This window comes from Microcoleus sp. S13C4, from assembly GCF_036700865.1.
Taxonomy (GTDB): Bacteria; Cyanobacteriota; Cyanobacteriia; order Cyanobacteriales; family Microcoleaceae; genus Microcoleus.
In genome coordinates this window covers 1-57,671 of sequence record NZ_JAUBPS010000036.1, presented here as the reverse complement: position 1 = coordinate 57,671, position 57,671 = coordinate 1, and the positions used below count along the sequence as shown (strand labels likewise).

Annotated in this window: 47 protein-coding genes, 1 tRNA gene and 1 pseudogene; 25 read left to right on the top strand and 24 right to left on the bottom strand. The window is 45.8% G+C overall.

The features are described from left to right. Positions 1–1,185: 1,185 nt before the first annotated feature. The gene (locus QT996_RS16570; RefSeq protein WP_333047803.1) at positions 1,186–2,820 is read left to right on the top strand and encodes an MBL fold metallo-hydrolase; all 1,635 of its coding nucleotides are present in this window, start codon (positions 1,186–1,188) and stop codon (positions 2,818–2,820) included. A gap of 322 nt (positions 2,821–3,142) precedes the next feature. Here QT996_RS16570 and QT996_RS16565 read toward each other — a convergent pair whose 3' ends face one another. After that, positions 3,143–3,454, bottom strand: a complete 312-nt coding sequence (locus QT996_RS16565) for a DUF6679 family protein (protein WP_006633466.1) — start codon at positions 3,452–3,454, stop codon at positions 3,143–3,145. Between the two features lie 608 nt (positions 3,455–4,062). Here QT996_RS16565 and QT996_RS16560 point away from each other — a divergent pair. The 7 genes from QT996_RS16560 to QT996_RS16530 all read left to right on the top strand — a co-directional run bounded on the left by QT996_RS16560 (position 4,063) and on the right by QT996_RS16530 (position 9,975). Further along, the gene (locus QT996_RS16560) at positions 4,063–4,218 is read left to right on the top strand and encodes a hypothetical protein (protein WP_158307982.1); all 156 of its coding nucleotides are present in this window, start codon (positions 4,063–4,065) and stop codon (positions 4,216–4,218) included. A gap of 12 nt (positions 4,219–4,230) precedes the next feature. Then, positions 4,231–6,303 carry a CapA family protein gene (locus QT996_RS16555; RefSeq protein WP_333047796.1) on the top strand — a complete coding sequence of 691 codons (2,073 nt, stop codon included), beginning with the start codon at positions 4,231–4,233 and terminating at the stop codon, positions 6,301–6,303. Positions 6,304–6,438: 135 nt separating this feature from the next. Then, complete coding sequence (locus tag QT996_RS16550; protein WP_445243916.1) at positions 6,439–7,308, top strand: aldose epimerase family protein; 870 nt, start codon at positions 6,439–6,441, stop codon at positions 7,306–7,308. Positions 7,309–7,375: 67 nt separating this feature from the next. Then, positions 7,376–7,447 (top strand) — tRNA-Lys (locus QT996_RS16545). Between the two features lie 193 nt (positions 7,448–7,640). Next, positions 7,641–8,720: a class II fructose-bisphosphate aldolase gene (gene fba, locus QT996_RS16540; RefSeq protein WP_006633469.1), complete on the top strand. Its 1,080-nt coding sequence runs from the start codon at positions 7,641–7,643 to the stop codon at positions 8,718–8,720. A 266-nt stretch (positions 8,721–8,986) separates the two neighbouring features. Further along, complete coding sequence (locus tag QT996_RS16535; RefSeq protein ID WP_333047794.1) at positions 8,987–9,163, top strand: hypothetical protein; 177 nt, start codon at positions 8,987–8,989, stop codon at positions 9,161–9,163. A 173-nt stretch (positions 9,164–9,336) separates the two neighbouring features. Next, positions 9,337–9,975: a type I restriction endonuclease gene (locus QT996_RS16530; RefSeq protein WP_333047793.1), complete on the top strand. Its 639-nt coding sequence runs from the start codon at positions 9,337–9,339 to the stop codon at positions 9,973–9,975. Here the strand turns inward: QT996_RS16530 and QT996_RS16525 are convergent. Next, positions 9,949–11,352: an NB-ARC domain-containing protein gene (locus QT996_RS16525; RefSeq protein WP_333047792.1), complete on the bottom strand. Its 1,404-nt coding sequence runs from the start codon at positions 11,350–11,352 to the stop codon at positions 9,949–9,951. The genes QT996_RS16530 and QT996_RS16525 overlap by 27 nt on opposite strands. A gap of 205 nt (positions 11,353–11,557) precedes the next feature. Between QT996_RS16525 and QT996_RS16520 the strand changes: the two genes are divergently transcribed. Together QT996_RS16520 and QT996_RS16515 are read left to right on the top strand one after the other, a co-directional pair. Then, positions 11,558–12,139 carry an RNA polymerase subunit sigma-24 gene (locus QT996_RS16520; RefSeq protein WP_333047791.1) on the top strand — a complete coding sequence of 194 codons (582 nt, stop codon included), beginning with the start codon at positions 11,558–11,560 and terminating at the stop codon, positions 12,137–12,139. 378 nt (positions 12,140–12,517) lie between these two features. Next, entirely contained in the window at positions 12,518–12,799 is a 282-nt protein-coding gene (locus tag QT996_RS16515) for a hypothetical protein (protein WP_333047790.1), read from the top strand. 390 nt (positions 12,800–13,189) lie between these two features. Here the strand turns inward: QT996_RS16515 and QT996_RS16510 are convergent, their stop codons facing one another. From QT996_RS16510 to QT996_RS16495, 4 genes are all read right to left on the bottom strand, one after another. After that, positions 13,190–13,579, bottom strand: a complete 390-nt coding sequence (locus QT996_RS16510; protein WP_333047789.1) for a PIN domain-containing protein — start codon at positions 13,577–13,579, stop codon at positions 13,190–13,192. Further along, positions 13,576–13,806, bottom strand: coding sequence for a type II toxin-antitoxin system Phd/YefM family antitoxin (locus tag QT996_RS16505; protein ID WP_333047788.1), 231 nt, complete (start codon positions 13,804–13,806; stop codon positions 13,576–13,578). The genes QT996_RS16510 and QT996_RS16505 overlap by 4 nt, the downstream gene beginning before the upstream one ends. A gap of 143 nt (positions 13,807–13,949) precedes the next feature. Continuing rightward, positions 13,950–14,072, bottom strand: coding sequence for a hypothetical protein (locus QT996_RS16500; protein ID WP_333047786.1), 123 nt, complete (start codon positions 14,070–14,072; stop codon positions 13,950–13,952). Between the two features lie 219 nt (positions 14,073–14,291). Next, positions 14,292–14,993 (bottom strand): alpha/beta fold hydrolase, encoded by a 702-nt coding sequence (locus tag QT996_RS16495; RefSeq protein WP_333047785.1) that lies wholly within the window; start codon positions 14,991–14,993, stop codon positions 14,292–14,294. Positions 14,994–15,145: 152 nt separating this feature from the next. Between QT996_RS16495 and QT996_RS16490 the strand changes: the two genes are divergently transcribed. The 3 genes from QT996_RS16490 (at position 15,146) to QT996_RS16480 (ending at position 19,236) form a co-directional block, all read left to right on the top strand. Beyond that, positions 15,146–15,625: an NUDIX domain-containing protein gene (locus QT996_RS16490; protein ID WP_333047784.1), complete on the top strand. Its 480-nt coding sequence runs from the start codon at positions 15,146–15,148 to the stop codon at positions 15,623–15,625. A gap of 574 nt (positions 15,626–16,199) precedes the next feature. Then, complete coding sequence (locus tag QT996_RS16485; protein ID WP_333047782.1) at positions 16,200–17,852, top strand: hypothetical protein; 1,653 nt, start codon at positions 16,200–16,202, stop codon at positions 17,850–17,852. A 937-nt stretch (positions 17,853–18,789) separates the two neighbouring features. Beyond that, on the top strand, positions 18,790–19,236 hold the full coding sequence (locus QT996_RS16480; protein WP_333047781.1) for a hypothetical protein: 447 nt from the start codon (positions 18,790–18,792) through the stop codon (positions 19,234–19,236). 219 nt (positions 19,237–19,455) lie between these two features. Here the strand turns inward: QT996_RS16480 and pheS are convergent, their stop codons facing one another. Further along, positions 19,456–20,460 carry a phenylalanine--tRNA ligase subunit alpha gene (pheS, locus tag QT996_RS16475; protein WP_333047780.1) on the bottom strand — a complete coding sequence of 335 codons (1,005 nt, stop codon included), beginning with the start codon at positions 20,458–20,460 and terminating at the stop codon, positions 19,456–19,458. Between the two features lie 209 nt (positions 20,461–20,669). Here pheS and surE point away from each other — a divergent pair, with 209 nt between their 5' ends. Both surE and QT996_RS16465 read left to right on the top strand, forming a co-directional pair. Beyond that, the gene (gene surE, locus QT996_RS16470; protein ID WP_333047779.1) at positions 20,670–21,476 is read left to right on the top strand and encodes a 5'/3'-nucleotidase SurE; all 807 of its coding nucleotides are present in this window, start codon (positions 20,670–20,672) and stop codon (positions 21,474–21,476) included. A gap of 127 nt (positions 21,477–21,603) precedes the next feature. After that, positions 21,604–22,002 carry a hypothetical protein gene (locus tag QT996_RS16465; protein ID WP_333047778.1) on the top strand — a complete coding sequence of 133 codons (399 nt, stop codon included), beginning with the start codon at positions 21,604–21,606 and terminating at the stop codon, positions 22,000–22,002. A gap of 252 nt (positions 22,003–22,254) precedes the next feature. Here QT996_RS16465 and QT996_RS16460 read toward each other — a convergent pair whose 3' ends face one another. Then, the gene (locus tag QT996_RS16460; protein WP_333047777.1) at positions 22,255–23,466 is read right to left on the bottom strand and encodes an LL-diaminopimelate aminotransferase; all 1,212 of its coding nucleotides are present in this window, start codon (positions 23,464–23,466) and stop codon (positions 22,255–22,257) included. 233 nt (positions 23,467–23,699) lie between these two features. Further along, positions 23,700–24,026, bottom strand: a complete 327-nt coding sequence (locus QT996_RS16455) for a thioredoxin family protein (protein WP_015177073.1) — start codon at positions 24,024–24,026, stop codon at positions 23,700–23,702. Positions 24,027–24,168: 142 nt separating this feature from the next. Between QT996_RS16455 and QT996_RS16450 the strand changes: the two genes are divergently transcribed. After that, positions 24,169–24,921, top strand: coding sequence for a biotin/lipoate A/B protein ligase family protein (locus QT996_RS16450; protein WP_333047776.1), 753 nt, complete (start codon positions 24,169–24,171; stop codon positions 24,919–24,921). A 270-nt stretch (positions 24,922–25,191) separates the two neighbouring features. On the opposite strand, the gene QT996_RS16445 is transcribed toward QT996_RS16450, so the two are convergent. The 4 genes from QT996_RS16445 to psaK form a co-directional block, all read right to left on the bottom strand. Continuing rightward, the gene (locus QT996_RS16445) at positions 25,192–26,034 is read right to left on the bottom strand and encodes a DUF928 domain-containing protein (protein ID WP_333047775.1); all 843 of its coding nucleotides are present in this window, start codon (positions 26,032–26,034) and stop codon (positions 25,192–25,194) included. A gap of 38 nt (positions 26,035–26,072) precedes the next feature. Then, complete coding sequence (locus tag QT996_RS16440) at positions 26,073–28,028, bottom strand: adenylate/guanylate cyclase domain-containing protein (RefSeq protein WP_333047774.1); 1,956 nt, start codon at positions 28,026–28,028, stop codon at positions 26,073–26,075. An 81-nt stretch (positions 28,029–28,109) separates the two neighbouring features. Continuing rightward, on the bottom strand, positions 28,110–29,306 hold the full coding sequence (locus QT996_RS16435) for a site-2 protease family protein (protein ID WP_333047773.1): 1,197 nt from the start codon (positions 29,304–29,306) through the stop codon (positions 28,110–28,112). Between the two features lie 80 nt (positions 29,307–29,386). Next, entirely contained in the window at positions 29,387–29,671 is a 285-nt protein-coding gene (gene psaK, locus QT996_RS16430; RefSeq protein ID WP_333047772.1) for a photosystem I reaction center subunit PsaK, read from the bottom strand. Positions 29,672–29,804: 133 nt separating this feature from the next. Here psaK and QT996_RS16425 point away from each other — a divergent pair, with 133 nt between their 5' ends. After that, entirely contained in the window at positions 29,805–30,455 is a 651-nt protein-coding gene (locus tag QT996_RS16425; RefSeq protein WP_333047771.1) for a phosphoribosylanthranilate isomerase, read from the top strand. A 130-nt stretch (positions 30,456–30,585) separates the two neighbouring features. Here QT996_RS16425 and QT996_RS16420 read toward each other — a convergent pair whose 3' ends face one another. Continuing rightward, a complete protein-coding gene (locus tag QT996_RS16420; protein ID WP_333047770.1) occupies positions 30,586–30,900 on the bottom strand; it encodes an acylphosphatase in 315 nt (104 codons plus the stop codon). A gap of 56 nt (positions 30,901–30,956) precedes the next feature. Here QT996_RS16420 and QT996_RS16415 point away from each other — a divergent pair, with 56 nt between their 5' ends. Together QT996_RS16415 and QT996_RS16410 are read left to right on the top strand one after the other, a co-directional pair. Beyond that, positions 30,957–31,508: a CPBP family glutamic-type intramembrane protease gene (locus QT996_RS16415; protein ID WP_333047769.1), complete on the top strand. Its 552-nt coding sequence runs from the start codon at positions 30,957–30,959 to the stop codon at positions 31,506–31,508. Between the two features lie 45 nt (positions 31,509–31,553). Further along, a complete protein-coding gene (locus QT996_RS16410) occupies positions 31,554–32,885 on the top strand; it encodes a HEAT repeat domain-containing protein (protein ID WP_333047768.1) in 1,332 nt (443 codons plus the stop codon). 312 nt (positions 32,886–33,197) lie between these two features. Here QT996_RS16410 and QT996_RS16405 read toward each other — a convergent pair whose 3' ends face one another. Further along, positions 33,198–35,243, bottom strand: a complete 2,046-nt coding sequence (locus QT996_RS16405) for a BamA/TamA family outer membrane protein (protein WP_333047767.1) — start codon at positions 35,241–35,243, stop codon at positions 33,198–33,200. 150 nt (positions 35,244–35,393) lie between these two features. Continuing rightward, positions 35,394–35,594, bottom strand: a complete 201-nt coding sequence (locus QT996_RS16400; protein ID WP_006634481.1) for a hypothetical protein — start codon at positions 35,592–35,594, stop codon at positions 35,394–35,396. A 158-nt stretch (positions 35,595–35,752) separates the two neighbouring features. On the opposite strand from QT996_RS16400, the gene QT996_RS16395 reads away from it, so the two are divergent. Both QT996_RS16395 and QT996_RS16390 read left to right on the top strand, forming a co-directional pair. Continuing rightward, positions 35,753–36,583, top strand: coding sequence for an alpha/beta hydrolase (locus QT996_RS16395; protein ID WP_333047766.1), 831 nt, complete (start codon positions 35,753–35,755; stop codon positions 36,581–36,583). Positions 36,584–36,712: 129 nt separating this feature from the next. After that, positions 36,713–38,194: an ATP-binding protein gene (locus QT996_RS16390; RefSeq protein WP_333047765.1), complete on the top strand. Its 1,482-nt coding sequence runs from the start codon at positions 36,713–36,715 to the stop codon at positions 38,192–38,194. A 117-nt stretch (positions 38,195–38,311) separates the two neighbouring features. Here QT996_RS16390 and QT996_RS16385 read toward each other — a convergent pair whose 3' ends face one another. From QT996_RS16385 to QT996_RS16370, 4 genes are all read right to left on the bottom strand, one after another. Continuing rightward, positions 38,312–38,665 (bottom strand): slr1659 superfamily regulator, encoded by a 354-nt coding sequence (locus tag QT996_RS16385; RefSeq protein WP_333047764.1) that lies wholly within the window; start codon positions 38,663–38,665, stop codon positions 38,312–38,314. A gap of 66 nt (positions 38,666–38,731) precedes the next feature. After that, positions 38,732–39,340, bottom strand: a complete 609-nt coding sequence (locus tag QT996_RS16380; protein ID WP_333047763.1) for a DUF6272 family protein — start codon at positions 39,338–39,340, stop codon at positions 38,732–38,734. Between the two features lie 31 nt (positions 39,341–39,371). Next, a complete protein-coding gene (locus QT996_RS16375; RefSeq protein ID WP_333047762.1) occupies positions 39,372–40,607 on the bottom strand; it encodes an adenylate/guanylate cyclase domain-containing protein in 1,236 nt (411 codons plus the stop codon). Positions 40,608–40,763: 156 nt separating this feature from the next. Beyond that, complete coding sequence (locus QT996_RS16370; RefSeq protein WP_333047761.1) at positions 40,764–42,908, bottom strand: SpoIIE family protein phosphatase; 2,145 nt, start codon at positions 42,906–42,908, stop codon at positions 40,764–40,766. 176 nt (positions 42,909–43,084) lie between these two features. Here QT996_RS16370 and QT996_RS16365 point away from each other — a divergent pair, with 176 nt between their 5' ends. Together QT996_RS16365 and QT996_RS16360 are read left to right on the top strand one after the other, a co-directional pair. Next, positions 43,085–43,444 (top strand): VOC family protein, encoded by a 360-nt coding sequence (locus tag QT996_RS16365; RefSeq protein ID WP_333047760.1) that lies wholly within the window; start codon positions 43,085–43,087, stop codon positions 43,442–43,444. 3 nt (positions 43,445–43,447) lie between these two features. Continuing rightward, positions 43,448–44,728, top strand: coding sequence for a recombinase family protein (locus QT996_RS16360; protein WP_333047759.1), 1,281 nt, complete (start codon positions 43,448–43,450; stop codon positions 44,726–44,728). A gap of 49 nt (positions 44,729–44,777) precedes the next feature. On the opposite strand, the gene QT996_RS16355 is transcribed toward QT996_RS16360, so the two are convergent. The 3 genes from QT996_RS16355 to QT996_RS16345 all read right to left on the bottom strand — a co-directional run bounded on the left by QT996_RS16355 (position 44,778) and on the right by QT996_RS16345 (position 51,516). Further along, a complete protein-coding gene (locus QT996_RS16355; RefSeq protein WP_333047758.1) occupies positions 44,778–45,995 on the bottom strand; it encodes an adenylate/guanylate cyclase domain-containing protein in 1,218 nt (405 codons plus the stop codon). A gap of 173 nt (positions 45,996–46,168) precedes the next feature. Further along, complete coding sequence (locus tag QT996_RS16350) at positions 46,169–49,867, bottom strand: GAF domain-containing protein (protein WP_333047757.1); 3,699 nt, start codon at positions 49,865–49,867, stop codon at positions 46,169–46,171. Between the two features lie 107 nt (positions 49,868–49,974). Beyond that, complete coding sequence (locus tag QT996_RS16345) at positions 49,975–51,516, bottom strand: ATP-binding protein (RefSeq protein ID WP_333047756.1); 1,542 nt, start codon at positions 51,514–51,516, stop codon at positions 49,975–49,977. A gap of 590 nt (positions 51,517–52,106) precedes the next feature. Between QT996_RS16345 and QT996_RS16340 the strand changes: the two genes are divergently transcribed. Together QT996_RS16340 and QT996_RS16335 are read left to right on the top strand one after the other, a co-directional pair. Next, positions 52,107–53,429 (top strand): AAA-like domain-containing protein, encoded by a 1,323-nt coding sequence (locus QT996_RS16340; protein ID WP_333047754.1) that lies wholly within the window; start codon positions 52,107–52,109, stop codon positions 53,427–53,429. A gap of 115 nt (positions 53,430–53,544) precedes the next feature. Beyond that, positions 53,545–57,126 (top strand): WD40 domain-containing protein, encoded by a 3,582-nt coding sequence (locus QT996_RS16335; protein WP_333047753.1) that lies wholly within the window; start codon positions 53,545–53,547, stop codon positions 57,124–57,126. A gap of 299 nt (positions 57,127–57,425) precedes the next feature. Here the strand turns inward: QT996_RS16335 and QT996_RS16330 are convergent. Then, positions 57,426–57,671, bottom strand: a pseudogene (locus QT996_RS16330) (calcium-binding protein); the annotation flags it as partial.

Genomic DNA, 57,671 nt, shown 5'->3' with positions numbered 1-57,671 from the left:
CGATGTGATGTTTGACTTAAAACCAAGCTATTACATTCTGTTTAAGCCGCCACGGGTTAGCTGACAAACAACTCAAAAACCCCCCCCAAAAAATACCCAAATGATAAAAAAAACCGAAGATTACAGACTGGTTGTAGACTCATAGACCTGAGATTATTTCGGGCAAGTTAGTGGGATTTTTACAGGATAAATATCCTCCATTGTCGGGGGATTGATCTGGCTATGTTTGGGGTCAAACAAAAAAACACATCGTTTTTCGTTTTGTCCCCTAGTCAAGGAGCGGAGTAAAGAAACCTATTATGGGGGAGTCAGCCGATTTTAGGTTTGAGTTTTGAGACTTCGGCGAGACGTTGGGCGAGCCTTCGAGTTGCACTGAGTCGAACGATTTGAGATTTACTCCACAGATGAATCTGGAGCTTGAACAAGAGTCTAAAACTTTGGGCTGCGGGCGATTCCTGTCGGAAACTTGTATCCGTTTTTGGGCGGGGTCAGAAAGCCATTTAAACTCTCTCCTCCATAGCCACAAGGTTTGCTTAAAAGAATGTATCAAACTTTTACAAAAAAACCGAGCAAACTCATAAAGTCTCTGTCTGCCCGGACAAAAACAGTTAGCTAGCCCGATGCTGGTTCTCCGTTTTTCAGATTGGACTATACACCGCCCTCACACCCCTAAAAATGAAGATTTGTAAAGTTTTATCAAGATGTTTGGGCTTCTGAATTAAAATCTTCTCATAAAAAAGACTAGCTTTTAGCAGGCGCAAATTGTGGAAAAAGATTTACAACTCAGAATATGAGATCGAGTTCGGTACTCTTACATGGTGCAATAAAATGTAACTTTTGATGCAAGAACCAGTAGCCTGAACTTTGCCGAAGGTCGAATGCCCGTCGTGCCAATGCCTTCGGAAAATCGCTTTCTTGGCGCTGCATCAAATCTTAAGTGCAGTTACTTTCCTTGCACCAGAGCCGGAGCCTTCGAGCAAACATTTAGCTCCAGGGCTTACGCACCACAACTTTAGATAAACCTGGTTTTTTGACCGGGAGCGAGGGCGGCAACAAAGTGTTTTCGTCCATCAAATCCGGTTTCAGCGTCCTAGACTGAACTCGATCGAATGAATGCAGTCGCAACCGATGTTTAAAAGTGGCGATACTGCAAGTTGCGTGCAAAGCAGGGAGCTAACCGCAGTGATGGATCTCGATTGTTTACCTTACGGCGCAGGCCACGCACAGGAAGGGGTCTGTCTGCTAGTCCGAATGGGGCCGCACCGCATTTTACTCGACTGCGGTGTAGAGGATATTGCACCCCTGTCAGCGACACTAAATCGATCGCTGCCAGCCGATTTTGTGGTGTGTACCCACGCCCACTCTGACCATGCCAGAGGTTTGCTAGCACTCCATCAATCTTTCCCCCACTTGCCAATTTACGCCAGCGAAGTGACAGCGCGGCTGCTACCGCTCAACTGGCCAGAACTGGCTCAGCAGCCAGAGTCGCGGTTCTGTGAGGGACTGCCCTGGCACTCGCCCCTCGAAGTGCGCCCTGGACTGAGCGTGCAGTTGTTCCCGTCGGGCCATTTGCCCGGAGCGGCGACGGTGCTGCTCACTTATGCCGCCCCGCACCGCACCTACACAGTGGTTTACACCGGCGACTTTTTTCTGTCCAATTCTCGTTTGGTGGAAGGTTTGCCCCTGGGAGAACTCAGGGGCATGAAGCCGGATGTGTTAATTTTGGAAGGCAGTTACGGCACGGCGCGCCACCCTCACCGCCGACAACTGGAAAATCAGTTAGCCGATCGCATCCACCGCGCCATCGCCGACGGGTACTCGGTACTGCTGCCCGCGCCCGCGCTCGGTTTGGGTCAAGAACTGCTGATGCTGCTCCGCAGTCACCACTACTTTACTGGCCGCGACTTGGATATTTGGGTGGACGGCACTGTTGCCGACGGGTGCGACGCTTATCTGGAACTGTTACCCCAATTTCCCACTGCCGTCCAAAATTTTGCTCTGCACCAACCTTTATTTTGGGACGAAAGAGTGAAACCCCGCGTCCGCCGGCTCTGTGCCGAACAGCGCCCCGGATTGGGTTCCACGCCCTGTATTGTGATTACTGACCAAATAGCTGATTTGGCTTTGTATGTTGCCGATCACACAAATCCTTGGATTTTGCTCGCACCTCAAAAACCCGGATATCCCGTCACCGACTGGCTGGCCAACAGGCCCGAATCTGGAGTCAGAAGCGTCGAAACTTATCTGCTAGCCGAACACAGCGACGGGCCGGGGACTACCCAGCTCATCCACAATTTGCGTCCCCAGCACGTAATTTTGCTCCACGGTTCCCCTGCATATTTGGCTGACTTGGCTAACTTGGACGAGCTGCGAAACCGCTACCAGTTGCACACTCCGGCGGCCGGAACACTGGTCGAATTGCCGATCGGGGAAATGTTTTTGCAGCCCGCTATCCCGGAAACTAACTATGAGGGAGAACTCAGCGAATTGGGCACAGAGGTAGCAATTAGCTTGCCGAGTCCGATTACAGCCGATCCTCGGTGGGCTAATTTTGCCGATACCGGTTTGGTAGAAGCGCGCTGGCAAGGCGAAGAACTGGTACTGCGCGGCATCTCCCAGCGGGAACTCCTTTTTCAAGGCAGCGCCGTTCAAGCCAACCTGGAATGCTGCGGTAATTGTCAGCACTACCGCAGCCAGCGCTGTTGGAACCAGTCCAGTGCTTTGTTTGGCTTTAAAGTAACCCCCGACGGTTACTGTCCCGTGTTTAAAGCGATACCGGAGTCGGAACTTTTCCTAGATGGCGAAACAGACGGCGAATAAGCTGTCGAGTACCTAGAAACCACCCGGCAGGCCAAGAAAACAAAAAAACAGTCCTAGACGCACCCAGACAAAAAACCCTGTTTCAGCAGGGCCAGGGTGTCGCGCATTGAATTTTTAAACTACTGTGTACTTAGGCTGTTGTCGCGTGGGCAGCATATCCCGCCATCAAGCTTAAATTTAAAGGCAAAATAGCTTATGTGGTCACAACCCAGAATATGTTTCGCCTAAACCGGGTTTTTTGCATAATTTCTCCACAAAAAAGGGAGAAAAGTCGTTTTCTTTTCCCCCAAGTTTTCCTTGTGCCTCAAGCGCCAGCTCAAAACTATTCCAAATTCGAGTCCGGGTAGTGATTGCGAATTTGTTCGGCTTCGGGACAATCGTCAGAAACTAGGGGTTCGCAGTTAGTTCGGGATACCGAAGCCAACTTCTGGGACACAGCTCCAATACTTTCGAGACGCACCATTTCTTCCCAGGAGCTGATTTCGTCTTCTTCGTCGGTTTCGTAGCGCAGCGTGACTAGATCCCCTTCAATATCTAGGATACGAGCGCGCTCTATCCAACGTTGCTGATCTCGAAGAAAAATAGAAACCTCACGACCATCACAACAGAGTTGATAGATTTTGCGCTGTAGCATTTGTCAGTTCTCCTGCGCAGTGTAACTTGCTTAAAATATGGCCTGTTTACCGTAACGTACTTTGGGTTTTACATCGGAAGGCACAGCCGTGTGGACTGGCCAGTTTCACGTTTTCCGCAACTTTGGTACCGATGGGAGTTACCAAATTTGATTTTACCACCAAATCTATCTAGTACGCCATTTATCCAATTACAGGTTGTGCAGCCAGTGGCATCCCTCGTGAGAGACATTTGCCAGCCGAGATCGAAGCATTAGGACTTGACGACGGCACGCGATTAACAGCGACAATAACAACAGACTCTGCCTCAAAAATCTCGCTCTCTTTTGCCTCAAGTCCCGCAGAAATGTATTGTCTCGACGTTTGTTTTATCGCTCACCAACGCCTCTTGGCTCAATCTCAAATCTTAAATCTCAAAGCGAAAGCTTTAAAGCGACACTCAAACAGCGACAATAAAAACAGGCTCTGCCTCAAAAATCTCGCTCTTTTCTACCTCAACTTCCCCAGAAACCTTTTGTTTCGACGTTTGTTCTGGCCTTGAGTACCCTCTGTGAACTCAATCTAAAATCTAAAATCTAAAATCTCAAATCTCAAATCAACAGACTGGAGTGTGATAAAAATCACTGACAGCAGGCAGCCCCTAAATGTAGAAAATGGTGGCGGCCAACAACTAGCTTCAAAACGGGCAGCGGAACCTGTGGCGGTTAAGCTAAAAGAATTGCGGTTCCGTTCAAAACAAATTGGAGTCATTGCTCGTGCGTATTAAGGAGGCTAATTGATGGTGTACGCAGAAAATTGGTCGCAGCCGTCTATCTTGGAGCTAGCGCGATCGGGCAACTTTCAAGCCCTGAATTACTGGATTGACAGCTTGCTGCGCCCCGAAGGGATTTATGCCCGCGTCGAACAGGCTCAGGCCGGCTGCGTCCAAATCCTCGTAGAATTCCAGCGCGAATTTGCGCCAGATAGTACATTACTCGGCAGCACTATCCGGGAAGGCTTAGTCAAATTTATTTGCCACCAACTCTGGAGACTCAACTCGCCAGCAGTAGAAGGAGTGCGAATTCACGCGCGCTTGGCTGGGGATGCAGACATTCTCTGGAAACAGTCAGTGCGAATTGTGACTCCAGCAAACCGCCAGCGGCGGCGTTACCGTTCCCTACCGATCGTCGATTGGGTTAAATTTAAAACGTATCGTTCTCTGCTGCTAGTGGGATCGGCACTTGCCTCATTTATTTTAGGGTGTTGGGTCAGCTACCACGAGGCTATAACCCTGCAGTTAGTATCTCCAGTATCCGGCTACCAGCAAACTGCGGTAATGTCGGGGCCGCCTCCAAAACGTGCGGATACGGTGCAAGCGGCCTTAGAAGTGGTACCAGTAGTACAGCAAAAGCAAGTTGCTAATCCTTACGACCCAACAGTAACGCTGATGTTCGGAGGAAATGTGAATCTATCGGATGCACTCGGAGCATCTGCTGCCAACGATCACCAATGGGCTTTCGCCAATATGGACGAGTATCGGCAAGCAGATGTGGCGATGGTTAACCTAGAAAACTCCCTGACTCGCTCTACATTGGGGTCGGGCAAAAAACAATTAAATTTTAAAGCCGATCCAGAAGCGGTGAAAGTATTAACAGCCGGAGGAGTGGATATTGTCAATCTGGCAAATAGCCGCGCTATGGATTACGAGGAACCGGGGCTGGTGGAGACGATGAATACTCTAGATAATAGTGGGATTCAACACCTGGGAGCCGGCAGAGATATTAAAGAAGCGAGGCGTCCAGATATTATTGAAGTTAAGGGTCAACGGATTGCCTACCTCAGTTATTACGATGCCGAGCTTAACGTCGCTGACCAAGGGAAAGCGGGCACTAACCCCCGCCGTAACAATCGCGTGGCCGAGGATATTCGAGCTATTAGGGGTCAGGTAGACTGGATTATTGTTAATTACCACTGGGGAGTCGAATTGGCAGATTATCCGGGGGACTGGCAGATTGATTTGGCTCGGTTCACGATCGACCAAGGAGCTGATTTGGTAGTGGGACACCATCCCCAGGTATTGCAAGGTGCAGAAATTTATAAGGGCCGCCCGATAGTTTACTCGCTGGGTAATTTTATATTCGGCGGGAATGCTCGCAGGGATTACGATACCGCAGTCCTGAAAGTATCGCTCAAAGACAGGAATATGAAGGTAGAGTTTCTGCCTGTGGAGGTGAAAAAGTTTCAGCCGAAGGTGGTGAAGGGAGCCGCAGCCGATCGCATCCTCAAACGCGTCGAGCAAATTTCTAGTATTTTCGATCGACCGATGGGATCTTCTGTAGTTCTCGATGCCCTAGTCCAGCCAGGAGCGGCATCAAAAACTCCAAATTCTCCATTGCCAGGATCAGCAAAGAGCGGTACATACCAGCCCGGACGAGGTTCCGGGGGAACCTCGGGTGAAAGCAATCTGCCAAGCCCCGGACAACCCAAACCTACTTTGATTTTGCCGGCTTTGCCGGCTGCGCCCCAACAACCGGACAACTCCTCATTTTTCCCGAACGGGACAGGGCCTGCAATTGAATCAAACCCGCCTGCGAATCAAAATTTGCCGCGCATCTACCCCACTCAACCTCAAAATCCCAGCCGGGAACCAGAGCCGTTTACAAAAGAGCCATTCATCAAAGAACCGTTTATTTCGCCCCCATCTCCCAGTCAAGGAGCAGTGCCGAGTCCCCAAAGCTATCTTCCCCCCAGGGCTGTATCTTTTGAAGTCGCACTCAAACAGCAGCCCACCTCAGCGATCGTTCCAGGTAGCAGCAGCAAACGCTCCAAGCACCGGCTCGCCCTGCCTCCTATAGCTGGGAGCATTGGTTAGCCGGCAGGGGTCGGAGTGAGGATGCAGGGGGAGGATAGGGGCGGTAATGGGTGGAACATCAACATACCAGCGACCAATTATTAATGACCGATTTACTGACAACCAATGATCAATGACCTACTACCGATGACAAATGTGTTTGCGATCGCGCTCAAGCAAAAGCAGTACAAAACCTATATCCTCTCCGACGAAACCGCTAACTCTACTCTAGAAGTTGTGCCGGAACGGGGCGGTATTGCCACTAGCTGGCTGGTTGAAGGCAAAGAAATCTTGTACTTGGACGCGGAACGGTTCGCCAATCCCGATCTGACTGTACGTGGCGGGATTCCCATCCTGTTTCCCATCTGCAGCAATCTCCCCGACAATACTTACACGCACAAGGGAGTGGAGCGTCAGCTCAAACAGCACGGCTTTGCTCGAGACTTGCCTTGGACAATAGGCGAACAAGTTACGGAGGGTTGCGCCGCTCTTACGCTAATTCTCGATAGCTGCGACAAGACGCTGGCTGTTTATCCCTTTGATTTCCAACTAGCCTTCACTTATCAGATTAAAGGCAATTCTTTGGAAATTTTTCAGCGATACACCAATCTGTCTGCAGAACCCATGCCGTTTTCTAGTGGTTTGCACCCCTACTTTTTGGCGACGGACAAATCTAAGCTGCGCTTTGATATTCCGGGGATGCAGTACAGAGATCAGAACACCCATCAAAAGGGTTACTTCACTGGGGTTTTTGACCCGACGTTGGATGAAATTGATGTTTCCTTTGACGAACTCACTGGTCTTGCTGCTACTGTCACTGACGCGGCGAGCGGCTTGCGGCTTACCCTCAGTTACAACTCCAGCTATGGGAAGTTGGTTTTCTGGATGGTGAAGGGCAAGGATTTTTACTGTTTGGAACCTTGGACTGCTCCTCGCAATGCCCTCAATACTGGCGAACACATGATTTATTTGCAGCCGGGAGCGACTTGCCAGATGCTGGTTCGCATGACTGCAAATTTTATTTAAAAAACACTTGCTATTTCAAATGAGGGGTGCTACTATTAGAAATTGTGTGCGGTAACAATGTTTTCGCGGGTCGCTAGCTCAGCGGTAGAGCATTCGGCTTTTAACCGATTGGTCTCGGGTTCAAATCCCGGGCGACCCATAAAAAATTTGTGAGCTAAAAATTTTGAGTTTTGAGTGGAATGCTCGGAACTCAAAATTTTGTTTTTTGAACTTTTAAGTAAATCTGGAAAGATAGTGCGCGATCGGTGGCAAATTGTCTTAATATTATCGTAAGAATTGAGCTTGTTCAAAATTCACTGCCCAAAAATCACAAATAATTAGGAGGAATATCTATGGCGCTTGTACCTATGCGATTGCTGCTCGACCACGCGGCTGAAAATGGTTACGGCCTACCGGCTTACAACGTCAACAACATGGAGCAAATCCAAGCGATCATGCGCGCTGCTGACGAAACCAACAGCCCTGTGATTCTGCAAGCTTCTCGCGGCGCTCGCTCCTACGCTGGCGAAAATTTCCTGCGCCACTTGATTTTGGCAGCAGTTGAAACCTATCCTCACATTCCCATTTCCATGCACCAAGACCACGGCAATGCCCCCGGCACTTGCTATTCTGCCATGCGCCAAGGTTTCACCAGCGTCATGATGGACGGTTCTCTGGAAGCGGATGCTAAGACTCCCGCTAGCTACGAGTACAACGTTCAAGTTACTCGCGATGTGGTGAATGTTGCTCATTCGATCGGCGTTAGCGTTGAAGGCGAACTGGGTTGCTTGGGTTCTCTGGAAACAGGGATGGGCGAAGCAGAAGACGGCCACGGCTTTGAAGGTGCGCTTTCTCACGATCAGTTGCTGACAGATCCTGAACAAGCTGTGGATTTCGTTGAGCAAACCGGCGTTGATGCTCTAGCAGTCGCGATCGGCACTTCTCACGGCGCTTACAAGTTCACTCGCAAGCCGACTGGCGAAATTTTGGCAATCAGCCGCATTGAAGAAATTCACCGCCGCTTGCCGAATACTCACTTGGTAATGCACGGTTCTTCTTCTGTGCCCCAAGAATTGCTGGAAATCATCAACAGCAACGGTGGCAAAATCCGCGAAACCTACGGCGTACCTGTGGAAGAAATCCAAAAGGGTATCAAGTGCGGCGTTCGCAAGATCAATATCGATACTGACAACCGTTTGGCGATTACTGCTGCGGTGCGCGAAGCTTTGTTTGCCAAGCCCGATGAGTTTGATCCCCGCCACTTCTTGAAGCCGTCGATCAAGTATATGCAGAAGGTTTGTAGCGATCGTTATAACTCTTTCGGTTGCGCTGGTCACGGTACAAAAATTAAGCAAGTGTCTTTGGACGATTTTGCAGCTAAGTATGCTAAGGGCGAATTGAGCTCTTCTGCTAAGAAAACTGTAGCTGTTTAAGAATTTTAGGTTTTAGATTTTAGATTTGTCTAAAGTCTAAAGTTAGGATTGCCGGGTAGCTTTGAAGTTGCCCGGTTTTTGTTTTTGAGAGTTTATCAGCAATTGGGCTGAAAACCCCATCCTTTTAGAATGACTTTTTCTTGCCCTGAGTATATTGTATTATGAGAGCAAGAAGAGAGTTTAAATCCCATTGCGGGGAAAAGTGAATAGCAACTTATATCGAACTCAGGTTAATATTAAGTAAGCAACAGTTGAGGATGTAATTTATGAATACTGATTTGTTTCGCAAGATTACTCAAACACTCAAACAGCAATTTCCGAAGGCTACTGATGAATCTCTGATGCAAAAAGCGCATGAGATGTATGAAGCTGAAATGCAACGAAGGTCAACGCTTTCTGGATCTGAAAAGCTTCGCGCAAAACTTGAAGACAAACTTCTTTGAAAATTTCATTGGGAGAAACTGTCTGATCGTGACGCTGAAGACACCATATTTACTGTCATTGTGTAAGTCCTATTTGCAAAGATTCTGCTGCGGCGATCGCAGTTTCCCTATTTTTGCTTACAAGGAAGCTAATTTTCCTTGGAAATTCAACCGTTTGAATCAAAGGTGAACGAATGGCAAAGGTTATTGCAGTTACAGAAGCTATTAAAAGCCAAGAGGAGGCTGAATCAAGGTTGAATTTGAGCCGAACTGAGGATGAGGCTTTTTTTACAGAGTGGCAAGCCCAATTGCCAAGTCTCAGCGATTCTGAACAGACTGCTTTGGATACGCTACGACGCAGATTGCTATATCATAGGGCCGATGGAGAATTGTTAGAAGGGGCAGTGACTTTGCTGGTGGCATCACCTTTGTTAGAACTGGCGGGATTCTACGATCCACCTTTCAGGATGAAGGCTGAAGCTGCTATCGAAATTGCGATCGATGATGGGGAAGAAACCCTGCGCGGACGAATTGATATTTTGATTTTGCAGAATCAGCTTTGGGTAATGGTTTTGGAGTGTAAGAAGACTACGATTTCGACGCGATCGGCATTACCCCAAGCATTAGCATACATGATGGAAAATCCTGATTTGGATAAACCGAGATTTGGTATGTTGACGAATGGCGATGATGTGTTGTTTGTGAAACTCAAGGCTCAACCTACAGCCCAATACGGGTTATCGCGGGCATTTTCGATTTATACTGTGCGAAGTGAATTGCGATCGGCTTTTCAAGTCTTGAAGCATTTAGGGCAAGGCATCACTACCGTCTAAGTTACGGTGAAGGTATTGCCTCAGTACAGGTGAAACCGTGTAAAAATTTGTTTGTTGTTCAATCAAGCCGCGCCGCGATAGAGATTGCAGCGCATTTAGCAAATCTGAAGCCGGAATTATCTCATTTTCTAGCAATTTTGCCCGGTTGATTGGCTGGCTTTCTTTCGCTAACAAGGAGATTACTTGTTTTTCCAGTTCCGATAGGCGATCGTACTGCTGCTGCAAAATATCTTTCAAATCTTCGGGCAACAATATGGTATCATTTGGTAATAACTCTGTCACGCCTCCTCCCAAGTCTTGAATCAGATTCGCCACGCTTTTTAACCATAGGGGGTTGCCTTGGTAACGATGAATGAGTGCTTCACTGTTGTCGCTTTCTTCTAACCCATACTCTCTCAGAATTTCCCGTGCGGCTGCGATGTCTAAACCTTTGAGTTGTAAGGTACGAATGGCAGTATTTTGGTTCTTAACTTGAGTCACTTCTCTCGGCTGTTCCCAACCGATTAACAGAAAGCAGCTTTGATGGGATAATTTTTCTATTTGTTTGAATAAAGTGCGATAGTCTTCGTATTCTGGTTTATATTTTCCTGCCAGTTCGCCGCTACAGAAAAGGTTGTGAACGTCATCTAAGACGATTAAACAGCGATGGTTTTGTAAATACTTAATCAGGGGTAAGCGTTTTTGGTTTGTTGGGGATGAATCTTGTTTTTCGGAATGGGAAAAAAGCTGTGTTAGGTTAGATTGAAATTTATCGATGGTGGGGAACTCGTCTAGTGTGTACCAAACTGCGTACTCAAACTCGTCTTTAATTTGTTGCACGAGTTGCACAGCTAAGGTGGTTTTGCCGATACCGCTGATGCCGGTGAGGGTGATAAGGCGACAGCGTTGTTGTAAAATCCATGTGGTGAGGGTGTGGAGTTCGGGAGTGCGATCGTAGAAATCACGCAACTCGGGCATTTCGCTTAAATCTTGATGCGAAGTTTTAGTTGGTTTTGAGTTAGATGTTTCCTCATTTGGTGGGTGTGAGTTTGGTATATTTGGCGGGTGTCTAGCTTCTCCACAGATGTTAACGCTGTTAATTTGCACCGATTCTTCTTGTGCAACGTTTAAATATATTGAAATTTCCAACCTCTCCATTGCCGAACGAAAATTCTTTTTATTTACATCTTCCCCTAAGTCTTCTGAAAGTATCTGCCATAATTCCGATCCGATTTCCCTGATACGACTTTCAGAACAGTTAAAATCTTTAGCTATTTCTTTGTATGTCTCGCGTTGTAGAGTTCCCCGCAGTACCGCTTCCTGTAAATCGTCAAGGTGCTGACCTGTTTTCTCGAAAACTATGCGATCGGCGACATTTAACATTTCTTTAAGATTCATCTGGCAGGGAGATGCGAGAGTTTTATGTATTCTAGCTCACAACTGCCAACATTTTCGTACATTTTCGTACATTGTTGTACAAACTTAGATTAAAGTTAAAGTTAAAGAGAGGGAAAAATGGCGACAAAATAGAACATTTTTGGGCTAGACAAACCTTTAATTTATTAAGGATAATGGAACAAGTATTAAAAGGATAAATTGATTTATGAATTGGGAAGATTTTGCCAGTAAAGCAGGTGAAGAAGTTGTAGAAAATGTTGTAGAAAAAACTATGGGAATTAATGGAAATACAGTCAAAACAGTCAAAGCGGTTGCAGAAACTGGTGCTGCGGTAGGTGCGGCTGCCAGTGCTGCTACCGGGTTGACTGTTGCAGCAACTTCAGGAGCAGGAATTACTTCTGGTCTAGCTGCGGCAGGTGGTGTGGTTGGTGGTGGCATGGCGGCGGCTCCTGCGGTATTAGCAGCAGGTCCAGCTTATCTTGGGGCAAAAATAATGAATGAAACTTTGTTCAAAGAGCAATCAAACTTGTCTGAGGAAGAGAATGATGCTCGTGCAGCGGCAAGAACAGCTACAAACATTGGGGCTGCTGCTGGTCTAGTTGGTGCTGGTGCTGTAACGGTAGCTGGCGGTGCTTCTGGTGCTGCCATTATGGGCACTCTTGCTGGTATCGGTGGTGCTGTCGGGGGAGGTGCAATTGCTGGTACTGCCATAGTTGCTGCTGCACCTGTTGCTGCGGCGGCTGCTATTGGATACGGAATATATAAACTGTTTGGAGGTAAAGGGTAAAGATACTTAGTTCAGTTTGAATTGGTAGGTTGGGTTTCCTGTTGCAACCCAACCTTCATCAGCGTTTAGTCTGGCTTTAGTATTTCCTCGCACCTCGCAGCAAATATCAGAAAACTGCCAGCGATTGAAAAGGTAAGCTTGGCTATCTATATGCAGCCAATATTACAGCGTTGGGTTATAGGTTCTGTTTCGTAGCTTTGGAGTATACGGATGTTTGGTTGGCTATCTGAACTATTTAATTGGTTTTTCAGACTATGGAATCGGTTGGATGATAAAACGAAAGGTAAAATTATAGAGGAAGTTGTCAAGTCATTTGAAAAGCTGCTTCGTTCTTTTTATGGGTCGTGGAAAAATCGCCATACCAAGTGAGAATAAGTGATGAGTAATTTTAAGGAACTTATGGATGAGATTGAGCAATCACCTACTCAATCAGTGATGAGTAATTTTAAGGAACTTATGGATGAGATTGAGCAATCACCTACTCAATCAGTGATGAGTAATTTTAAGGAATTTATGGATGAGATTAAGCAATCACCTACTCAATCACTGCCAAAATCGGATTTAACTCTTCCATGCCTTCAAATGGCTTTAACAGCAGGAACTTTCCTTATGTTGACGCCCTTCTCATTTTCAAATAATGAAAAGCAAAAATTCTCATAAGAGGTGTCGAGCTTAATTCACAATGAGTCTTTTTTATCTGACTTGAGCAATCAAATTGGTCAACCTTTAGAGCAGGAATCTGAAGATGACTTCGTGAAACGCGGTAGCAATAGGTTAAGAAAGATGCTTTATGAGAGATTTGGCATCAAAGGTTGAATGGATATAATGTTCAGGCTTGTCGAAGTAGTCGCAGCATAACTTAGTGCGCTCGCCCATCTTGCCTATTCCGTTGACACTCGTGTTACCCAACCTCTTTTTCCACTCACAATCTGATCCATTTCCACCATTTCAAAGGGCTATGGTTGCACTCCAGGCGTGAAGCGTAGCTATCCAATAGGGAATCGTCCCAGCAAAAAAATGGCGATCGCCTACAAAAATATAGAATGTTGCCTAACTGAGTGTTTGTAGCACCGAATTACCTGTAAGGTTGGCATCAACTGTAGCTAATTTTAACCCATAGTAAATGGCTGTGGCGGCAATAAATCGGTCTCCGGGGTCTTGATGGGGTAGTGAAATCTCGCGACTTAAAATGGCAATGGCGTGATTCATTTGGGCTTCACGAGTTTCCAGAGTTTTTAAAGCTAAGTTAACCCATGTAACTGGATCGGGCTGTAAAGATATCCTTCCTTTTTCTGCAAGAATGAGCGTCTCCCAAATGCTAATTGGACTCAGCCAAAGTTCAGTATTAGGATCGGCGATCGCGGTTTGAAGTTGAAGCGATAGGCGTTGATCGCCGAGTAAATACCAAAGCCAAATGTGGGTATCGAGTAAAAGTTTCATTCTAAAACTTCCCATAGTTCGGCGACAGGAGAAATTAAATCTCCTAATATTTCACCGCTGCCTTTCATTGTGCCAAACACGGGGCGTGGGGTTTGGGTAGTGGCAGGATAGATAATCACTAATGGTTTCCCTTCATGGATGATGGTGAGGGGAGTTTTGGTACGTTCGACCTCTATAAGTAGAGTCTGGAGGGTTTGAGGTAATTCAGTCGTGGTAATTTGTGCCATTTGTTCACCTTTGACAATCTTATTCTATTTCTACTATGATAATGCGAGGATTAGATGGAAAGCGATGCTTGAGTGAAAAAAGTGCGATCGCCCCTCGCACCAAATACCAAACACTGCGATGATTCTACGGAGTGCGATCGCACCTAATCATCATTGCTAATTTGCGATCGACCTCCGGCATCAATTCTCAACAAAGCACCCGGCTGAAATTCGTTATCTGCATCCAAGCACACAGTAGCATTGTCGCCCAATTCCACCCCAGCCAACCTCTAATTTGATTGTGTGGTTCGCCGTGACTTCTGAATCTTACCGATGATGCCACATAAAATATTTTTTCACTCTATTGAGTTAGCGATAAAAATTTAAGTGAACATAGCACCGCGGGGGAGAGTTTAGCCACACTAAACTCGCTCCTAATATCAAATTATAACTAAATCTACCCCTTAAACCTTCTCCTTCTTCCTTCGCGTCTTCGTGGTTCATTTCTAACCCAAATACTCAATCCAAGCCGGCAAAACCTCCGGCGAACCGTACCACTTCCCCGGAGAACGAGGGGAATGCCAAACCCCCTCCAACACCAAATTTTCGGCCCCGTCCAAAACAGCAGCTTCCACCGGCGTAATTCCATCACCCCAAGTTTCGCCTTTCCCCACAGTCAACTCATAACTTTTATAAGCCAGCCAAGTCCCAAAACCGCGCTTGCCAAAAACAGCCTTCCCAGCAGCGCACACGTAGCGCACCTGCGGGTGAAAAGCCCCCGGATAGTGAATTTTGACAAAATCTAGATTTTTGCGCGTCCAGCGCTCTTGAGAGACGTGCGGCGTGCCTAAAGTGATTAAAGTATTCACACATGGGTGAGCTTCCCACAAACCCGCGTCCTCAAGCACGTCGCCGTGAATTGTGTAAGGCTTTTCGCCCAAATAGATGCGAGAAATCCAGCCGCCGGCGGAATGACCAACGAGATTGATCTGGGGAACGCCGTATTGCTGTAACATTTGTTTGACCGTGCGATCGAGCTGTCGCAAAATTGGCACCATCGACCGCCCGCCAAAAGTCGGCAACCAATCTCCCTTGCCTAGAGGCACTGTTACTGTTGGGAAACCTCGATCGACCAGAGACTTTTCTAATTCGCGATAGTCGGAAGCAGCAGCAAAATATCCTGGTAAAATCACGGTTGGTAATGGCATTGTCAATTTTAGATTTTAAATTTTAGATTTTAGATTTTGCGGCCGGAGTGCTACGATCTGTTTTTCAAGTTCAAAGACGCTTGCCGAAGCATCCTTTGGATTACTAACATCTGCCGCTCGTTAAACCTTTTGCTTAGGGAATATCTACTTCTATGGCTCGCGAGCCGATTCAAACATGGTATTTTACCCTAGTTGTCGTTCACTTAGAAGACCGTTTTCTACTGGTACAAGAGCGCAAGCACGAGCAGCAGTGGTATCTCCCAGCAGGGCGAGTGGAAAAAGGGGAAACTTTGCTGGAAGCTGCTATGCGTAATACGCTTGAGGAAGCGGGCATTTCCATCATCGTTGAGGGAATTCTCAGGGTAGAACACACAGTAATGCCTAGGGGCAATGTGCGCCTCCGAGTCATTTTTGTGGCTCGTCCACAAGATAAGACGCCGCCCAAGAGTAAGCCCGATGAGCATACTTTGTGCGCTGGCTGGTATTCTCTCAAGGAATTAGACCAGTTGTCGTTGCGGGGAGAGGAAGTTCGAGAAATGTTTCAATATATGGCAAGCGGCGCTCCAATTTATCCCATTGACTTGCTCACCATCGAGGGAGCTCCTTTTAAAAATTACCGCTATCGCTGGTGAATCCATTGATTTTGGATTTGGGATTTTGGATTTTGGATTTGATAATTACTTCCACGGATGAATCCGGTTGTGTAACCGAATTGGAAACAGCGGTCGATCCGTTTGCTCGATCGTGTTTAATGAATTAGTTGGGCTTCAGACCCCGGAAAAAGACGGTATAGCAGCGGTGCAGTCTGTTTTTTAGCTCGCCCCAGTCCGGCCCGCCTGACGCCCGCTGACCATTCTCAACAATATCTGATAAACCGCGTATAGGATTCGGCCAAAGGCATTAAGCAAGAAAAAAAATGGTTTGAGCAATTAACAACGTCCTTACCCTATTGGCGACTGCTATACAAGCGTGGAACCAGGCAAAAACCGGGTTTCTACGCTTGAGTGCTTGATGTGAGGGTCGCGAAATCTCCCTAAAAGTCGATCGGGCAATTTCGATACCGACCGTGCTAAAATTATACCTTTGAATTCTCCAACAGCCACTTTTAAAATCACTCAAAAAAAATATCAATTAATAACTATTAACTTCCAATTCCCAATTATCAATTCTCAATTACCAATTACCAATTCCCCATTCCACATAGTCATGACTGACTCTTCCTCCCTAGCCAACACCCTTTCCGAACCGCTGCGCCAGCCTTTTTGGTGGGCAGCCCTAGCTTCTGTCAGCCTTCACGGAGTGCTCGGAGTAAGTGCCCCGACGATCTCAAAAATAATTTATGGTGGTGGAAATTCCTCAAAAAATATCCCCGGTTCCGTCGGGTTAGTAGAGCTAACTCCCGCAGAGGCCGGCCGCCTGCCACAAACCATACCACCGCGCCCGTCTAATACGCGATTTACGCCGTTTTCGATCGCACCAGTTCCCCTTCGGCCAGCGCCAAAGTTAGCCCCGCCCTTGCCTCCCGCACCTGATACCATCAACTTGCCCGCCATGCCGCCGGGAATGCCCCCTCCTGGATTCTTTTCCCCTCTGCCTTCTTCCCCTCTCCCGCCCTTAACGGCCCCAACAGCCCCGCCACCTCCCAAAACTCCATCCCCAACAGTCAGAGCCCCCTCCCAGCCAACACCCACTTTCGTCCCACCTGTACCTCCCAGCGGTTTGCTTTTCCCACCCTTACCTGGTAATTTCGATCGCAATATCCCGCCACCGCCACCATCGCTGCCAGAAGCGCCCCAGCTTCCCGGCGGCTCGGAAGATGAAGCAGAGACGCTCAAAAAGCTCATAGCCAGTAGAGGCGGACTCCCACTATTTCCAGACGGAGCTCCCGTCTTTACCCCGGAATTCCCAATTGCCGGCAGGAATGTGGGACCCGATGGAGTACCAAAATTGACTCAAAAAGATCCGAATAAAAGGAATCTCATCGCAGAAACTCCCGAAGAAAGAATCAGGAGGCAACAATTTGAAGAGGGACAGCGACAGCTAGGACAGTCCGGCCAACCGGGTTCAAACTTACCCACCGACAGAGAGACACAGCTTGCGGCTGCAAATACCTATGTTGCTTTGTTTGAGAAATTCAAAAAGGCTTATCCTGACTTGGAAATGACGGGGCCGACTCCTGTGAATGTCCCTTATCCCGTAACCGCTTGCTCGCAAAAACTCCAAGGAACAGCAGTTTTTGGAGCAGTTGTCAGCCCTCAAGGCTTGCTCAAGGCAGAGCCTCAGCCGATCGTCCCCACGGGTTACGGTATTCTCGATAATGCGGCTAAAATTGCGATTATTAGCCCTTCCCTAACATTTGCCGCAGCCAGCACGCACAAGCTTTACCAACTGGCTGTCGAGTTTAAGTACGACGAAAAAGTTTGCAGTGGCATTCCTCTCACCCCAACCAGGCCCAACCCACCAGGCCAGCAGCAGCCAGCGCCCGCCCCGACAGCGCCCAGACCAACAGCCCAGCCGCCCTCCCCAGCGCCTACTGAAGTGAAACCGCAGTTTGAGAAGCCGCCGGCCCCCTCCACCAAACCGCAGCCCGGGGCCAAACCGTCGCCGCCCGCACCCAAGCCCGGGGCTCAACCGTCGCCCTCGCGTGAACCGAAACCAGCCGCGGAACAGTCGCCTTCTCCTCAACCGCACCCGGGTGAAAAGTCCCCGCAGCCGGAAGCTGCGCCTTCTCCGGCCCCGGAAGTGTCGCCATCGCCGGAAGCTGCGCCTTCTCCTGCCGCCGAAGTGTCGCCATCTCCGGCCCCGGAAGTGTCGCCATCGTCGGAAACTGCGCCTTCTCCTGCCGCTACCGAAAATTAATTGGCCATCGGTAATTGGCAATCTGGTATGGGAATGGGTAATATCCAATCTGCTTGCTTCAATATTGTGAGTCTTGCTTAAAGAGTCGCATCCGCAAAAAACTGGATCAGTTTGATTATTTACCAGATGCAATAGAGAATGTCTTACGCTTGGTGTCCGATGCCGACGAAAGCGGTTGCTATACTTTTAGGGAATTAACGAATGAGAGATTTATCTTAAATTGAGCTTGAATATATCGATCGCTCCTGTTATTGGGAAAGCGATCGCTTATTCAGCAAGCCCTAATTATTTACGCTCGATTTTTTAATGTAACGCTTGTACATTCCTCCACTCATTGCCTTTTCTCTCAAGTCCCATCGAAAGAAAAATACTGGACGAGGCGATCGCACCTGCGGAATGTGGGTTCCGCCTGTGGAGTCATATCAATTCCGGTTGCATCGGAATAGTCAAATCCAGTCAACAATCAACAATTACCGATGGAGGGTGCAACCGGATTTGATATCATTCATCTGCGTTAATCTGTATTTATCTGCCCTCATCTGCGGTAAAAAAAAGATAATTTATCGGACCGCAGATGACAAGGGATTGACGCTGATTCACGCAGATGCAGATCGGAGATATATGAATAATTCCGCTCCTAACAGATTTGATATCACTTGTTTAATATTTAATCTAAAATCTACAATTTACAATCTACTCACCCAAGTTCAAGATTCCCAATGGCGGTTGTGGAGTCAAATCTCAAATCTCAAATCTCAAATCTCAAATCTCAAGTCTCAAATCTACAATTGACGGACTTTCCTGGCTGGAATCTATCAAAAGAGGGAACTTTTTTAACCGCTCGTCGGTGGATAACCTCTATCTAGAGAACGGTTACGCCGATCGCTCTGATCGAGTAAAAATAGAATGTCATATCTCCTTTCTCCTTTTGTATTCTATGAAACTGAATTCTTTTACGAAACGGCTTTCGACTTTAGGACGCTTGATGGCTACAACTGTGCTTTGCGTGTCAGCGATGGCCTTCGTGTGGTCTGGTGCGTTCTTCTCGAACACTGCAGCAATGGCATCTCCTGCTGTAAACTTGATCGCAGCAGCAGATGCGGGCGATGGGGTTCAAGAAAAAGCCAGCAAAGATGCTGGACGAACCAAGAATTTCATCCGAGATACAGAAGAGAAGGTTAAGGAAACTGCCAAGACAAATGCTGCTAAAGTCGATCGAGCATCGGAGGATGGTAGTGTCGTAGAGCGCAAAGCTAAGAAAGATGCGGCAACAATTGAGAAAAGAGCATCGGAAGATTCAGCTCGGACTCAGAAAGCAGTAGATAATACCAAGAATGCTGTCGAGAGCGCTGTTGACAGCATCAAGGGTGTTTTTAGCAAGTAGACAATAAATAAGTAGGTAAGCGCAAAAAAACAATAATATCTTGCAGGGGCTTGTAGGGGCGGTTTTAGGGCTTATCTACAGTAAGGGCGAGTCGATCGTTGCAGAACCCGCCCTCTCCCCAAGTAATGTTTATTTGTACTTACTTACTTGAAACTGAAAGATTGAGGTACATTGACCAAGACCTCTAGAGGGTTGGTAGAACCGACCCCAAACCATGCTTTAAAATTGCCGCAAAAAGCGCAAGTCGCTAGCATAAACCCGGCGAATGTCGTCGATTTCATAAAGTACCATTGCGAACCGCTCGACACCAAAACCGGCCGCAAACCCAGTATATTTTTCTGGATCTAAACCGACTCCTTTAAGAACGTTAGGATCGACCGTTCCGCAGCCCAAAACTTCCAGCCATTTGCCGTTCCACTGCAAATCAACTTCGGCAGAAGGTTCCGTAAATGGAAAGTAACTCGTGCGGAAACGGATGGGCAAATCTTGCCCGAACATTTGCCGCAAAAATTCTTTAATTGTGCCTTTCAAGTCAGTAAATGTTAGACCTTCATCAATTGCTAAAAGTTCAATCTGGTGGAAGACTGCCGCGTGAGTAGCATCGACAGTATCGCGGCGGTAAACGCGGCCGGGAGAGACAATCCGAATCGGTGGTTTGTGCTGTTCCATGTAGCGAATTTGCACTGATGATGTCTGAGTCCGCAGCAAGTCGCCGCCTGGCAAGTAAAATGTATCTTGCATATCCCGCGCTGGGTGGTCTGGCGGGGTGTTGAGCGCCTCGAAGTTGTAATAATCTGTTTCTATTTCCGGGCCGTTGGCGACGGTATAGCCGAGGCCGACAAAGATATCGAGAGCGCGGTCTATGACGGCGTTTAAGGGGTGAATACGGCCTTGGGGACGAAAAATCCCCGGCATGGTGACATCAATGGTTTCTGAGGCTAATTTGGCTCCAATTTGGGCGGTTTGGAGGGCGGCGCGCTTGTCTTCTAAATCGGCTTGCAGAGCTTCTTTTACAGTATTGGCGATCGCACCTACTTTGGGCCGCTGGTCTGGCGACAGTTTGCCCATCATGCCTAAAATTTGAGAGAGTTGGCCTTTTTTGCCGAGGTAGCCGACGCGCAACTGTTCGAGTTGTTCGAGGGTATTGGCAGTGGCGATCGCACTTTTGGACTCTTGACCGAGGGTTTCTAGTTGAGTTTCAATGTCGCTTAGCTGGACAGTCATTTTGATTTTAGATTTTAGATTTTAGATTTTAGATTGAGGGCGGTTTTGGGCCAAGTTGAGTTTAGCGCAATTTTGGCTCGACAGTATTGTTGATTTTATATTTTAGATTTTCGGTATTTACGGATAATTCGTAATAAGTAATGGGATGTTAGAGCGATCGCCGTAGTTGAATCTAGTTTAGTATTGTTATAAGGCCTATAAAAATTTCAATGAAACTTTTAATTAGCAACGACGACGGCATCTTTGCACAAGGCATTCGTAGCCTCGCCAACGCTCTCGCCGCCGCTGGCCACGACGTGAGCGTAGTTTGTCCCGACAGAGAGCGCTCTGCTACCGGCCACGGCCTTACCCTGCACCAACCCATCCGCGCCGAAATTGTCGAATCTATTTTTGATCCCGCAGTCCAAGCTTGGGCCTGTTCGGGCACTCCCGCCGACTGCGTAAAACTTGCTTTGTGGGCTTTACTTGACAAACCTCCGGATTTTGTTCTTTCCGGTATCAACCACGGGCCCAATTTAGGCACGGATATCATCTGTTCGGGTACGGTTTCTGCTGCAATGGAAGGAATTATGGAAGGCATTCCCAGCATTGCTTTTAGCCTCGCCAGCTTTACTTCGCAGGAATTTGGGCCGGCGGTGGATTTCGCTGTCACCTTGCTGGCACAGTTGGAAAAACAGCCAATGCCGAAACCGGTACTGTTGAATGTCAACATACCTGCTGTGACACAAGCAGAAATTACCGGAGTTGCGATCGCCCGTCAAGGCATTCGCCGCTATTTCGACATATTTCAAAAGCGCACTGATCCGCGCGGCAAAACTTATTATTGGCTAGCTGGGGAATTGTTAGAAGATGTAGAAGAAGTCCATGATCCGGCAGTGCCGCATGATATTCCTACGGACGTACAAGCTATTCGCGACAATAAAATTACCGTTACTCCGCTGCAGTACAATCTCACCTGTGCTCCAGACTTGCACTCGTTGCGGGATTGGCAAGTTGAAGGTTTTCCCAAGCAGTGAGCTCCGATTGACCCGATCGGAGCGGTAAACTAAGAATTAAGGAAAAGTGCTTCTCAAGGTCTATACCTTAGGCGTTAACACAGGCTCCCAATTACTTGTTAGTTTTTTTTACTCAAGAAAAACAGTTATGAACGCTCCCACCTATAACACTCATTCTGTCACTTGCCCGATATGCAACCGTTCCAGCGTCGTAGGCCCAGTCGGGATGGTCAGTGGACTATTCACTTGTCCCCACTGCCATTCTCATATGGTAATTAGCTGGAGCGGTCATTTTGTGCGCGATCCTTTTAGTCTCAAACAACTGACGGTGGGAAAGATGCTCAGGCGCGAGAGCAGACCGTTAGCTCGCCTTCAGCGGGACTTTGGGCTGGGTAAGCCTTTTCCGCTGATTGCTATTTTGGGCAGTGTGGTCTTTTTCGGGTGTGCGCTAGCCGCTACGGAACAATCGCTACCCCGACAGAATTCAGTTCAAGGATTTTTAGAGTGGGTGAGCGGAACTGCTAATTCCCAAGATGTCTCACGTTAACATTTCTTAAAAAAGATTGTGACAGATACTGCGTGCCAATATCTATTCCTTTAGGTAGAAATCACACTATTTTAGCAATTGCATCCATCTTGAGCTACGGGTAAGCACTTAGACGCCGTGCCCTTCATCCTATGTCCAAAAACGTCAAAGCCCCAGTCAGGCAGGGGTTTTAACCCCTGCCTGAAAGCTCAAGTCTGGTGGGCTTAAGTCTCACGAGGGTGTTTCGGGTTAAGTTGACAAATATCACATCGCTCAATTTAGAAACTCAGCAATTTTTCTAACTGCTGCTTCCAAAATTTCTGGCGACTCGACTAAGGCAAATCGCACGTAGCCTTCTCCTGATTTCCCGAAACCGGCACCAGGGGAAGCTGCGACTCCTGTAGTTTCTACTAGCTGAGTGCAAAATTTCACGGAATCTTGGGCCCAAGGTTCCGGCAGTTTCGCCCAGACGTACATGGTGGCGGGGGGTACAGGCACTTGCCAGCCGATGCCCTGTAGCGCGTTTACAAAGGCATCCCGCCGTTTTCTGAAGGTTTCTACGCTGGTTCTGACGGTATCTTGAGGGCCGGTTAATGCGGAGATCGCTCCGTTCAAAATCCCTCGGTATTGGTTGAAGTCTACTGCGGCTTTTACCTGGCGCAGGGCTGCAATTAGTTCGGAATTGCCGATCGCATATCCGACTCGAAAACCCCCCATACTGTAGGATTTCGATAGTGTAAAAAACTCGATCGCCACACTCTTATCTCGATCCGCCTGAAAAATTGACGGCGCCATCAATTTTCGGTTTTCCTCGATCCCAGCGGCCTCAAGTCCAGAATTGCGATCGTCAAAAACCAAATCCACATAAGGGAAATCGTGAACTAAAACAAGCTGATGTTCTCGACAAAAAGCCACAGCTTTCTCAAAAAAAGCAACCGGGGCGATCGCAGTTGTAGGATTGTGAGGATAGCTCAAAACCATCATCTTCGACTGAGCCAGTACTGCTGCCGGAATATCTTCAAATATGGGCAAAAACGCATTTTCTGCTAATATCGGCATCGGATAAATTTGACCGCCGGCTAAATGCACACCGCCCGCGTGGGAAGGATAGCCCGGATCGAGCAGCAAAGCAAAATCTCCAGGGTTGAGTACAGCTAAAGGCATATGCGCCGTGCCTTCTTGGGAACCAATTAACGGCAGCACTTCTGTTTCTGGATCGACTGCAATCCCAAATTTTTGCTCGTACCAAATAGCTGCTGCTTCCCGGAAATCTCTTGTGCCGTTAAATAGCAAATAGCCGTGAGTGCTGGTGTCGGACAGAGAATGTGCGATCGCATCTGTAATGTGAGCAGCCGCAGGCAAATCCGAAGAACCCAGAGACAAGTCAATCACCTTTTGCCCCGCTGCTCTAGCTTGAGCTTTTGCCCGATCCATATCGGCAAATACATTAAATTGCAGTGGATCTAAACGTTTAGCAAATTGCATATCTTCTGTATTTTTGGGGGATTTTAATGAATATTTTTATATTAGCTAAATTATTTTTTATGTTACATTTTTATGGGCTTTGTGAATTATTTTTTTTACTAACCGCACAGAGCGCAGAGGGCGCAGAGTCAGAGAGGAATATCGAGGAGAAAAGAGAGGTCTGAAAAAAAAAATATTTGTGCTTGTTATAATTCTAAGTTGGGAGTTGGAAACTCCCGAATCGTTTCCAAACTTTATAAGTGAGCGTCGAGCAAACCGACCAAAGTTTGTTTAGTAATAGCTCCCTCGTGAGAAAGCACTACTTCGGCATTTTTAAACAGCCTGAGAGCTGGGACTCCTTCTACTTTATACTGCTTGACAGTATTAGGATTGGGGTCAATTTCCATTTTAACCACTTTCAGCCGATCGCTGTAGTTGGCCGCCACCCAGTCTACCGAAGGCGCGATCAGTTTGCAAGGCCCGCACCAACTAGCCCAAAAATAGGCAAGCACTGGTTGCTCTGCTTTCAGGACTTCTGTTTCAAATTTTTCGTCGTTAATGACAATTACACTGTTGCTCATGGTTCTGGGATTATTTTTTCTATTTATTTCTAAAGCACCGCTCGGTGAAACTTGCACCAACTTAGAAGACAGGCCCAAAAAACTGTTACTAATTTTAAAACATTCTGCGAATTATTGAGTGCGAACTCAGGACGGGAGACTGATGGCTAATTCTGTATGGCGTTTAATTCCACTGTTGTCGGCGCCTGGTAGCGTGCAGATGGCGATCGACCAATGGCTGCTGGAACAGCATCTAGCGGGCAAACATCCGCCAACTCTGCGATTTTACACTTGGCAACCGGTGGCGATTTCCTTGGGCTACCACCAGCGCAGGTGGCCGGAGTTTTGGCAGCATTTGTCTTGGCAGGGAATGCCTGTGGAGTTAGTGAGGAGGCCCAGCGGCGGGCGCGCCGTGCTGCACCAAGGGGATTTAACTTATGCAGTTGTGGCGTCGGGATTTGGAAGCAGCCGTCTGAAAGCTTATCAGACTATTTGCGAGTTTTTGATTGAGGGTTGGAGGGCGATGGGTTTGGATTTGCAATACGGGGAAGGGGGACGGGGTTATATTCACAATCCGAATTGTTTTGGCACTGCGACAGGTGCGGATTTAGTTACACCTGATGGCTACAAGTTAATTGGTAGCGCGCAATTACGCAGAGGCGATGCTATTTTGCAGCATGGTTCGATGCGTTTGCAGCCGGATGTTAAATTGTTTTCTCAAGTTTTTGGGGAGGAATTAATTCCTGTGCAATTACCTCTATCTGAAGGGGGAGATGATTTGATTGCAACTGTAATTGATGTTTTGAGTGCGACGGCTTGTCGGTGTTTTGAAATTGATTTGAAAGTGCAGGCACTTTCGGATGAGGAATGGCATGATATTTTGGAATTCACAAGTAATAAGCTGTTTCACATTTAACCTGCATATTTGGGGTGGGCTTTATTGCCACCTTTTGGGAACAGCCAAGATGGTCGTTCCACCAGAGATTTCTGGAATAATTATTGTGGGGGATGCCGCCTTTTGGGAACAGCCAAGATGGCCGTTCCACAACAAAGAATTTTTAGTGTATAACAGCCATCTTGGCTGTTATTGATACCCGTTAAAAAGTTGTACACTTATTTTGATTAAAACTCTTGTGGCTCGTTGCTCTAACGTCGCCAAAAAAGTTAAATTTAAATGCAGTAAAGCTTAGGGCTCTGGCTTAGTTTGAACGATCGGCTCTTTGGCAATTTTGCCCAATGTCACGGAATCCAGCAAGCTTTCCCAATCAGCCTTGAGCGCGGTATCATTAGGCTGAGCACGGCGAGCGGCAGCTAGGGTGCTGAGGGCATCTTGCCAAATCCCATTTTCAGCATAAATAACGGTTTTCTGGCGCGGATCTGCCTGATCTAATTGACGACGGATATCTGCACTGATTTCAACTCGCCGTACAGTACCGCTTTCGATCTGATCGCTCGATCGGTCTTGAGAGTCGCAAATCACTGTAAAATTCCAACGGTAACTTTGGCCTACTTCCAAGGGGGGCACATTCTGGTTAGCGGGGATACTAACGCCGATCACCCCTGATAAATTGCTAATTGTGACATCCTGTTTATAAATCGGCTTGCCGCTTGGATCTTGTAGGATAAATTCGGCTGATTGCGCCTCTGTTTGAGGCAAGTAGAACAAGAATGTTGGATAGTCGGAAACAGTCCGTCCGATCTTATTTTTAGGCACTAAGGCTGTGAGACCTAGCTGACTAATGCTCGCACAGCCACCGCGCACAGGGCGTCTCGGTTGAGTGGGGGGTCGCTCATCTATATCTTCACGGGGCTGAATGAAGCGCGGCCCTCCCGATTCAGTGCCTGGCTTGCCATCTGTGCTTGGAGTCGGCGGACCGAAGCGCGGCCCTCCCGATTCAGTGCCTGGCTTGCCCGGCTCCCTTGGTATTGGCTGTCCCAGACCTGCAAATTGGCAAGCGTTAAATGCTCCTATTAATAATATGGAACCAAATGCGAGCAAATTTAGCCAAAAATTAGTCATTTTTTTCATAGGAGTTCCCTGAATTTTTAAAGTTATTTTGTCTCTTTTTACTTTCCCGATCTTGCTTCTCCCAAGACGCGGTAGACATTAACTTTTTGTTCCCTGCCTTTTAATGGTAAAGCTCCCCAAGATTCTACTTCAAATTTGTCGGCCAGATGCAGAAAGGTTTCTTCTGCAATCAATATCCGGCAAGTGTCGTCTTGCCGATCCTTTTCACAGCTTTCGAGCCGAGAGGCAATATTTACGCTGTCGCCGATCACTCCGTATTCTAAACGGGTTGAGCCTCCCAGACTACCCACCATCACAGGCCCTGTAAAGATGCCTACTCGCATTTTTGCGGACGGCAAACCCCGATCAAGCCAATTTTGATTCATTTGTGGCAAGCGGGAACTGATGGCTAGAGCGCAAGATACGGCGCAGCGAGCATCTTCTGCTATTTCTTCGGGAGTTGTGCGGGGGATGGGTACGCCAAATACTGCCAGCATTCCATCTCCGGTAAATTTATTAATCACGCCTTGATGTTCTTGGACTTCTTGCGCCATTGCTGATAAATACTCATTTAACCAACTCATTACTACTTCTGGCGGTAGTTTTTCGCAGATTGTACTAAAACCCTGCAAGTCGGTGAGGACGATCGTAGCAGTAACTTTTTGCCCTGGCAATAACCCTGATTCGAGCAGATGGACGCGCTCTTTCCACAGGGCATTTGCGATCGCGGGTGAAGTTTGTTGTCCTAATAATTTCATCACAATCCCTTCCTGTTGCCTCGACTGCTCGTACTTATAGGTAACGGCAACTGCTGCGGTGATTAAAAGTGCCAGGGTAGGCGCCATTAGAGGTATCCACCCCTGTTGCATGAAGAGGAAAAAGGTGAATCCGAATAATGAACCGCAAGCTGCGATCGCACTTCCCATCAAATTCAGGGATTTTTCTAGCCGCCAAGCTAAACAGCCGCCCACTGCACTCCAAACAGCGATCCAGAGAATTTCTTGCCATTCGTCCCAATACCAAAATAGCCCTTTGCCGTCTAAAGCTGCACTGAGAATTTGGCTGGTGGCAGTAGCGTGAATTAATACCCCAGGCATCAGGCGGTTTCCGCTGGCAGTAGCGCTGTAAGGGCTGGAGAATAAATCTTTGACAGTTCGGGCTGTAACGCCTATTAGCACTATTTTACCCTTCACCAATTTAGGATCAACTTTTCGATCCAAAACTTGAGTTAGTGTCACTGTCTTTGCTATATTTTCAGCAGATCGGTAATTGAGTAAGACTTGATAGCCTTGGGCATTAATGTTTTGATAACCTCCTGAGTCCGATTGCAATTTTGAAAATACTGTTTTATTAGCCTGAATTTCTTGTTTCTCTGTCAATTTAGAATCTATTTTTTTGCTATCCAAATATGCAAAAGCTAGCCGCATTGACAATGAAGTATGTGTAGTTTCACCATCGCCAGCAAACATCAAATTTCGACGCACTCTACCATCGGGATCTAGGACTAAATCGTTAAATCCTACCCGTTCTTTTTGTATATTGGGAGGTGGCGGAGTTCGATCGTACTCTGAGTTGCCGATGAAGGTAATGGGAAATACTTTGGGGTTTTTCAGTTGAGTTGCTAATTCTGCATTTCCCGGTTCGTAGGGAGTCGGGCGAATTATATCTATGCCAATAGCTGTGGGTTCAAGACGAGCTATTTCTGCGATCGCTTTTGCTAAAGTGCGATCAGAAATTGGCCATTTTTCAATAGTATTAATGTCCTGATCGGTGATTGTTACTACCAGCAACCTCGGGTCAGCACCCGCATCAGAACGCAACTGCACCATCACGTCGAAAGCATTTAATTCCAGTGGCTGCAACCAGCCTAAATGCCGCACTCCTAATAGAGTTCCTGTCACGGCAATGCAGATAATAGCAAGAGGTTGCAAGTCAGCGTAGGGGAAGAAATAACTTAAGTTTTTCCAACGTCTCTCCGTCAATTTATGATAAATTCTATTAAAGAATTTGGGCATAAAATTTTTTGCTTCAACCCTCATTGACAAAGTTTGCTACATCTTAACTTATCACTGATGCCCCTTACCGATGCCCAATTTTTAGTTTTCTTGTGCGGTTTTGGCGATCGCACTTAACTGCAATCCCTGCGGATAACTGTTTTCTTCTTTGCTGCGCTTGATGTCGGCCATTGAAATCTGGGGTTTGAGGTATTTTGCTAAAACTTTAACCACGTCGCCCCGATCGATCGTCCCTGCTACTGAACCAATCGGCGAGAGGACGATGATTCGGGGGAGTTGACGGGCTTCCATGCTGTTAATTACTTCTGCAAGGGATGCTTTTTCGGAGACTGTCGGGGTTTTTCCCAGGGGTTTCAAAATGTTGTGCAAAGTCTGAACTTGCCATTGACTGCGTTCTGTGAAGCGGATATCGTCGATCGACACTAAGCCCAAATCCCGACCGTTGGTCGCAGCAATGTAAAATGGAAATGGATTGACTTCTAACAAATATCGATCGGCAAATTCTCGCAGAGTTAAATCTGCATCTACCACTCGAAACTCGCGGCTCATAGCATCGCTGGCTTTAATTTTAATCAAGGCTTCTTGCAGTGAAGTCAATCGGCTATAAGCAGTGGCATTGCGAATGCCAAACCAGCCGATCAGCGCAATCCACAAGCCGCCGTACTCGTGGGCTAAAAAGCATAAACTCAGACCCAAAGCAACAGCCAGCCAACCTAAAACTTGTCCTGTTTTTGCCGCCCAGCGGACGCCGGCAAATCGAGAGCCGGTGATTTTCCAAATTGCTGCTTTTAAAACTTGTCCTCCATCCAAAGGCAGACCGGGAATTAAGTTAAATAATCCCAAAACTAGATTGATTAGTGCTACTCTTTCGGTGACAATTGCTAGCAAACTTTGCGTGGGAAGAACTTGAGCACCCAAACCGAGGATTAAAAACAGCGCAAAGCTCACGAGAGGGCCGGCAATAGCTACTTGAAAAGCTTGACCAGGAGTTTTTGATTCCGAGTCGATCGAAGCTACCCCGCCAAATAAGAATAAGGTAATAGAATTAACTTTAATGCCTTGCGATATCGCCGCCAAGCTGTGTCCGAGTTCGTGCAAGAGTACCGAAGCAAACAGTAGCAGAGCTATTGCTAACCCCGCACTCCAGGACAGCGCTGACCCCCACAGGCGGTAACTGCTGGCGTATTCGCGGGTTGCTAAGGCTAAAATTATAAACCACGAATAATCTATAAGTAGGGGGATGCCAAATAAAGAGCCGATTCGCCAACCTGTCTGCATGAAGTTTCCTGGGAAAGGAGAGCAAGAAAGAGTTTCTATTATATCTTTTCTACCCCTTGCCTTTGCCTTTCCCCTGATTTTTACAGAACTCCGGCGTTACCCAAGCCCAAGATTACTCCGGCTCCGAGCAAGTGACCGAAGCTGGCTGTTGCCAGCAATTCTGGTACGCCGAAGCCTTTGAACATTCCAGGGAGTGCAACGGGTAAAGCTGGGCCCTTGCCTCGGTTTTGCTTGGAGATGCCGTAGTAGCCGATCGTGATCGCCAGCAAATTACATAAAATCATTGTCAGTCCTACCATTGGCGACCACTCGGGTGTTGAGGGAGCGGTAGATTGTACGGCTAACAGCAAAGATGAGTTGATCACGTTCTTATCTCCTGATTTCACAGATAAATTGATTTCCACGATTATAAAAAGCGGTTTGCATTAAACTAAGATTTGTTTTAATAGTTAACAATTCGTTGATATTTTGATACAACTGCGGAACCGAGGAGGAAGAGTGCGGGTTAAAATTTGCGGAATCACTAAATTAGACCAAGGAATTGCGATCGCCCGCTTGGGAGCCCAGGCTTTGGGGTTTATCTGCGTGCCTACTTCCCCCCGCTATGTCAGTCCAGAAACTATTCGGCTCATTGTTGAGCAGTTGCCGGAAAATGTCGATCGCATCGGCGTTTTTGCAAATACCACAATAGAAAATATCTGTCAAGTAACGGCAGTGTCAAATTTAAGTGGGGTGCAGTTGCACGGAGATGAAACAGTGGAATATTGCGATCGGCTGCGGGAGTTTTTGCCGGGAATTGAAATTATCAAAGCCCTGAGAGTTAAGACTCCTGAAACTCTAGAGACTGCCGCTATTTACGCTGTTCGTGTCGATACTTTACTGCTCGATGCTTACCATCCCAATCAACTCGGTGGCACTGGCCAAACGATCGACTGGAGGATGTTAGCAGAGTTTAGACCGCAGTGTCCTTGGCTGCTGGCGGGCGGTTTAACACCCCATAATATTTTAAATGCAATTGATAGCGCGATCGGCAATAACTTCAGCGGTGTTGACCTTTCTAGCGGCGTAGAAATAGCGCCGGGAGATAAAGATTTGACCAAAGTTGCTCAGTTGTTTGCTAACTTAAGTCAACTTGCTAATCATGGATGAATTGGCAATACCAAATCCGCGCTTTTTATCCGATTTATTCTTTAGTCTGCGTGAGCAAAGCCTGCCGTAGACTAGGCAGACTGCGTTTATATAGTAGCGGTTTCAACCGCAGTTTATGCCATTTATTATTTTATCGGCGGATCTCAAAAGTACGCGCGGCGGAGCTATCTTGAAGGGAATCGACCTCCGGGTCTTCGTATTCCAAAACCAACTCACTAACCCTAGCACCGGTGGGGCCGCGGCGGCACCAACTAATCATTCCTTCAACAGCTTTTTTGGAGCCTTCAAAGACAGCCTCGACGCGGCCATCAGGGAGATTTCTCACCCAGCCGCCCAGGCCGAAATACTTTGCTTGATTCCTCGTTGAATATCGGTATCCTACTCCTTGAACTACTCCGGAAACAAAAACGTGGACTCTGACGGGCGGGGGTGATTGGTTTTGCATAAACGGGTTAACTTACTGGTAACATCTGTTGGAAATTTTTAAGGATCAGTTTGATTATGTTAAATTTTAGTGCGCTCCCGCTGCTGGGATTGCTAGTACGCCGCGTCACACTGGCTTTTTCAACTATTCCCGATTTCACTGATTGCCTGGTTGCAGTTACGATCGCGCTGGTTTACACTTTGATCGCTCTTTCCGTGGGTTTTGGGTCGGGATTTCTAAAAGTAGACGTGCAAACCTCTCGGCGTACAATTGTGGGAGTGCTTCTTGGCTGTTTGTTAAGTCCGGGCATCACCGAGGAATTATTGTTCCGGGTGTTAATGCTGCCGCACCCGTTCGAGAAGGCTTCTGGGTTAATGCTGTGGTTTTGGGGATGCGCGAGTTTGGGGGTTTTTGTAGTTTACCACCCGCTGAACGCGCTGACTTTTTACCCGGTTGGTCGATCGACCTTTATGAATCCAGTGTTTTTGCTGCTGGCGGCAATTTTGGGAGTTGCGTGCTCCATCGCATACCTGCAAAGCGGTTCTATCTGGCCTGCGGTGGCGGTTCACTGGCTCGCAGTGACAGCCTGGCTGCTGCTATTGGGGGGTTACAGGAGGCTGTATGGTTAAATGTAAAAAGTCCAGAATAACTATTTTGTCCGGAGGAGATGAGTCGTGGCTATCATAGGAGCGATCGTAGGTTTTTTGGCAGGGATAGCAGTTGCTTACTGGTTAGTGGAAAAGCGCTTAAACAAGCAAAAGCAAGAATACTTGCAGCAAACTCGCAGAATTACTGAGGAAATAGAAATAGCTCAGATGTCTCGCGTGCAACAAGCTGTCGAATCTCAGCAAGGAGAACGGGAAAATCAGCTTAGAAAAGCTACTATCGAACACGAAAATTTACTCAGACAAGTTACTACCCAATACGAAAACCAGCTCCAACAAGTTGCAGCTCAATACGAAAATCAGCTCCAACAAGTTCGGGCAGAACGCGACAGTCAGCTCCAACAAGTTCGGGCAGAACGCAACAGTCAGCTCCAACCAGTTGCCACCGTAGACGAGCATGAGCTGCGGCGACAAATCAGCGAGGAATTAGAGGCTGCTAACAATGCTAGGCTTCAGCAAAATATCCAATCTTTGCAAGCAGAACACGAAAATCATTTACTCAGAGTTGCTGACGAATTGCATCTAAGTTATCAAGCTCAGATGGAGCAACATTTGCAAAACCTGCAAGATGAACACGAAATTCGCTTGAGGCAAATTGCCGAGGAATATGAGAACCGAGAGGTTGAGATGCAGTTAAATATGGAGGCTTTGCAAGAGCAATACGAGAGTCAGTTGCAAGCGGCTCACGAGCAGTTGAGAACTCACGAAGCTCAGATGCAAGCTACTATCAGGTCTTTGCAAGAGCAGTACGAAAGTAATGTACAACAAGAAGTCCCGGATCAGCAGTTCAGTCAGTTAAATCCCACAGAATTGGCCGAAGGTTTATCACAAGAAGAAGTTTGGCAAGAACTGTCAAGCGAGTTAAATCAAACAGACGTTGAAGAAGAGTTAAATTACACGGATTTTCCGGAACCACAACCGATTGATTTACATCAACCAGAAGTCGAACCACTGCTTCCAATTGCCAGACAAGCACCAAGCTATTCCCTACCGCAGTTGATGGGATGTGTTCAAAGTCAGGACAAAGAAACCCGCAAGTTTGCAGCGTATGCTTTAGGTAAAATGGCTGCTGCTAATGCTCTGAGAGCCGAAGGACAGCGAGCAATAGAAACCTTGGGAAAATTAGCTCAAGATATTCACCCGGAGGTGCGCGAAGCTGCTGTGGAAGCACTAGCAATGATTAAGTCGGAAAAAGTGATTCCGCTGCTACAAAAAGCTTTGCGGGATACAGATAGCGGTGTGGCTAAATCGGCAAGTGCTGCGCTCAATAAGTTTAAGTTTTATCCGCGCACTCCGCCTGCTAAGGCGAAAACTGTTGAGGTGAAGAAACCAAAGCGTTAAGAAGTTACTAGCATAAATATAGCAATTATCAATTGCCTAAAACACAGTAGGGATACAACATTGTTGTGTCCTTACCGAGGTGCTGTATTTCACTCAATTTCGATTACTACCACAAACTGTAGAGGTTGGGTTGAGGAACGAAATCAAACTCAATTATTGTCTCGACAATTTACCCAATTCTTAGCAGAAATCACCGACACCCCGCCAGCCGAGGCCCATAGGTTTGATGATGCCCTGCCAACGGGTTTGGCGGCAATTGCGTCGCGCAAAATCTATTTAAGACTGTGAGTTAACTGATCTGTTGCACTATTCTTAAAAACGTTGCTTTGTACCGAGTATAAATTGGAGATCGCCGGAGTCGCTAACCGCCATATCTAAGCGAATTAATCCAAAGCGCGATCGCACCCTCACACCTAACCCAACACCCGCCCCAGTCCCCGGTTTGTCCCTGACTACCGCCGGTTTCCCGAGTACGCTATCTCCCGTTCCCAAATCCGACGCAAAATCAACAAATATCACGCCGCCAACATCCTGACCCACAGGAAACCGATATTCGCCGGAAGCTAAAAAATAACTCCGGCTACTGCCAATATCCCCGCTATCGTAACCCCGCACGGAATTGCGGCCGCCGAGGCGAAAAGCTTCCGTTGGTGGCAAATCCCCGATTACCGTCCCCGCTTGCAAGTTAAAAGCCAGCATTTCGGGCAAGGCTTCAGACTCGCTGATGCCCAACAAAGTTACTGGTACATATTGTATATAATTGGCTAACAGCCTGTTACTCACAATGTTGCCTCGACCCAGAGGTATCGACTGCTCGGTGCTGAGGCTAAGAATCGAGCCTATGGTGGGGTTGAAGGGATTGTCCCGCCGATCGAGTACCGCACCAAAAGAAACAGTGTATAACTCGTCAACGCCACTGCCGCTGAATGTGAGAGGATTTCCGAGTTCATCGCGGCGGGCGATATTTAAGTTGCGATCGCGCGTGCTGATGTTTGTATAATTCAGTCCCAAAGTCGATTGCCAATCGCCCAAAGGTCTGGTAAACCTGAGATTTCCCCCCATCCGAATTTCCCGGACTCGGTTCCCGTTGGGCAAATCAATATCTTTGTTGAAAATTTCCGATATTCTGCGATCGCCAAAAGCTCTCACGCTGTATCCCAAACGGTCTTCGGCGGCAACGTAAGGGCTGACAAACTGCACATCGTACTGGATACCTCGGAGGCTGGGCTGAAGTTCCACCGCCAGCCGCTGCGGGGTTGTTCCGAAAGTTCGATCGGTATAGGAAAGAGGAACAGCAACGCCAATATCATCACTAAGACTGGCACTCACGCTAAAAGAGCGAGCCGATCGCTCTTGAACGTTGTAGATTACATTAACATCCGTGCCAACTTCTTCGATCGAAACCGTAACCTTGTCAAACAATCCCAATTGCTGCAACTGCTGTAAATCCGATCGTACAACTTCCCGGCTGTAGTTATCCCCCGCCTTGAGTTTGAGCTCGCCTCGAATAACATCTTCTGAAATTCTGCCCTCAACCGGATTCCCTTTTTTATCAACAGCTTCACCTCGGGAATTAACAAACCGAATTTTTACCTCTGCAACGTAAACGCCTTCAGCATTGCTTGCTTGACTGATTTGTAGAGTACCGCCTAGCTGTCGGGCGTTGCTGTTTACGGCTTCGGGGATTTCGGCGTTGGCCGCGATCGTCGCCGGAGTTTTTAACAGAGATGTAAAATCTTTTTTGTGGCTGGACTTGAGTGATATCAATTCCGGTTGCACCGGAATGATTGTTGACTGTTGACTGTTGACTGTTGACTGTTGACCCGGGGTGGAAAAACTCAATGGTTGAGTGTTAACTGTTGACTCGATTTTATTATTGTGATGCAACCGGAAACAATATGAGGGAGATTCCCTAGGGGATAGCTGCGCCGTGCGTACTTCTGGAGAAGTTGCGAGCTCATCGGCTGCGGGCAAATCCTGCACAGTTGGGTTCACCTCATCCGATTGGTGACTATTTAAGAGTGGAACCGATAACAAATGTCGCTTGTCATCGAGTCTAGATCCCCCTAAATCCCCCTTAAGAAGGGGGACTTTGAGAATATTTCTTGTCCCCCCCTTATTAAGGGGGGTTAGGGGGGATCTAGACTTCGCTACAAACAACAGAGACGGTGGGTTTGACGTTAAGTTGTCCGCAATGACCTGATCCTCCTCCCTCTGCGCCCTCTGTGCCTCTGCGGTTCCCTCTCTAAACTCCGCCTCAGTCGGTGCGGCACTCGGATCGATCGCCCGCGCTGCCAATTCGCCGCCAGTCAGCGCAGCCAAAGTCAAAAATGCAATAATCGGAATTCGCATAGACATTAAATTTAAAGCATACCCAACGCATATTACCCAAAACCTGGCCTCCTGCCTATTGCCCGAAAAGAAACCCGGTATTTTTGAAGATACCGGGTTTCTGGGATGCTGAAATTTGGGAAAGTTCGATCGACCGCGGGCGATCGTAAAATTTGTTTAAATAGCTTGTCGAGAAACTCGTTTCTCAAAATGAGCCTGAGTCTGCTGCAACAGTTGTTCGCGACTATCCTTAGCGGTGGTAATGGTAGGGAGCAAGTTGCGAGCTTGTAACGTCATGTGAAGCTGTAGGTGTGCTACGTACTCACTGACATCTTCGCGAAGAGAGCAAGCCGGGTACTGTTTTAAAGTAGAGTTCAAAGTGTTCTCCTGCTTTGAGTTTGTAGTATTTTCTAATAATCATAGAGAATATCATGGTCTATTTCTAATTGTGTACTCCGTAATGAACTTTAACCTTTGGACTGCTATTTTGTTACAATTGTTTACAAATATTTCTTACCTATCCGGAGTCGATCCCCATGCAGTCTCAAGCAGTTGTAGGACAAAAGCACACCTTAAGTACATTTGTCAATAGCACCACCCAAACAGCAGCCTACCTCGACATCGGGTGCGGCAGACCCTTATTGATGCTGCACGGTTTCTTCGGAGAAAAGACTTGCTGGCTGCCATTAATTGAGTTATTGCAATCTCAGTTTCGGTGCATCAGTTTAGATATGTTAGGTTTTGGAGAATCCAGCAAACCAGAAATCCGCTATGACGTAGCTGTAGAAGTTGCTTTTGTGCGGCAAGTTGTAGAACAACTAAATATCGAACCCTGCTGCATTATCGGACATTCTTTTGGCGGTTGGGTAGCATCTGCATATTCTCTAAAATATCCTAATTCTGTTAGCAGTTTAGTCTTAGCAGCACCGGCGGGAATTCGGGACGACACTTTTTGTGGTCAATATGATGCTTTGCGGCCGCTGTTGTGGGAAACCCCAGCCGTGGATTGGGCCTTGCAGTTGGCAAAACCTTTTGCTAGTTTAGCGGGAAAAAGTGAGAAATTGCAGCAAATTTCCGGGTGGCGCAGGGAGTTAATGTCTCAACCAGTAGCAAGGTCATTTTTAATGAGCCGGATGCGGCCAGAAGACGCAGTTGATACAGTAGAAAAAGAAATTCACAAATTGCAAATTCCTACCTTAGTAATCGCAGCAGAGAGTGACGAAACAATTCCTCTATGGCACTGTGAAACCTACGCTAACGAGATACCAGGGGCCGAGTTAGCAATTATTCCTAATGCTGCTCACGGGTTGCCCCAAACTCAAGCTCAAATTATGGCGAAGTTGACTTGTAAATTTTTGAATAATTAAGAAAAACTGTCCAAGAAGCCGAATCCTAAAAATTGTGATAAGCCACTAATTGCCAATAATTGTGTTTTAGTATACTACTTTTTAAAAAAATACAGAATATATTGATTAGTGTATTGTACAATTATTTTTATGGCTCTTAAATCTTGTGTCAGCAGGAGCGACAGACATTTAGTTGAGTCGGGGATATTACCAATGGCGGCAATGAGGAACTATTTTAATCTGGAAGAAATTACGACAGCCAGAAAAATTAGTGCTGCGGTAATTAACATCAGCGGCCGCCAGCGAATGCTTTCCCAACGAACGGCTTTTTTTTGCATGAGGTTAGTTTGCTCTGAGAATGCGGCAGAAAGATCAAAACTGCGGGGGAATTTGTTAGAGGCGATCGATCTTATGGAAAAATCGCACCGCGACTTAATTAATATTGGCAGCAGCGTCAACTTAGTGAGTCCCCCTTCAGCCACCGTCAAGGCACTGTATTTTGAGTCGCCAGTGTATTTAGACAAACAAGTGCGCGCATATATCGATCGCATAAAAGCATTGCTGCAAGTTCCCGATGCCGAACTCATGCTGGAAAATCCCCATCTGCTGTATATTGTCGAAGCAGCGGGCGGCGACTTGCTAGAAGGTTTCGATGCCGTGGTGAGTCAATACCAGCAAGAAAGCGAAATAGAACAATTTGAAATCGACCTCAAACAGGTTGAACTTTATCAAGAAAGTTGTGCTGCTACCGCGAAAGCAGAAGCTCAAGCGGCCGAGATCGATCGCGCACTTTACGAACTCAAACAAACTCAAGCTCAACTCCTCCACAGCGAAAAAATGTCCTCGCTGGGGGCGCTAATGGCTAGTATCGTCCACGAAATTAATAACCCAGTTAGTTTTATTTACGGCAACTTGAGCCATGCCGCCATTTATACTCAAGATTTGTTGCACCTGCTGTGTTTATATCAAGAATACTGTCCCAATCCCTGCCCCGAAATTAAAGCTCTAATCGAAGAGATAGATCTTGATTTTCTAGTTGAAGACTTGCCTAAAGTTATCTCTTCCATGCAAATGGGTTCCAATCGCATTCGCGAAATTGTCAAATCTATGGGCAACTTTTCGCGAACCGATAACAGTAACATGACCATGTGCGATTTGCACGACAGCATTGACAGCACCGTGTTAATTTTGCGAAACCGTCTCAATTCTCAAATAGACCGTCGCGACATTCAAGTAGTTAAAAATTATGGAAAATTGCCTGCTGTAGAGTGTTATTCGGGACAGCTCAATCAAGTATTTATGAATCTAATTACCAACGCGATCGATGCTTTAGACGAGGTATCACAAAATCAGCCCTATGCTGCGCTAAAAATTTTGATCACCACAGAATTAGCTGGGCCAGATCACGTGAGAGTGCGGATTGCTGACACGGGACCCGGAATGACACCACAGATAAAAGAGCGAATGTTCGAGCAGTTTTTCACCACCAAGGAAATCGGTAAAGGTACCGGTTTAGGATTGTCTATTGTCTACAAAATTTTAGTAGAAAATCACCGAGGATCGCTCCGGTGCGAGTCGGAGCCCTGCAAGGGAACCGAGTTTATCATTGAACTGCCGATCGAGCAAACTTAAGCAATTTACTAATCATCCAAATTTATCTATGTTAACTGTGGCACGGGCGTCCCGCCTGTGTTAACTGTGGCACGGGCGTCCCGCCTGTGTTAACTGTAATTAAAATTTACACATATCCTACGCTAATTCGAGCTTCAAAGTTGGCAACAGCTTTTCTAAATTTCTGAGTGATTTTTGTTGCCAAGGAATATCATTGGAACCTAATACCAAAAGTTGAATCGTTTTCTTTTTCCGGACGCTAATGACAAATTTAGACAGCATACTGATACCGGAACTGTTAACAAATTCCAATTCTTTTAGGTTCAAGGTAATAGTAGGCGGTTCGCCATTGGCGACCTCATCTAACAATTCGACTATTGGTGCATACTCTGCTGGGCCGCTCAGGCTGAGTTCGCCTTGGAAAGTGACTGTGACTGATTCGGGAGCGTACTGAATGCTGTAATCTTCACCTTTAATTTCTTGAATGCCCATTGTGATTTTGTTTCCTGACTAAAATATTGCGATCGCACAAGAGAGTAAACATTGAAATGCTAGAAACTAGACCCTAATTTGAACTACAGTCGTAACAATGATGGTATCACTATCTGGCGTGCGATCGAATTTCCAACCTATCTTAGCTGAATAGTCATTAATCATCGTCAGCAATCCCAATCCCGAGGTATCACTTTCAAATTCCGCATTCTTTTCAAGCTGCTGCAAATAAAGTTCATTGGGATCGGAAGCCAGAATTTCTTCAATAAACTCCTTCAACTTATTTGCCCCTTGTGGCTTGACACTATTACTGGCAAAAATTACCGCCGTCACCTCTATTTCACCAATAAAATGTATACCAAATTTGACCTTGTAATTGGTATCATCGTTGTTAAATTTTATCGCATTTTCTAACAGTTCGTTGGCTACGTAGCTCACAGCTCCCTTGCTTTCTTTGATCCGTTTCTCGCTGCTAGCATCCTCCTCATCCACCGGAAGAAAGCTAGACAAATAATCGGCTACAAAATGAGCTGACAGCCTGTTATTGCGCCAGCGCTGTTTGATGGGGCGAGAACTCGGGGTAAATGTAAGTTCTAGGGAGTCGTGTTCAGGAGGAAATTCTTCAATGAATTCTCCAAAGATTTGTGTCATTGTTTTTAAGCTTCCAGATGTCATGATTTTTATCCCTCCAATTGATGTATTAATGTCACTTCTGGGTGAATTTCCACACGCCATTCCAGTTAGCAGGAATACTCTTTTCTAACAGCGATTGGATGCGTTTTAGGTAAAGTTGACTGGGCTTGTCATCTGGATTTAGGGCTACTATCTGTTTAAAACAAACTATGGCCTTAGCAAAATTTCCCTGACAATATTCTTGGAGTCCCTCCTCAAATATAGGCAAAGTTTGAATTTTGAGCGATCGCACTGGTTCTACTTCAACATCTAACACCTCACAAACTGTAATGGCTTCTTGTCTACCTTTGACAATAGCCCGATCCAAAAAACGGATATGATACTTTTCGGGTTGACTCAAACGTTGTACCACATCTCCAGAAATTAATAAAGATACGCCATAATACTTAGTCAAACCTTCCAGACGAGCGGTGAGATTGACATGATCTGAGAGCGCATCTGCTTGCATCCGATTCGCATCTCCAATAATCCCAACCATCGTATCACCCACATGGATACCAATGCCAATCTTCAGCGGTCTCTCCCCATTTATTTTACGGCTTTGATTGTATTTATGCAACTGCTCCAATTTCACAATTCCTGCCTGAATAGCATCATCCACGCCATCAGGAAAAACTGCCATGACTCCATCTCCTATATACTTGACAATAAAACCGTTGTGCTTACGAATTTCGGGACTAACTTGCTGTAAATAGTTATTGATGAAATCAAAGTTTTCTTGAGGAGTCATTTGCTCCGCCATCGTGGTGAACGAACGCATATCGGAAAACATAATTGCCATCTCTTTGCTCACGTGATCTCCAAGCTGGAAATCAACCATGCTCTGCTTGCCGAGAAATTGGAGAAATTCATCGGGAACGAAACGTCCGTAAGCCTGCAAAAGTTTCTCTAATTCTTGTTCCCGCGCTTTCACGGTTTCCACCATATGCGAAAATACCTGTGCCAGTTCTCCCAGTGCATCACTGCGCGCTGCCACATCTGACAATATCTGGGGTTCAAAGCTATTGTTTTTTACAGCAATAGCTGCATCTATAACCTTTTTTACCTGCTCAATGTAAGTCTGCATCTCTCGGTTTTTATGACGGATCTGGTTTTCCAGATCTGTGGAGTGTTGCGTGATAATTTCTACTAAGGTTTCATAGCTGTTTTTTTCATCCTCTACTTCCTCAAGTTTTTCGCTCAACTCCTGTAGCTGGTTATGGAGTTCTTCTGGAGATTTAGATGGTGCTAAATTTATTTGTGGTTTCATAATTTATACTTCCGAATCTGGAAGCGCAAAATTGTTTGACTTCCTCGCTGTAAATTATTATAACTTACAGGCGCGGAACTCGAAATCCTGTTTCTGCTTCGATGCTGGATCACTACATCCAAGGTTCCTCGTAGAAACCGGGTTGACGACCGTAAATCATAAATTATGCACAATATTTCCCTGTTGCTTCAATACTAGCAAGGTAATGTCATCAAATACCTTTTGTTCTCCAATAAATTTCCGCAAATCATCGATGGTGGCTTCCTTAATTTGTTCGGCGCTCAAATGCCAGTTTTGAGAAAGCACGTTACAGAGTCTTTCGATACCGTAAAATTTTTTGTGTATGTTTCTAGCTTCGGGGATGCCGTCAGTATAAAGTACCACCCCGTCCCCAGGTTCTAAGTCTACTAAAACATGGCTAATCCAATCGGAAATATCCTCATCTAAGCCGAGCGGAAATCCTAAATTTATGGTATCTATCCGCTGGATTTGACCACCTTTCCTGACCACAAGAGTTTCCTCATGTTGACCGCTAATACTAATTGTGCGATCCGCATAGTTTAGCACAGCTAGTGTCATATTTTTGTCGGAGTTCATGCGCTGGACATTTTTATAAAGAGTGCGGTTGAGGGTATCTAAAAAACGCACCGGGTTGGATTCTTGCATTTCCTGAAGAGTGCGAACAGCAGCTTGAGTCATCACCATCAAAATGCCGCTTTCTAACCCGTGTCCGGTGACATCACCAATGCAAATCGTGACCACCCCGTTAGTACAAAGTACGTCGTAGTAATCACCGCCTACTTCCGAGGCTGGCTCCATAAATCCGGCAATATCTAAATCTTCAATGGCTGCAAGTTCTGCGGGTTTAGGGAGAATCAACTGCTGCATTTGTTTGAGCATATCGAGTTCGGAGCTCATGCGGAGGTTTTCCGCTTTCAGGAGCTGGTTTAGAGCGGCAATTTGTTTAGTGGCTGTGGCGAGTTCAGAGGTGCGTTCTTTGACTTTATCTTCTAGAGTTTCAAAGGATTCTTGCTGTTGTCTCGCCATGCGGTTAAAAGAATTTCTTAAGGTTTCAATTTCCCAAATCCGACTGGAAGCAACATTCTGGTTAAGAGCACCACCTGCTAGATATTCTGAAGCTTGAGCAATTTGGTTTAGGGGGCGAGTAATCCAGCTAGCGGTGAAAATACCCACTCCAACAGAGACAATGAGAGCCACAATACACAGCCAAATGGTCTGCAGGGTGTTAGCATAAATTTGCGCCATAAAGTCCGATTCAGGAACTACTACTACACTCAGCCAATTGAGGCCGTATTTGTCAGTTAGCGGAGAAACTTGGATAAATTGCCGCTCACCGTTCAGCTTAAAGTCAAGTTGAACAGTTTGATGGATGTCTTCCAAACGCTTGAAGCGATCGAGCAGATAAACCACACTTTGACGCATCAGCGGGTTGCTGCTTTCCTGTGCTTTTATCCGCTTTGTATCTTTGCCTGTTCCCACCGAAAGAGGCTGTTCTTTAACCGAGGTGGCTATTAATTCACCCTGGGGTTCAATGATAAATACTTGACCAGAATTACCCACGCTTAAGGTTTCCAGGAAGTGGCGAATTTGATCTAGTCCCATCTGGCAAGTCAGCACGCCAATTAGTTTCCCTTCGGCATCATAATAGGGTAGACTCGCATTAATTTGTAGTGTACCGTAGCCAAAATTAATATAAACTTCACTCCAAGCTGCCTGTTTCTTCTCAACAACCACCCTGTAAAAAGGGCGCGTGCGAACGTCATAATTGGGCGTGGTTTTGTCAATTTTTGCCGGGTTTCCATCACCGTCAAGGTTGTAAAATATCAAGTCGCCACCCCCAGGACTAAGTTGCTGGGCAAGCTGAGGTTGTTCAAGTCCAACCAGCCGATTTACCCAACCCACTCGTAGGTACTGACCTTTTTCGTTGGCAATTCCTGCGTAACCGATCGACTTAAATTGCAGAACTTGTTTCCAAAAATAGGGTCGAGCTTGCTCCAAATCGTCAAAGTTCAACACTCCCAAAGGTACAGCATCCTGATTGATCTGATTCACCAGTGGCGGAGCTTCCAGATAGGTTTGGACACGTTCGTAAACTCTCGCACTCACTTCGTGCCGCAACTGACTAACAATATCGTTGACTATCTGCTCTCCGTTTCTGTAAGAAAGATAGCCAACGCAGCCAACAGCAGCCAAAATTTGGAGAACAAAGGGAACTACCAAGACATTGCGGAGACGGAATTTGCCCGATCTGGAGACGATCGCACTTTTTTGAGAAACCATTGTTAAAAACACTCCCAGCGGGCAGTTTTTTGTTACAAGACTTGATAATGGATATATTAAGAGCGACTAACAATGTTATCATATCAAAAACTCAACCAACATCAAAAAATCTGCGTTAATCAGCGCTCATCTGCCTCCATCAGCGGTTAAAATAAAAAAATAAATACTCAACAAAAATGCAAATTACTCAAGCCTTCCACGCCGCCCTACTCATCTCCAACCTAGAAAAATCCCAACACTTTTACAGCACCGTACTAAGACTGCCAAAAATAGATCGAGACTTAAAATTTCCCGGAATCTGGTATCAAATCGGCGACTTCCAGCTCCACCTAATTTTAGGTGCAACAATTATCCCAGATGCCGTAGACCATGCCAAATGGGGACGTAACCGACATCTAGCATTTTCTGTGGCTAACTTAGAGGCAGCCAAACAGCAGTTAATCGCTCACAATTGCCCGTTTCAAATCAGCGCTTCAGGTCGATCGGCATTATTTACCCAAGATCCCGACGGCAACATCATCGAACTCAGCGAGTAACAGATGAAAATCATCGCTTATTCTTACACCGAACCGCTACTGGAAGCAGCACCCGCACCGGAAATTTGGGGTCAAGAGGTCGATCGCACCTATCAAGACTTAGGAGGGCGGCAACAACTGCAACAACTCCTCAAAGACTGCCAAACAGAACCAGTCAAATACTTATTAATTCAGCGGTTTGAAGAACTAGGCGACACATTGCAGCAAGTGTGTTCGCACCTCGCCCAACTCGAAAACCTCGGCGTCGAAATCATCGTACAAGCAGAAACAGAACCGCGAAACCGCAAAAACTTGCTGCAAATACTCGCAGAAATACAGCGCAGCCAACACAGCCGGAGTATTCGCAAAGGACACGCGCGCAACCGCATCAAATCCCGGATTCCACCGGGCAAGGCTCCCTACGGCTACCGGCGCGGCAAAGATTGTTATACGATCGATAAAACCACCGCCCCCACCGTCAAAGACTTTTTTGAACACTTTTTAATTTACGGTTCCTTGCGAGGTTCCGTGCGGTATTTAGCCAAGAAATACAACAAAAAAATCTCTGTAAGTACCGGCCGCCGCTGGCTGACAAATCCCGCCTACCGAGGCGATTTGGAATATCAAAATGGTCAAGTAATTTCTAACACCCACGTCCCGATTATTTCCAGAGAAGAAGCCGCGCAAATAGACAGGTTACTGCGCCGCAACCGCTGCCTTTCTCCTCGCAGCGCTAGCGCCCCACGTTCCCTGGCAGGTTTAGCAATTTGTGCAGAATGCAAATCGCCCATGACAGTTGCCAAAGTCACCTCCTACCGCCAAGAAAAAGAATACCTTTATTTGCGACCGATTAACTGTCCAAAACAGCCTAAATGTAGCGGCATTTCCTACGATGAAGTATTGCAATTAACCATCGCCGGTATTTGTCGGGATTTACCCGATGCTGTTGCTGGGTTGCAAATGCCGAATATGAGTGGAATTAAAGCAGGAATTGTCAGGGCAATCGCATCGAAACAAGAAATCATAAAGCAACTTTCCGCCCTGATTGACAGCGGCATATTAGACACCGAAACGGCCGAGTTTAGAGCCTACAAAATCCGCACCGAAATTGCCGAACTGCAAAGCAAATTAGCGCAACTACCCCCAGTAAATTTGCGAGAAATTGCCCAAACAGTTTCCCTGCCCCAATTTTGGCTCGATTTATCAGAATCAGAACGCAGGTTTTACTTTCGAGAATTTATCGATCGCATTGAAATCGTCCGGGAAAATACCAATTGGAAACTGCAAATTATTTTCATTTTTTAAGGATTAGCTCGACGTTCATCCAGAGATCCTAGGTTAGATGCCCGACTTCTTAAAGAAGTGGGGTATTTGGGTACTCTCTTAGTTCGCTAGGAGTAGACTTCGTTTGACAAGAATCAGTTTCAACCGCTGAATTATCTTTTTTAGCTTTTAGCCAATAGGCGATCATCTCTCCCTTTCCTTTAATCGTGATCGCACCTCTTTCCTCAAATAAATACCGATCTTTTAACAGTTCGTAAATAGCCGTAGTAACTTGAATATATCCCGGTAATCCTTGACATTCCATGCGAGAAGCAACATTAACAGTATCTCCCCACAAGTCATAGATAAATTTTTTAGTGCCAATTACGCCAGCAACTACGGGCCCTGTATGAATGCCAATCCGAATTTGAAATGGTTCGCCTCTGTCAGTTTGAAAATCAGCGATCGCTTTCTGCATATCCAAGGCCATATTCGCGATCGCTTCTACATGATCTGCCCTCGGCACAGGCAAACCCCCCGCTACCATATAAGCATCTCCAATTGTTTTAATTTTTTCCAAACCGTGTTTTTCAGTTAGTTGGTCAAACCTTGAAAAAATCTGGTTCAATACATTTACCAATTCTAGAGGTAACATTCTAGCAGCAATAGACGTAAAATCGACAATATCGGCAAAAAGAACTGTTGCTGAATCAAACCTCTGGGCAGGAGAACCCTCGCCCTTTTTCAAATTTTCAACAATCGCTGCGGGTAAAATATTCAGCAATAAATGATCCGACTTTGTTTGAGCAAGCCGTAAAGCTAGCTCCACCCCCTGCCGCTCTTTAATTTCGTTTTGCAAACGTTCGATAAGTTCTTGGGATTGCTTCGTGTGCTCTTGAAGTAACTTTTGTTGACTTTGAATTGTTAACTGATTTGCCACTCGTGCCAATACTTCTTTACCGTGAAAAGGTTTAGTAATATAGTCAACTCCTCCCACCTCAAAAGCTTTTACCTTATCTAAAACGTCATCTAAGGCGCTTAAGAAAATCACGGGAATGGAACTGGTTTTGGGTGAAGCTTTCAACTTTGCACATACCTCATATCCATTCATGTCTGGCATCATCACGTCCAGCAAAATTAGAGTCGGCGGAAACTCCAGCACTGTCGCGATCGCCCTTTGCCCGTTCAGCGCTTTACGAACCTGATACCCTTGTTCGGTCAAGATTGTAGATAAAAGCCGCACGTTATCGGGCTTATCATCAACTACTAAAATGTTGGCTTGAATGGTAGGATATTGATTGCTGTCCATGCGAGGGTTCTCGGTTGTTTTTTAAGCTCAAAGATCTTCACACTTAATAATTCGCTATCCACCAAAACGAAACAGTATAAATTTTAATTCCTCTCTTACAAAAAGAGGGTCAGGAGAAGTGGTGGGGGTTAAGGTTAGGTCTTTTTTAAATAGGAGATGCTCCTAAGTTGAGATTAGTTGGGAACTGGTATTATCATCGTCGTAACTGCTGATTGCGCTAGCTCTATAATATCGTCAAACAGGAAATCCTCCACTAAAGTAGTTAAAACTTGTGCGGCTACAGCCAACTCTCTAGGCATTTCCTCAATCAACTTGACAATTTTATCGTCGCAACATTCATGAGCAGCATGAGATATCTTTTCTACCCACTCAAGAGGCATTTGACCGAGTTGTGACTCGACAGATTGATTGCTAGTTTCTTCGCTAATTTCGCTTTCCTTTTCTAGTAGTGCATCAACAGATTCCTCGTAAATGTAACGCACTCCTAAAAGTTCTTCCATTTTCGCAAATAATATCTGTGCCTCGAAGGGTTTACGCATGAAATCATCGCATCCTGCTCCTAAAATAGTTTGTCGTTCCTCTTCAAAAACGCTAGCAGTAAGAGCAACTATTACAGTTGGTTTTCCGAGAGGATGAGCTTTAATTTTTCTGGTGGCTTCATAGCCATCCATGACAGGCATCTGCATATCCATCCAGATCAGGTGCGGTTGCCAATCCTCCCATACAGCAATAGCTTCTTCACCATCTCTAGCTTCTCGCACTAGGATGCCTAGTGGTGACAATAATCTGTCTATGACTAGGCAGTTATCGGCGCGATCGTCAACAACCAAAATCCGGTATTCGGGTTGATTCGGTGCTAAACCAATTACTTTTTTCTGCGGTTTAAGAATTTTAATCTGGGTGGGAGTGGCAAGGTGGATTTGAATATCAAATGCAAACTTACTTCCCAACTCAGGTGTACTGCTGACAGTAATATTTCCTCCCATCATTTGTACAAATTTGCGGCTAATTGGTAAACCTAACCCAGTTCCCTGTTGAGATTTTTGACCTGTTTTTGTTTGCTCAAATGGTTCAAATAACTTATTCATTTCTTCTGGGGCAATGCCAAGACCCGTATCTTCTATTTCAAACTGAAGGCGTAACAATTTCGGGTGAAGGTCATTCGCGTCTACACAATCACAGTCCCCCAAGCTTTGGGACTGATTAAAACCATTCCACCATCCGGGTTTTCTTTGTATAGCTGCGGTTTCAACGGCTAAGCTTTCGGAATGTTCACAACCCGCGCCAGCAAGTTGTATTTGCGTGTCGGAAAAGTCTGCCGTTTTAGCCCCCAAACTTTCTTCTACCTTCTTTTTAACTCGCAAAGTAACGCTACCCCTCTCTGTAAACTTGATCGCATTTCCTACAAGATTAATCAAAATTTGGCGCAATTTACCTTCATCTCCACTAACAAATTCCGGTACACCGTCACCCACTTCCAAATTTAGCTGCAATTTCTTAGATTTAGCTTTTAATCGAAACATTTCTTCTAAGGTTTTTAGCAATCGCATTAAATTAAAACTGCTTTCATTAAGCTGACTTCGGCCAGCTTCAATTTTGGACATTTCCAAAATGTCATTGATTAGCGAAAGCAAGTGTTCACCAGCGCGATTAATAATTTCTAGGTGCTGTTGGTGTTGATTGTTGAGAGATGAATCGCGCACCATCACTTGACTAAATCCGAGAATGGCATTCAGGGGAGTCCGCAGTTCGTGGCTCATAGAAGAAAGGAACTCGCTCTTGGCGCGGTTAGCTGTATCAGCAACTATGACAGCTTTTTGTAATGCTGTTTCTGCTAATTTGCGCTCGGCAATTTCTGTTTTGGCTTGTTCAAAAAGGGTGCATTGCTGGATGGCAATTGTTAGCTGCACGGAAATTTGCTTGAGAGATTCTATCTCAGAAGAGTTCCAATGCCTAGGACTGCGACAGTGATGAGCAATGAGTAGCCCCCACAGTTTTTCACCTTGCAAAAGGGGAACCACGAGGTTAGCTTTAATTTCAAACTCGCTCAGTAAATTAACATGGCACTCTGAAATACCTGCCGTGTAAATATTGTCGATCGCGCGAATGTGTCCCTGCTCGTAAAAAGAGACGTAGCCTTGTCGAAAACAAGGGTCATTAATGTCAATTCCCAAAATTGGCATCGTACCGACGGCTACCGACTCGACGGCTACCAATCCACTCCAATCTTGGTTAAAGCGGTAAATAATAGTCCTGTCTGTGGACAAAAACTGGCGGACTTCTTCCACAGCCATTGTCAGCACTTCTTCTAAGTTAAGAGAGGAACGAATTCGCTCTTGAATGGAATTCACGAGCCGCTCCCTTTTTACTTGTTGCTGCAAAGCTGCTTCCGCCTGTTTGCGAGCAGTAATATCTACTCCATAACCAACGCACTCCACAGGTATGCCAGCAGCATTTTTGACCAACTTAACTTCATCGTATATCCAGCGATAACTACCGTCTTTGTGCCGTTCGCGGTATTCGTAGGAAATCGATTCTTTTTCCAATATCTGAGCAAAAGCAGTAGCAACAATTTCTCGATCTTCGGGGTGAATGAGGCTATGCCAATCAAGGGGGCCATCAACAAATTCTTGTGCTTCGTAACCAATCATTGAAACAATATTATCGCTGACAAATGTTACGTCATAATTTCCCTCTAATTTGCAGCTAAAAATCACCGCCGGAGTAGTCGCCAGCAAATATTGCAAGCGTTCGGTGACAGAGCGCAAGTTTAACTCGGCTTGTTTGCGATCGCGAGCTTCCATTGCTAAAGCTGCGATCTGCGCCACATAGCTAGCGAAGCTTTGTTCGTCGAGCGTCCAATTCCTGGTCGTTCCCTGATGTTCTAAACAAATTACACCCGCAATTTGTCCTTGATGGGTAATAGGAACATCTAGCATCGACGAAATGTTTAAAGGCGTCAAATAAGATTCGCTAAATTCAAGGGTGCGCGGATCGGTTTTGGCATCAACCACTGCGAGTACCTGTTGTGTATTCACAGCTTGGAAATAGCTAGGATAGTCAGCAACTTTCAGTTCTGCACCGACGCTGTGTTGATTGGGAGTCAGTTCGTAAATATCCGCACAGCACATTGCGGATTTATCTTCCTGATAAAACCAAACACTTGCCCGATCGACATTCAGAGTACGGGTTGCCATTTGTGTAATCTCTCTCAACGCCTCGCCGATGTTTCCCTCGTAGATACTAGAGTTTTTTGCTAATTCGAGCAAACCATTTTGTTGTTCTGTTAACCTAGTCTCTCGTTCGCGCAAAGCGGATTCAGCGGCTATTCTTTCTCGGATTTCTGCTTCTAAATAACCATTGATTTCTCTCAAGTCTGCGGTACGTTCTTGAACTTTAATTTCTAAGTCATCATAAGCGTGACGCAAGGCTAATTCTGCCTCTTCACGCACATTAATTTCACACTGCAACTTGCGATTTATTGCCTCTAATTCTTGGGGAGTTTTTAAAGATAAAAATTGTGGTAATAGTGTTACCATCTGTCCAGCAGTGAAGCAGGAAACAAGTGCAGTAATTCCTTTCTCAATCCCCGACAGCCAATAAGCGGAATGCCACAACGTCCAAATGTCTAGCAAGTGTCCCGTGCCGCAGAGAATAATAAATGCACCAAATAAAGCAAATATTCCTAAAAAAGGAACGTCGCGCCGCTTGAAGATAAAATAAATCAGCATCGCCGGAATTGAATAGTAGGCGATCGCAATTAAAAAGTCGCCTGTTACGTGCAGCCACACTAAAGGAGTTTGCCACAGATAGCAGTGACCGTGAGGCATATACTGAGTTGGAGAAAAGATATTTTTGAGTGCTTCCCACATAATATTTGCTATTTGCAGATAATGTTGATGTGAACGATGCCTAAGCTAGGGAAAAAAGTAAAATTGATTCAAAACTGTAGCTGGATGCGGAATGAGTTATTAACGCCTCAACCCAGCTCGTTCATAACAACTTGCTTGTGGGGCAGGTGGCAATCGCATTGGCTAAGTTGCGATTGCCAAGGAATTTCAATGATAAACTCCGTACCTCTCCCAACCTCGGAAGTGCAGCGCAAATAACCTTCATGGGCTTGAATAATCTGATAAGAAATCGCCAAACCCAGCCCAGTACCCGCACCGATAGGTTTCGTCGTAAAAAACGGATCGTAAATTTTAGCGATCGCATCATAATCTATGCCAGTGCCATTATCAGCAATGTGAATTTGCACCCACTTGCCATCAACTAAAAGGGTGCGGATGCGAATTGTTAGCAGGTCGCAATAGGTATATGGGAAGTGTTCAGAGAAATTATTTTCCCAATAGCCTTGAGGCGACTCTCCCTGCTGTGCCATCTGTTCTAAAGCATCAATAGCATTAGAAAAAATGTTCATAAATACTTGATTAAGCTGTCCCGCATAGCATTCCAATAGTGGCAACTCTCCATACTCTTTAATCACTTGGATAGGCGGACGGTTTGTTTGTTCTTTTAAGCGGTGCTGCAAAATCATTAAAGTGCTATCGAGTCCCTCATGAATATTTACCTTTTTCATCTCGGCTTCGTCTAATCGGGAGAAACTTCGTAGAGATTTAACAATCTCCCTAATTCGCTCTGCTCCAATTTTGATCGAACCAAAAAGTTTTTGCAAGTCTTCTAAAATAAAATCGAGTTCTATAGTGTGAATCTTGTCTGCAATTTCCGGCGCAGGAGTGGGGTAATAAACTTGATAAGCCTTAATCAATGCCAAAATATCTTTAATGTATTCCTGTGCCGGAATCAGATTGCCATAAATGAAGTTAACAGGGTTATTGATTTCGTGAGCAACCCCAGCTACCATTTGCCCCAAAGAAGACATTTTTTCAGTTTGCACGAGTTGAGTTTGAGCGCCTTTAAGTTGTTGCAGAGTTTCCTCTAGCTGCTGAGTTCGTTCTAGCAGTTTAGCTTCCGAGTGCCGCAATGAATTTTCAGCCAAAAAGCGATCGCGATTTTCCTGTAACAAAAGTTCATTAGTGGATTCTAAAGCGATCGTCCTCTCCATCACCCGTTTTTCCAATTCTAGCATTAATTCCGAGAGTGCTTCTTGAGCTTGTTTGCGCTCGCCAATCTCATTTTGTAAAGCTACATTTGCGACCGCCAATTGATCGGGACTGGGAATAGCCAAAATTTTTGGGATTAGTTCCACCAGCACTGCTGCTGTAGATAGCGAAATCAGCGCTGTAATCCCTTTAAGAAAACCAGAGAACCAATAATTAGGATGCCACAGCGTCCATATTTCCATAATATGGGTAATACCGCAGCAGACAATAAAAGAGCCAAACAGCATGAAAACCCAGTCAAAAGGAACATCTTGCCGCTTTTTGACAATATAAATCAGCGTGGTCGGTATCAAAAAATAAGCGACGGCTATCAAACCATCGGACAAAATGTGTAGCCCCACTAATCCCGGCTTCCACAAGTAGCAATGACCGTGAGGAATAAAATAATTTGAAAACATTGTATGAGCCATTTGCGGTATCAATCCTCTTATTTTATAAGATTTTTTTGAGGAATTACAGTAGAGTTAAAAAACCTGCTTCCACAAAAAGAAGAATTAGGATTTTGTGCTTAACACTTGGGATCGGGAGATGCAGATACCTGAAAATAACTTTAATTAAATTAGCATAAATTAACTAAACTTTAGCCATGTCAACGCACTTGTGATGAGGAGATACAGCGACCTGAAAATAGCTTTAATTAAATTAGCATAAATTAACTAAACTTTAGCAATCTCAACTGTCACATCTTTAAATTGTGCCTTCACGACCAAATGTGACACCTGCATGACATTTTGGCAAACGAGCGAGAAAAACTGAACACTGCTACCTGAAAAACCCCGCTATCAGCTCTTGAAATTGGGTTAGAGCGCTCAGTGACCCATGAATCCTTTATTGATATTGGTGCGCTGCGGTGAGATTTAACAGATTTGACCAGTTAGTCCCTGAGAAATTTCGCGACAGAATCGTGTCGCAATCCAATAGGGGATCAGCTTTACAGTCAATCATAAGTGATAATATCAACGATACACTTATATGGTAATTGCCGGTTATGACGATAGATGAGGTACTACAGCTAACTCGTGTGCGATCGCAAAAAGATTTATATCCCGTACAAGAAATCATACTCCGCCAAGTTTGGGAAGGAAAGACTTATACAAGCATCGCCTCTACCTCTCATTACGGAGAGCATTACCTGAGAAACATCGCCTCCTCCTTGTGGCAAACTCTCTCTGAAATCTTGCAGACACCTATTAGCAAATCTAATTTTCGCTCCTCAGCAGAATCGCGTTCCCTGACCCCAGAGGAACGAGAATTAATTGAAGAATTCACCCGCAGCCAATGCCTAGCAACACCTTTAGAATATCCCGGCTCTCCAGTACCCATCGGTTCACCATTTTATATCCATCACCCGCTAATAGAAGAACTCGCCTATCGAGAAATTGCCAAACCTGGAAGTGTTCTGCGGATTAAAGCTCCCAGGAAGATGGGAAAAAGTTCTCTCCTGCTACGGATTTTAGATCGCGCTAATTCTCTCGGGTGCCGAACTGTAAGTTTAGATTTTCAGCAAGCCGAAGAAGCTGTTTTAGACAACCTCGATAAATTTTTACGCTGGTTTTGTGCCAACATCAGCCGTCACCTAGGATTGCCACCTCTATTAGAGGATTATTGGGATGAAGACATGGGTAGCAAAGTAAGCTGTGCTATCTATTTACAGCAATATATTTTAGACCAAATAAATAGTCCGCTTGTCTTAGCTTTAAATGAAGTCAATAGGATTTTTGAGTATCCAAAAATTGCCAGAGAATTTTTGCCGCTGCTGCGAAGCTGGCATGAAGAAGCAAAGCGGATTAAAACCATGGAAAAACTGCGGGTAATCGTTCTTCACTCCACAGAAATTTATATTCCTTTAAAGCTCACTGAATCGCCCTTTAATGTCGGTTTACCGCTGCAATTGCCCTATTTTACAGAAGAGCAGATACTTGCTTTAGCCCAGCGTCACGGAATGGATTGGACAGATAGCCCCGATGCCGATCGACTCATGGCAATGGTGGGGGGACATCCTTATCTGGTTCGACTAGCTCTTTACCACCTCTGTCAAAACAGTTTAACGCTAGATCGGCTACTACAAGAAGCTCCCACCATAGCCGGAATTTATAAAGATTACTTGCGGAGTTTTTGGGTGACATTCCAAGAGTATCCCGAACTTGCGGTTGCACTTAAACAAGTGGTAAAATCGGAACGCGGAGTGGAATTAGATCCCATAGTAGCTTCTAAATTAGTTAGTCTGGGGCTGATTCATATCGATAATAACCGCTGTACGCTGAGCTGCGAATTGTATCGCCTATATTTTGCTTCGCACAACTTTATTTAGAGCGAGGTTTGAGAGTTGATTTGCGTAAATTATTTGAGAATTAAGCGATCGCACCACATCCTCACCTCTCAATAAACTAACTAAATACTTACATTTAAATTAATCCATAAACGGCATGACCAAGGTTACATACCAAATTGGCGGCAGTCTCACAACTGATGCGCCTACCTATGTCGAACGACAAGCAGATATCCAACTTTATGAAGCCTTAAAAGAAGGCGAATTTTGCTACGTCCTCAACTCCCGACAGATGGGCAAATCTTCCCTTCTCGTTCGCACCCTGCATCGACTGCAAGCAGAAGGATTTCTATGCAGCGCGATCGACATGACTCGCATCGGTAGCGAAAACATTACTCCTTTACAATGGTATAAAGGAATCGTTGGGGATTTGTGGCGCAGTTTTAATCTTGTAGGAAAAGTCAATTTAAAAACCTGGTGGCAAGAACAAGAAGAAGTTTCTCTCCTGCAAAGATTGAGTCAATTTATTGAAGAGATTTTATTAGCCCGATTTCCCGAGAATCGAATTATTATATTTGTCGATGAGATTGATAGTATTTTAAGCTTAGATTTTCCCGTTGATGACTTTTTCGCCTTGATTCGTTATTGTTACAACCAACGAGCCCTCAATCCCGCATACAATCGGATAACATTCGCGATTTTCGGAGTAGCTACACCCAGCGATTTAATCGCCGATAAAAATCGGACACCTTTTAATATCGGACAATCAGTAGATTTGCACGGGTTTTCCTGGGAAGAAGCCTCTCCTTTAACTAAAGGGTTAGATAGTGTAGTCAGTAATGCCGAGGCAATTATTAAAGCAATATTAGCTTGGACTTATGGGCAACCATTTCTGAGCCAAAAGCTGTGTCAATTGATAGTAACAGCCGCGCGAGAATCTCACAGTGACGTGCTGACAATTCCACCGGGAACAGAGGGATTTTTTGTGGAATCGCTGGTACGATCGCAGATCGTCCAGAATTGGGAATCTCAAGATGAGCCCGAGCATTTAAAGACGATCCGCGATCGCATCCTGAGAAATGAGCAACGTGCTGGAAGACTACTAGGCATCTATCAAAAAATCTTACAAGGAGTGGAAGTACCCACCGATGACTCGCGAGAACAGGTAGAACTATTGCTGTCTGGTCTGATAGTAAAATACCAGGGTTTTTTACAGGTAAGAAACCCCATTTATCAAGAAGTATTTAACAAAAAATGGGTAGAAAAAAATCTCGCTTCCTTGCGTCCATACTCTCAAGCCTTTGATGCTTGGATAACTTCCAAGCAGACCGATAAATCCCGACTCTTGCGCGGAGAGGCCTTGAAAAATGCTCAAGCTTGGGCCCAGGGTAAAAGTTTGAGTGACTTAGATTATCAGTTTTTAGGGGCTTCTGAAGAATTAGACCGAAGAGAAATGCAGGTAGGATTGGAAGCAGAACGGGCTAAAGAAATTCAAGCCAGACTAACAGAAGAACAAAAAAGATTAGCTGTAGAGAAAAAAAGTTCTAGGCGGCAAAGATTTTTGCTTTTTGTAGTAAGTATAGCATTAATTATCGCCTGTGCATTGGGGCTAGCGGTGTATTTTCAGTATCGGCAAACTGCTGTCAGCGAAATCAAGGCGATCGCCAAATCTTCCGAAGCCTTATTCGCCTCAAATCAAAAATTAGACGCATTCATAGAGGCAATCAGAGGAAAGCGACAACTGCAAAAGTTAGGTGGCGTAGACCCAGAACTCGAACGCTCTGTTAAAGAAGCTCTCCATCAAGCTGTTTATGGAGCAGTTGACTATAATCATTTATCGGGGCATGACAATGTGGTTAATGATGTAACATTCAGTCCTGATGGGGAACTCATAGCCTCAGCTTCTGCCGATAAAACCATCGATCTTTGGAAAAAAGACGGTACAAAACTAGGAATGCTTCAAGGACACAACAATGCAGTTTGGGGAGTGGTATTTAACCCCAGAGGCGATCTAATTGCTTCTGCTTCTGCGGATAAAACAGTCAAACTTTGGCGCAAAAACAGTACAAATTTACCAAAGGTCAAGCCGAGTTATACCTTGTGGCAGACCTTAAAAGGACATACCGATAACGTTACACAAGTCGCGCTCGCTCCTAACAATCAGATTATTGCTTCCGCTTCAAAAGATAAAACAGTTAAACTCTGGAGTACAGACGGCAAACTGCACAGAACTCTCACCGGACATACAGACGAAGTTACCAGCGTTGCCTTTAGCCCGGACAGTCAAACTATTGCATCTGCTTCTAAAGATCAAACCATCAAACTCTGGAATGCAGACGGTAAACTGATCCGAACCCTCACCGGACATACGGATAGAGTTATGAATGTTGCCTATGCGCCAAGTGCAGGCTACGCCAACAGCCCTTCACAATATCTCATTGCCTCGGCGAGTGCGGATAAAACGGTCAAACTTTGGCACCTTGATGGAACTTTAGTCAAAACCCTAACTGGACACAGCGATGCCGTGACCAAAATCGCTTTTAACCCTCAAGGTGATTTGCTTGCCTCGGGAAGTCTAGACAGAACAGTCAAACTGTGGCAGCTTGACGGGACTCTGGTAAAAACCCTGCTAGTCGCCAAGGATGTCGTCTCTGGATTGGCTTGGAGTCCTGACGGGCAAATCTTTGCCTCATCCAGTTGGGATGGCCCGATCGCACTTTGGAAGCTTGATGACAGTTTGCTCAAGACTCTTAACGGACATCAAGCATCAATTTACACCATAAAATTTAGCCCTGATGGTAAGACAATTGCCACCGCCAGTCGTGACAACACCGTTAAACTTTGGCGGCTTGATGGTAGCTTAATTCGCACTTTCCCCAAACAAGCCGATAAAGTTTTCGGAGTAGATTTCAGCCCAAAAGGAGACACGATTGCTACAGGCGGTTACGACAGCACTGTACGGTTGTGGCAACTGGATGGCACGTTACTCCAGACTTTCACCGGACATCAAGGCAGAGTCTTCGCGGTTGATTTCCATCCAAATGGGCAGTCACTCGCCTCGGCGGGTGAGGACAAAACGGTCAAAATCTGGAGGATTGACGGCACCCAATTGGCAACTCTCAAAGGACATACCGATTACATTAACGGAGTTGCCTTTAGTCCCGATGGAAAGCTCATTGCCTCTGGTAGTGTGGACGGCACTATCAAACTTTGGCAGTGGGATAGTGCGATCGCATTTGGAAAGCCCAGCTACAAGCTTCTACACACTTTAACAAGCCATCGCCGTCAGGTGGCGGGAGTGGCATTTAGCCCTAATGGCAAGACTCTGGCTTCAGCAGGTATGGATAGTATGGTGAGACTTTGGCGGTTGGATGGTTCACAAATCAGAGCCTTAAAGGGACACAAAAATGGGGTGTTCGGAGTGGCATTTAGCCCCGATGGCAAGACTCTCGCCTCAGCAAGTTTTGACGGCACTGTCAAACTTTGGAGGTACGACGGTAAAGAACTTGAAACCTTAAAAGGACATAGCGATGGGGTGTTCGGAGTGACATTTAGCCCTGATGGAAAGTTCCTCGCCTCAGCCAGTCAGGATACTACAGCAATTGTGTGGAAGCTAGAGCGAATTTTCCAGCTCGATTTTCTCCAGTATGGATGCGACTGGGTGCAGGATTATTTGCGAACGAATGCTGATGTGAAGGAGGAGGATAGACATTTGTGCGATCGAGTAAAAATCAGGTAGGAGGCAGAAGGATCAATAATATTATTCCTTCTGGTAGGATAGACAAACAGAATAATATCAAGTCTGCTTTATTAGGAATAATTGCTTAATATCTGTGGCGACAGCATCAGAAGATTAGATAACATTTCTCTGGCTTAGCTACTTTTTATTGCTATCTCCTTTAATACTAAATCCGGCTTAACTACTCCCTTTATCTCTCAGTCCGCAGAGGCGGAGTTCGATTGTTTAGTAGCGGTTGAAACCGCCGAATGATACGCAGAATGATAAAGGGAGTAGCCAACCTGGATTTGGTATAATAACTACAGAGTAATGAAATCGCTAGCGGTGAGAATACCGGGCGTAATATTGTTAAGCTTCGCCAACAATTGATTGGTGTCCGTCACAGTAATCACAGTCTGATTGTTGGTAGAAGTGATGCTGAGTTGATTGAAACTCAAACCCGGATTCAACCCTATTAAATCCTCGCCCCTGCGGAAATCAGTAATGATATGGCTACCCGAACTTTGATTTAGGAAAAACACATCATTTCCCGAACCGCCAGTCAA

Bases quoted from the DNA above. Each gene is read 5' to 3' on its own strand.
- QT996_RS16570 (WP_333047803.1), top strand. From the start codon at position 1,186: ATGGATCTCGATTGTTTACCTTACGGCGCAGGCCACGCACAGGAAGGG.
- QT996_RS16565 (WP_006633466.1), bottom strand. From the start codon at position 3,454: ATGCTACAGCGCAAAATCTATCAACTCTGTTGTGATGGTCGTGAGGTT.
- QT996_RS16555 (WP_333047796.1), top strand. From the start codon at position 4,231: ATGGTGTACGCAGAAAATTGGTCGCAGCCGTCTATCTTGGAGCTAGCG.
- fba (WP_006633469.1), top strand. From the start codon at position 7,641: ATGGCGCTTGTACCTATGCGATTGCTGCTCGACCACGCGGCTGAAAAT.
- QT996_RS16535 (WP_333047794.1), top strand. From the start codon at position 8,987: ATGAATACTGATTTGTTTCGCAAGATTACTCAAACACTCAAACAGCAA.
- QT996_RS16530 (WP_333047793.1), top strand. From the start codon at position 9,337: ATGGCAAAGGTTATTGCAGTTACAGAAGCTATTAAAAGCCAAGAGGAG.
- QT996_RS16525 (WP_333047792.1), bottom strand. From the start codon at position 11,352: ATGAATCTTAAAGAAATGTTAAATGTCGCCGATCGCATAGTTTTCGAG.
- QT996_RS16520 (WP_333047791.1), top strand. From the start codon at position 11,558: ATGAATTGGGAAGATTTTGCCAGTAAAGCAGGTGAAGAAGTTGTAGAA.
- QT996_RS16515 (WP_333047790.1), top strand. From the start codon at position 12,518: ATGAGTAATTTTAAGGAACTTATGGATGAGATTGAGCAATCACCTACT.
- QT996_RS16510 (WP_333047789.1), bottom strand. From the start codon at position 13,579: ATGAAACTTTTACTCGATACCCACATTTGGCTTTGGTATTTACTCGGC.
- QT996_RS16505 (WP_333047788.1), bottom strand. From the start codon at position 13,806: ATGGCACAAATTACCACGACTGAATTACCTCAAACCCTCCAGACTCTA.
- QT996_RS16495 (WP_333047785.1), bottom strand. From the start codon at position 14,993: ATGCCATTACCAACCGTGATTTTACCAGGATATTTTGCTGCTGCTTCC.
- QT996_RS16490 (WP_333047784.1), top strand. From the start codon at position 15,146: ATGGCTCGCGAGCCGATTCAAACATGGTATTTTACCCTAGTTGTCGTT.
- QT996_RS16485 (WP_333047782.1), top strand. From the start codon at position 16,200: ATGACTGACTCTTCCTCCCTAGCCAACACCCTTTCCGAACCGCTGCGC.
- QT996_RS16480 (WP_333047781.1), top strand. From the start codon at position 18,790: ATGAAACTGAATTCTTTTACGAAACGGCTTTCGACTTTAGGACGCTTG.
- pheS (WP_333047780.1), bottom strand. From the start codon at position 20,460: ATGACTGTCCAGCTAAGCGACATTGAAACTCAACTAGAAACCCTCGGT.
- surE (WP_333047779.1), top strand. From the start codon at position 20,670: ATGAAACTTTTAATTAGCAACGACGACGGCATCTTTGCACAAGGCATT.
- QT996_RS16465 (WP_333047778.1), top strand. From the start codon at position 21,604: ATGAACGCTCCCACCTATAACACTCATTCTGTCACTTGCCCGATATGC.
- QT996_RS16460 (WP_333047777.1), bottom strand. From the start codon at position 23,466: ATGCAATTTGCTAAACGTTTAGATCCACTGCAATTTAATGTATTTGCC.
- QT996_RS16455 (WP_015177073.1), bottom strand. From the start codon at position 24,026: ATGAGCAACAGTGTAATTGTCATTAACGACGAAAAATTTGAAACAGAA.
- QT996_RS16450 (WP_333047776.1), top strand. From the start codon at position 24,169: ATGGCTAATTCTGTATGGCGTTTAATTCCACTGTTGTCGGCGCCTGGT.
- QT996_RS16445 (WP_333047775.1), bottom strand. From the start codon at position 26,034: ATGAAAAAAATGACTAATTTTTGGCTAAATTTGCTCGCATTTGGTTCC.
- QT996_RS16440 (WP_333047774.1), bottom strand. From the start codon at position 28,028: ATGCCCAAATTCTTTAATAGAATTTATCATAAATTGACGGAGAGACGT.
- QT996_RS16435 (WP_333047773.1), bottom strand. From the start codon at position 29,306: ATGCAGACAGGTTGGCGAATCGGCTCTTTATTTGGCATCCCCCTACTT.
- QT996_RS16420 (WP_333047770.1), bottom strand. From the start codon at position 30,900: ATGCAAAACCAATCACCCCCGCCCGTCAGAGTCCACGTTTTTGTTTCC.
- QT996_RS16415 (WP_333047769.1), top strand. From the start codon at position 30,957: ATGTTAAATTTTAGTGCGCTCCCGCTGCTGGGATTGCTAGTACGCCGC.
- QT996_RS16405 (WP_333047767.1), bottom strand. From the start codon at position 35,243: ATGTCTATGCGAATTCCGATTATTGCATTTTTGACTTTGGCTGCGCTG.
- QT996_RS16395 (WP_333047766.1), top strand. From the start codon at position 35,753: ATGCAGTCTCAAGCAGTTGTAGGACAAAAGCACACCTTAAGTACATTT.
- QT996_RS16390 (WP_333047765.1), top strand. From the start codon at position 36,713: ATGGCTCTTAAATCTTGTGTCAGCAGGAGCGACAGACATTTAGTTGAG.
- QT996_RS16385 (WP_333047764.1), bottom strand. From the start codon at position 38,665: ATGGGCATTCAAGAAATTAAAGGTGAAGATTACAGCATTCAGTACGCT.
- QT996_RS16380 (WP_333047763.1), bottom strand. From the start codon at position 39,340: ATGACATCTGGAAGCTTAAAAACAATGACACAAATCTTTGGAGAATTC.
- QT996_RS16375 (WP_333047762.1), bottom strand. From the start codon at position 40,607: ATGAAACCACAAATAAATTTAGCACCATCTAAATCTCCAGAAGAACTC.
- QT996_RS16370 (WP_333047761.1), bottom strand. From the start codon at position 42,908: ATGGTTTCTCAAAAAAGTGCGATCGTCTCCAGATCGGGCAAATTCCGT.
- QT996_RS16365 (WP_333047760.1), top strand. From the start codon at position 43,085: ATGCAAATTACTCAAGCCTTCCACGCCGCCCTACTCATCTCCAACCTA.
- QT996_RS16360 (WP_333047759.1), top strand. From the start codon at position 43,448: ATGAAAATCATCGCTTATTCTTACACCGAACCGCTACTGGAAGCAGCA.
- QT996_RS16355 (WP_333047758.1), bottom strand. From the start codon at position 45,995: ATGGACAGCAATCAATATCCTACCATTCAAGCCAACATTTTAGTAGTT.
- QT996_RS16350 (WP_333047757.1), bottom strand. From the start codon at position 49,867: ATGTGGGAAGCACTCAAAAATATCTTTTCTCCAACTCAGTATATGCCT.
- QT996_RS16345 (WP_333047756.1), bottom strand. From the start codon at position 51,516: ATGTTTTCAAATTATTTTATTCCTCACGGTCATTGCTACTTGTGGAAG.
- QT996_RS16340 (WP_333047754.1), top strand. From the start codon at position 52,107: ATGACGATAGATGAGGTACTACAGCTAACTCGTGTGCGATCGCAAAAA.
- QT996_RS16335 (WP_333047753.1), top strand. From the start codon at position 53,545: ATGACCAAGGTTACATACCAAATTGGCGGCAGTCTCACAACTGATGCG.